At 33.0% G+C, this 57,671-nt stretch carries 51 protein-coding genes, 2 tRNA genes and 1 other RNA gene (2 of these 54 only partly in view); 26 read left to right on the forward strand and 28 right to left on the reverse strand.

Annotation, left to right across the window (positions count from 1 at the left end; translation table 11 throughout):
- Nucleotides 1-851 carry the 3' portion of a cysteine desulfurase family protein gene (locus Q4Q39_RS15240; RefSeq protein WP_303283417.1) on the forward strand. The gene continues 292 nt to the left of window position 1, outside the view, so the window shows 851 of its 1,143 coding nt (coding positions 293-1,143); its start codon lies beyond the left edge, outside the window; the stop codon is at nucleotides 849-851.
- A 4-nt stretch (nucleotides 852-855) separates the two neighbouring features.
- Here Q4Q39_RS15240 and Q4Q39_RS15245 read toward each other — a convergent pair whose 3' ends face one another.
- A complete protein-coding gene (locus tag Q4Q39_RS15245; RefSeq protein WP_303283418.1) occupies nucleotides 856-3,318 on the reverse strand; it encodes a TonB-dependent receptor in 2,463 nt (820 codons plus the stop codon).
- Nucleotides 3,319-3,330: 12 nt separating this feature from the next.
- Complete coding sequence (locus tag Q4Q39_RS15250) at nucleotides 3,331-5,016, reverse strand: M23 family metallopeptidase (protein ID WP_303283419.1); 1,686 nt, start codon at nucleotides 5,014-5,016, stop codon at nucleotides 3,331-3,333.
- Nucleotides 5,017-5,205: 189 nt separating this feature from the next.
- Between Q4Q39_RS15250 and Q4Q39_RS15255 the strand changes: the two genes are divergently transcribed.
- The 4 genes from Q4Q39_RS15255 to rny all read left to right on the forward strand — a co-directional run bounded on the left by Q4Q39_RS15255 (nucleotide 5,206) and on the right by rny (nucleotide 7,622).
- On the forward strand, nucleotides 5,206-5,496 hold the full coding sequence (locus Q4Q39_RS15255) for a coiled-coil domain-containing protein (protein WP_303283420.1): 291 nt from the start codon (nucleotides 5,206-5,208) through the stop codon (nucleotides 5,494-5,496).
- Nucleotides 5,497-5,511: 15 nt separating this feature from the next.
- On the forward strand, nucleotides 5,512-5,805 hold the full coding sequence (locus Q4Q39_RS15260) for a cell division protein ZapA (RefSeq protein ID WP_303283421.1): 294 nt from the start codon (nucleotides 5,512-5,514) through the stop codon (nucleotides 5,803-5,805).
- Nucleotides 5,806-5,861: 56 nt separating this feature from the next.
- Nucleotides 5,862-5,991: non-coding RNA, 6S RNA (ssrS, locus tag Q4Q39_RS15265), on the forward strand.
- A 56-nt stretch (nucleotides 5,992-6,047) separates the two neighbouring features.
- Nucleotides 6,048-7,622: a ribonuclease Y gene (rny, locus tag Q4Q39_RS15270; RefSeq protein WP_303283422.1), complete on the forward strand. Its 1,575-nt coding sequence runs from the start codon at nucleotides 6,048-6,050 to the stop codon at nucleotides 7,620-7,622.
- Between the two features lie 104 nt (nucleotides 7,623-7,726).
- Here the strand turns inward: rny and xerD are convergent, their stop codons facing one another.
- Nucleotides 7,727-8,623 carry a site-specific tyrosine recombinase XerD gene (gene xerD, locus Q4Q39_RS15275; protein WP_303283423.1) on the reverse strand — a complete coding sequence of 299 codons (897 nt, stop codon included), beginning with the start codon at nucleotides 8,621-8,623 and terminating at the stop codon, nucleotides 7,727-7,729.
- A gap of 224 nt (nucleotides 8,624-8,847) precedes the next feature.
- Between xerD and Q4Q39_RS15280 the strand changes: the two genes are divergently transcribed.
- Together Q4Q39_RS15280 and aroQ are read left to right on the forward strand one after the other, a co-directional pair.
- Complete coding sequence (locus Q4Q39_RS15280) at nucleotides 8,848-9,378, forward strand: porin family protein (RefSeq protein WP_303283424.1); 531 nt, start codon at nucleotides 8,848-8,850, stop codon at nucleotides 9,376-9,378.
- Nucleotides 9,379-9,439: 61 nt separating this feature from the next.
- Nucleotides 9,440-9,859 carry a type II 3-dehydroquinate dehydratase gene (aroQ, locus tag Q4Q39_RS15285; RefSeq protein ID WP_303283425.1) on the forward strand — a complete coding sequence of 140 codons (420 nt, stop codon included), beginning with the start codon at nucleotides 9,440-9,442 and terminating at the stop codon, nucleotides 9,857-9,859.
- A 145-nt stretch (nucleotides 9,860-10,004) separates the two neighbouring features.
- On the opposite strand, the gene lpdA is transcribed toward aroQ, so the two are convergent.
- Nucleotides 10,005-11,381: a dihydrolipoyl dehydrogenase gene (gene lpdA, locus Q4Q39_RS15290; RefSeq protein ID WP_303283426.1), complete on the reverse strand. Its 1,377-nt coding sequence runs from the start codon at nucleotides 11,379-11,381 to the stop codon at nucleotides 10,005-10,007.
- Nucleotides 11,382-11,570: 189 nt separating this feature from the next.
- Here lpdA and Q4Q39_RS15295 point away from each other — a divergent pair, with 189 nt between their 5' ends.
- Nucleotides 11,571-12,851 carry an NAD(P)/FAD-dependent oxidoreductase gene (locus Q4Q39_RS15295; RefSeq protein ID WP_303283427.1) on the forward strand — a complete coding sequence of 427 codons (1,281 nt, stop codon included), beginning with the start codon at nucleotides 11,571-11,573 and terminating at the stop codon, nucleotides 12,849-12,851.
- 155 nt (nucleotides 12,852-13,006) lie between these two features.
- Here Q4Q39_RS15295 and Q4Q39_RS15300 read toward each other — a convergent pair whose 3' ends face one another.
- Both Q4Q39_RS15300 and msrB read right to left on the reverse strand, forming a co-directional pair.
- Nucleotides 13,007-13,561 carry a DUF1572 family protein gene (locus tag Q4Q39_RS15300; protein ID WP_303283428.1) on the reverse strand — a complete coding sequence of 185 codons (555 nt, stop codon included), beginning with the start codon at nucleotides 13,559-13,561 and terminating at the stop codon, nucleotides 13,007-13,009.
- 44 nt (nucleotides 13,562-13,605) lie between these two features.
- The gene (msrB, locus tag Q4Q39_RS15305; RefSeq protein ID WP_303283429.1) at nucleotides 13,606-14,079 is read right to left on the reverse strand and encodes a peptide-methionine (R)-S-oxide reductase MsrB; all 474 of its coding nucleotides are present in this window, start codon (nucleotides 14,077-14,079) and stop codon (nucleotides 13,606-13,608) included.
- 153 nt (nucleotides 14,080-14,232) lie between these two features.
- On the opposite strand from msrB, the gene Q4Q39_RS15310 reads away from it, so the two are divergent.
- Both Q4Q39_RS15310 and Q4Q39_RS15315 read left to right on the forward strand, forming a co-directional pair.
- Complete coding sequence (locus tag Q4Q39_RS15310) at nucleotides 14,233-15,048, forward strand: M48 family metallopeptidase (protein ID WP_303283577.1); 816 nt, start codon at nucleotides 14,233-14,235, stop codon at nucleotides 15,046-15,048.
- Between the two features lie 232 nt (nucleotides 15,049-15,280).
- A complete protein-coding gene (locus Q4Q39_RS15315; protein ID WP_303283430.1) occupies nucleotides 15,281-16,606 on the forward strand; it encodes an MFS transporter in 1,326 nt (441 codons plus the stop codon).
- A gap of 382 nt (nucleotides 16,607-16,988) precedes the next feature.
- Here the strand turns inward: Q4Q39_RS15315 and Q4Q39_RS15320 are convergent, their stop codons facing one another.
- The 5 genes from Q4Q39_RS15320 to metE all read right to left on the reverse strand — a co-directional run bounded on the left by Q4Q39_RS15320 (nucleotide 16,989) and on the right by metE (nucleotide 22,997).
- A complete protein-coding gene (locus Q4Q39_RS15320; protein WP_303283431.1) occupies nucleotides 16,989-17,720 on the reverse strand; it encodes a head GIN domain-containing protein in 732 nt (243 codons plus the stop codon).
- A gap of 26 nt (nucleotides 17,721-17,746) precedes the next feature.
- Nucleotides 17,747-18,835, reverse strand: a complete 1,089-nt coding sequence (locus Q4Q39_RS15325; protein WP_303283432.1) for a hypothetical protein — start codon at nucleotides 18,833-18,835, stop codon at nucleotides 17,747-17,749.
- Nucleotides 18,836-18,899: 64 nt separating this feature from the next.
- A complete protein-coding gene (locus tag Q4Q39_RS15330) occupies nucleotides 18,900-19,469 on the reverse strand; it encodes a hypothetical protein (RefSeq protein WP_303283433.1) in 570 nt (189 codons plus the stop codon).
- Complete coding sequence (locus Q4Q39_RS15335; RefSeq protein ID WP_303283434.1) at nucleotides 19,462-20,022, reverse strand: RNA polymerase sigma factor; 561 nt, start codon at nucleotides 20,020-20,022, stop codon at nucleotides 19,462-19,464. The genes Q4Q39_RS15330 and Q4Q39_RS15335 overlap by 8 nt, the downstream gene beginning before the upstream one ends.
- 662 nt (nucleotides 20,023-20,684) lie before the next feature.
- Nucleotides 20,685-22,997, reverse strand: a complete 2,313-nt coding sequence (gene metE / locus Q4Q39_RS15340) for a 5-methyltetrahydropteroyltriglutamate--homocysteine S-methyltransferase (RefSeq protein WP_303283435.1) — start codon at nucleotides 22,995-22,997, stop codon at nucleotides 20,685-20,687.
- Nucleotides 22,998-23,158: 161 nt separating this feature from the next.
- Here metE and Q4Q39_RS15345 point away from each other — a divergent pair, with 161 nt between their 5' ends.
- On the forward strand, nucleotides 23,159-23,617 hold the full coding sequence (locus Q4Q39_RS15345; protein WP_303283436.1) for an Lrp/AsnC family transcriptional regulator: 459 nt from the start codon (nucleotides 23,159-23,161) through the stop codon (nucleotides 23,615-23,617).
- 191 nt (nucleotides 23,618-23,808) lie between these two features.
- Here the strand turns inward: Q4Q39_RS15345 and Q4Q39_RS15350 are convergent, their stop codons facing one another.
- Complete coding sequence (locus Q4Q39_RS15350; protein WP_303283437.1) at nucleotides 23,809-26,358, reverse strand: ATP-dependent Clp protease ATP-binding subunit; 2,550 nt, start codon at nucleotides 26,356-26,358, stop codon at nucleotides 23,809-23,811.
- A 260-nt stretch (nucleotides 26,359-26,618) separates the two neighbouring features.
- Between Q4Q39_RS15350 and gyrA the strand changes: the two genes are divergently transcribed.
- Nucleotides 26,619-29,186: a DNA gyrase subunit A gene (gene gyrA, locus Q4Q39_RS15355; RefSeq protein ID WP_303283438.1), complete on the forward strand. Its 2,568-nt coding sequence runs from the start codon at nucleotides 26,619-26,621 to the stop codon at nucleotides 29,184-29,186.
- A gap of 13 nt (nucleotides 29,187-29,199) precedes the next feature.
- The gene (locus Q4Q39_RS15360; protein ID WP_303283439.1) at nucleotides 29,200-30,459 is read left to right on the forward strand and encodes a tetratricopeptide repeat protein; all 1,260 of its coding nucleotides are present in this window, start codon (nucleotides 29,200-29,202) and stop codon (nucleotides 30,457-30,459) included.
- A gap of 59 nt (nucleotides 30,460-30,518) precedes the next feature.
- Here Q4Q39_RS15360 and Q4Q39_RS15365 read toward each other — a convergent pair whose 3' ends face one another.
- Nucleotides 30,519-31,268, reverse strand: a complete 750-nt coding sequence (locus Q4Q39_RS15365) for a C40 family peptidase (protein WP_303283440.1) — start codon at nucleotides 31,266-31,268, stop codon at nucleotides 30,519-30,521.
- Nucleotides 31,269-31,396: 128 nt separating this feature from the next.
- Nucleotides 31,397-32,572 carry an acetyl-CoA C-acyltransferase gene (locus Q4Q39_RS15370; protein WP_303283441.1) on the reverse strand — a complete coding sequence of 392 codons (1,176 nt, stop codon included), beginning with the start codon at nucleotides 32,570-32,572 and terminating at the stop codon, nucleotides 31,397-31,399.
- A gap of 124 nt (nucleotides 32,573-32,696) precedes the next feature.
- Between Q4Q39_RS15370 and Q4Q39_RS15375 the strand changes: the two genes are divergently transcribed.
- The 8 genes from Q4Q39_RS15375 (at nucleotide 32,697) to Q4Q39_RS15410 (ending at nucleotide 42,310) form a co-directional block, all read left to right on the forward strand.
- Entirely contained in the window at nucleotides 32,697-34,745 is a 2,049-nt protein-coding gene (locus Q4Q39_RS15375; RefSeq protein WP_303283442.1) for an HD family phosphohydrolase, read from the forward strand.
- Nucleotides 34,746-34,842: 97 nt separating this feature from the next.
- Nucleotides 34,843-34,931, forward strand: a tRNA-Ser gene (locus tag Q4Q39_RS15380).
- Between the two features lie 19 nt (nucleotides 34,932-34,950).
- Nucleotides 34,951-35,025 (forward strand) — tRNA-Pro (locus Q4Q39_RS15385).
- Nucleotides 35,026-35,716: 691 nt separating this feature from the next.
- The gene (locus Q4Q39_RS15390; RefSeq protein WP_303283443.1) at nucleotides 35,717-35,965 is read left to right on the forward strand and encodes a hypothetical protein; all 249 of its coding nucleotides are present in this window, start codon (nucleotides 35,717-35,719) and stop codon (nucleotides 35,963-35,965) included.
- Nucleotides 35,966-36,060: 95 nt separating this feature from the next.
- Nucleotides 36,061-37,569, forward strand: coding sequence for an alpha-L-fucosidase (locus Q4Q39_RS15395; protein WP_303283444.1), 1,509 nt, complete (start codon nucleotides 36,061-36,063; stop codon nucleotides 37,567-37,569).
- Between the two features lie 412 nt (nucleotides 37,570-37,981).
- A complete protein-coding gene (locus Q4Q39_RS15400; RefSeq protein WP_303283445.1) occupies nucleotides 37,982-38,362 on the forward strand; it encodes a sulfatase-like hydrolase/transferase in 381 nt (126 codons plus the stop codon).
- A gap of 269 nt (nucleotides 38,363-38,631) precedes the next feature.
- Nucleotides 38,632-41,586, forward strand: a complete 2,955-nt coding sequence (locus tag Q4Q39_RS15405; RefSeq protein ID WP_303283446.1) for a T9SS type A sorting domain-containing protein — start codon at nucleotides 38,632-38,634, stop codon at nucleotides 41,584-41,586.
- Nucleotides 41,587-41,980: 394 nt separating this feature from the next.
- Nucleotides 41,981-42,310 carry a hypothetical protein gene (locus Q4Q39_RS15410; protein ID WP_303283447.1) on the forward strand — a complete coding sequence of 110 codons (330 nt, stop codon included), beginning with the start codon at nucleotides 41,981-41,983 and terminating at the stop codon, nucleotides 42,308-42,310.
- Nucleotides 42,311-42,846: 536 nt separating this feature from the next.
- Here Q4Q39_RS15410 and Q4Q39_RS15415 read toward each other — a convergent pair.
- From Q4Q39_RS15415 to Q4Q39_RS15430, 4 genes are all read right to left on the reverse strand, one after another.
- A complete protein-coding gene (locus tag Q4Q39_RS15415) occupies nucleotides 42,847-43,047 on the reverse strand; it encodes a hypothetical protein (RefSeq protein ID WP_303283448.1) in 201 nt (66 codons plus the stop codon).
- Between the two features lie 238 nt (nucleotides 43,048-43,285).
- A complete protein-coding gene (locus Q4Q39_RS15420; protein WP_303283449.1) occupies nucleotides 43,286-43,603 on the reverse strand; it encodes a Rossmann-fold NAD(P)-binding domain-containing protein in 318 nt (105 codons plus the stop codon).
- Between the two features lie 190 nt (nucleotides 43,604-43,793).
- A complete protein-coding gene (locus Q4Q39_RS15425; RefSeq protein WP_303283450.1) occupies nucleotides 43,794-44,564 on the reverse strand; it encodes a methyltransferase family protein in 771 nt (256 codons plus the stop codon).
- 108 nt (nucleotides 44,565-44,672) lie between these two features.
- Nucleotides 44,673-45,542: a helix-turn-helix domain-containing protein gene (locus Q4Q39_RS15430; protein ID WP_303283451.1), complete on the reverse strand. Its 870-nt coding sequence runs from the start codon at nucleotides 45,540-45,542 to the stop codon at nucleotides 44,673-44,675.
- A 121-nt stretch (nucleotides 45,543-45,663) separates the two neighbouring features.
- On the opposite strand from Q4Q39_RS15430, the gene Q4Q39_RS15435 reads away from it, so the two are divergent.
- Entirely contained in the window at nucleotides 45,664-46,179 is a 516-nt protein-coding gene (locus Q4Q39_RS15435) for a hypothetical protein (RefSeq protein ID WP_303283452.1), read from the forward strand.
- A gap of 17 nt (nucleotides 46,180-46,196) precedes the next feature.
- Here Q4Q39_RS15435 and moaA read toward each other — a convergent pair whose 3' ends face one another.
- The 10 genes from moaA to Q4Q39_RS15485 all read right to left on the reverse strand — a co-directional run bounded on the left by moaA (nucleotide 46,197) and on the right by Q4Q39_RS15485 (nucleotide 53,645).
- Nucleotides 46,197-47,204, reverse strand: coding sequence for a GTP 3',8-cyclase MoaA (gene moaA / locus Q4Q39_RS15440; RefSeq protein WP_303283453.1), 1,008 nt, complete (start codon nucleotides 47,202-47,204; stop codon nucleotides 46,197-46,199).
- 54 nt (nucleotides 47,205-47,258) lie between these two features.
- Nucleotides 47,259-48,170 carry a bifunctional molybdenum cofactor biosynthesis protein MoaC/MoaB gene (gene moaCB, locus Q4Q39_RS15445; RefSeq protein ID WP_303283454.1) on the reverse strand — a complete coding sequence of 304 codons (912 nt, stop codon included), beginning with the start codon at nucleotides 48,168-48,170 and terminating at the stop codon, nucleotides 47,259-47,261.
- Between the two features lie 32 nt (nucleotides 48,171-48,202).
- On the reverse strand, nucleotides 48,203-48,568 hold the full coding sequence (locus Q4Q39_RS15450; RefSeq protein ID WP_303283455.1) for a four helix bundle protein: 366 nt from the start codon (nucleotides 48,566-48,568) through the stop codon (nucleotides 48,203-48,205).
- 32 nt (nucleotides 48,569-48,600) lie between these two features.
- A complete protein-coding gene (locus Q4Q39_RS15455) occupies nucleotides 48,601-49,044 on the reverse strand; it encodes a molybdenum cofactor biosynthesis protein MoaE (RefSeq protein ID WP_303283456.1) in 444 nt (147 codons plus the stop codon).
- Between the two features lie 58 nt (nucleotides 49,045-49,102).
- The gene (gene moeB, locus Q4Q39_RS15460) at nucleotides 49,103-50,191 is read right to left on the reverse strand and encodes a HesA/MoeB/ThiF family protein (protein WP_303283457.1); all 1,089 of its coding nucleotides are present in this window, start codon (nucleotides 50,189-50,191) and stop codon (nucleotides 49,103-49,105) included.
- A 203-nt stretch (nucleotides 50,192-50,394) separates the two neighbouring features.
- Nucleotides 50,395-50,628, reverse strand: coding sequence for a MoaD/ThiS family protein (locus Q4Q39_RS15465; protein WP_303283458.1), 234 nt, complete (start codon nucleotides 50,626-50,628; stop codon nucleotides 50,395-50,397).
- Nucleotides 50,612-51,196 (reverse strand): molybdenum cofactor guanylyltransferase, encoded by a 585-nt coding sequence (mobA, locus tag Q4Q39_RS15470; RefSeq protein WP_303283459.1) that lies wholly within the window; start codon nucleotides 51,194-51,196, stop codon nucleotides 50,612-50,614. Before mobA ends, Q4Q39_RS15465 begins: the two co-directional genes overlap by 17 nt.
- 1 nt (nucleotide 51,197) lies before the next feature.
- Nucleotides 51,198-51,938, reverse strand: coding sequence for a sulfite exporter TauE/SafE family protein (locus tag Q4Q39_RS15475; protein ID WP_303283460.1), 741 nt, complete (start codon nucleotides 51,936-51,938; stop codon nucleotides 51,198-51,200).
- Nucleotides 51,939-52,091: 153 nt separating this feature from the next.
- Nucleotides 52,092-52,430 (reverse strand): winged helix-turn-helix domain-containing protein, encoded by a 339-nt coding sequence (locus Q4Q39_RS15480; RefSeq protein ID WP_303283461.1) that lies wholly within the window; start codon nucleotides 52,428-52,430, stop codon nucleotides 52,092-52,094.
- A 9-nt stretch (nucleotides 52,431-52,439) separates the two neighbouring features.
- Complete coding sequence (locus Q4Q39_RS15485; RefSeq protein WP_303283462.1) at nucleotides 52,440-53,645, reverse strand: molybdopterin molybdotransferase MoeA; 1,206 nt, start codon at nucleotides 53,643-53,645, stop codon at nucleotides 52,440-52,442.
- Nucleotides 53,646-53,869: 224 nt separating this feature from the next.
- Here Q4Q39_RS15485 and Q4Q39_RS15490 point away from each other — a divergent pair, with 224 nt between their 5' ends.
- The 4 genes in view from Q4Q39_RS15490 to Q4Q39_RS15505 are tightly spaced (at most 2 nt apart) and all read left to right on the forward strand, a layout consistent with a single transcriptional unit that may run on beyond the window.
- Nucleotides 53,870-54,109, forward strand: a complete 240-nt coding sequence (locus Q4Q39_RS15490) for a hypothetical protein (RefSeq protein ID WP_303283463.1) — start codon at nucleotides 53,870-53,872, stop codon at nucleotides 54,107-54,109.
- A 2-nt stretch (nucleotides 54,110-54,111) separates the two neighbouring features.
- Nucleotides 54,112-56,439: a molybdopterin-dependent oxidoreductase gene (locus Q4Q39_RS15495; RefSeq protein WP_303283464.1), complete on the forward strand. Its 2,328-nt coding sequence runs from the start codon at nucleotides 54,112-54,114 to the stop codon at nucleotides 56,437-56,439.
- A 2-nt stretch (nucleotides 56,440-56,441) separates the two neighbouring features.
- Nucleotides 56,442-57,134 carry a multiheme c-type cytochrome gene (locus Q4Q39_RS15500; protein ID WP_303283465.1) on the forward strand — a complete coding sequence of 231 codons (693 nt, stop codon included), beginning with the start codon at nucleotides 56,442-56,444 and terminating at the stop codon, nucleotides 57,132-57,134.
- Nucleotides 57,124-57,671: the 5' portion of a cytochrome c3 family protein gene (locus tag Q4Q39_RS15505; protein WP_303283466.1), read on the forward strand. Its footprint extends 82 nt past the window's final position; the window shows 548 of its 630 coding nt (coding positions 1-548); the start codon lies at nucleotides 57,124-57,126; the stop codon falls past the right edge of the window. Before Q4Q39_RS15500 ends, Q4Q39_RS15505 begins: the two co-directional genes overlap by 11 nt.

Raw genomic sequence — 57,671 nt, forward strand, 5'->3', positions numbered from 1 at the left:
ATCATGCCGTTTTGCATACTATTGATCAGATTGAAAAAGAGTACAATATAACTGTTAGTTATGTTGATGTTGAAGCTAATGGAGACATTGATTATAAGCACTTGGAAACATTATTGCAGACAGAAAAAAAGACACTTGTAAGTTTAATGCTCATAAATAACGAAATAGGTAATATTTTAGATATTGAGCATGTTACTAATTTATGTAAAGCTAATAATGCATTATTTCATAGTGATGCTGTGCAATCTATAGGGCATTATGAAATGGATTTACAAGCGTTACAAATTGATTTTTTAGCAGCGAGTGCGCATAAATTTCACGGACCAAAAGGTGTTGGGTTTGCTTTTGTTAGAAAAAATTCAGGTTTGCAGCCATTAATTTTAGGTGGCGAGCAGGAGCGAGGACTTAGAGCGGGTACTGAAAGTGTGCATAATATTATTGGTATGGAAGTAGCGTTAAAAAGTGCCTACGCTAATATGAATAAAGAAACTGATTTTATTAAGAAATTAAAAGACTATTTTATTGATAAGATCGTCAAAGAAATCCCTGAAGTAACATGTAACGGTGAGTCTGGTAATTTAGATAAAAGTACTTATACGCTTGTTAATATTTGCTTACCAATACCTCCTAAAAAGGCAGCTATGTTATTATTTCAATTAGATTTAAAAGGAATAGCATGTTCTAAAGGGAGTGCTTGCCAAAGTGGGAGTTCTCAAAATTCGCATGTTTTGACCGAAATTTTGAATGATACCGATTTGCAGAAACCTTCAATTCGTTTTTCATTTAGTATATACAATACTAAGGAGGAAGTAGATTATGTTATTGATGTTTTAAAAGCCTTTATGGAATAACTTTTTAAAATTTCATAGTCGTTCTTACATTAAAAACTCGTGGTGTTAAATAATTAGGAATAGCATATTGACGCTTGCTAAATGCATCTCTTACCCAAGTATTCGTAATAGAGTTTTGAACATCAAACATATTGTAAATTTCAAATCCGAAGGAAAGTTCTTTAAAAGGTTTTTTCCAACCACGTTTAAATTGTTTCTTTTGGTCAACAAGTACGAATTGTAGACCTAGATCGGCACGTTTGTAATCTGGTAATCTGTTTTGAAATTCGTAAGGATCTGCATAGCTAGGAGATCCTCCTGGTAATCCTGTATTATAAACCAAATTCAAATACATTTTCATATTTGGTACATTTGGTACATAATCTTGAAATAGTGCAGCAAATTTTAAACGTTGATCTGTTGGTCTGGATATATAACCTCTATTATTTATATTTTCTTCGGTTTTTAAATATCCAAAGCTAAACCACGATTCGGTTCCTGGAACAAATTCACCATTTAACCTCATATCTAATCCATATGCGTAGGCTTTGGCATTATTATTAGCTCTATAGCGAATACGTACATTTTCTAAAGTATACGGATTTACATCGGTTAAGTTTTTATAATAAACTTCTGTAGTTAGTTTAAAAGGTCTATTCCACATTTTAAAGCTATAGTCGTTACCTAATACTAAGTGCAGTGACTGTTGCGCTTTTACATTAGGTTGTACAACACCATTTGCATCTCGAAGCTCTCTATAAAAAGGCGGCTGATAGTACAAACCAGTAGCAACTCTAAAAAGCATGTCCTTTTTCCAGGAAGGTTTTATGGCAAATTGGGCTCTAGGGCTAAATACTGTTTGATTTGATGATGAAATCCCATCTCCTTTAACGCTCCAATTATGCACTCTAATTCCTGCATTATACCAAACATCGCTTGTTCCTATTTTTGAACGTTTGCTCCATTGTGCATAAGCCTGTAATCTATTTATTTGTGTATTATTAGTAGCTCTTACATTTTGGAATGCTTCTATAGGACCATTATAAGGTATATATGGTTGTTCGTTTATAGGCGTTGTTCTTGGTGGTCTAATTGAGAAGCCTGCAGAATCAATAACTTCCCATTCAATTAACCGATCTCGAATATCCTCATTGGTGTATTTTACAGACCATTCTATTCTATTATCATTAATATTAAAATCACCTTTATGCTCAATATTAGTTATTAGAGCATCTAAATCATTTCGTCCATGGTTTAGCTGGCTACCAATACCTTGACTGAATTCGACATCTCCTAAATTTTCATCACCAATATTTGTATTAACTTCTCCTAATCTGTATTGTGCAAAAATATCGAAATACTCTTCTTCAGTGGTATGATAAGTAGATGTAATGAGTTTAAGCGTTAGATTGTCATTTGCAAAATAAGTACCTTTTAAAGCCCCAAAATAAGTTTGGTAACGATCTTTTTCTTGGCCTTCATAGAAAACTATCAATGCAATAGGGTCACTTAATGTACCAAAATTAGTTTGCCTTGTTAGGGGTTCGTAATCGTATTTGTTTATTGAGGCGTTTCCTAAGAAACTTACATGGAATTTATTAGAAAATTTATAGGTGAGGAATGTTTGGGCATCAGCAAATGTAGGTCTAAAGTTAGTTTCGGTTTCTTTCGCATTTACTAGTAGACTATTATCGCGATAACGGATACCAGTAATAGAAGTGAACTTTGAATCTTTGCTTATATTTTCAACAGAAAGACTTCCCCCTAATAAACTTAAATCAGCATTTACTTCAAATTGATATGGTGTTTTGTATGTTATATCAAGAACAGAGGAGAGTTTATCTCCATATTTAGCTTGAAACCCACCAGCAGAAAAATCGACATTTTGTACTAAATTTGTATTTACAAAACTTAAGCCTTCTTGTTGTCCAGAGCGTACTAAAAATGGACGATAAACTTCTATGCCATTAACATACACTAGGTTTTCATCATAATTACCACCTCGTACCGAATATTGTGTACTTAATTCATTGTTATTACTTACACCTGGTAGTGTTAATAATAAATTTTCTACCCCAGCATTGGCGCCAGGTATTTTTCTTATAGCTTCTGGTTTTAAGGTAATTATACCTTCAACTTCTTTACGCCTGTTGTTAGTAACAACTACAGTCGCTATTTGCTCAACAGAGCTACTCATTACCGGATTGAATTCGTATTCTTCACCACTTTTTAAATTGAATGTACTTACGATTTTTTTATGAGAAAGGTGTGTGAACTCAACAATAGCATCTTGATTAGCATTAATTTTTAAAATAAAAAAACCATTTGAGTTTGTAACAGTTCCACTAGTCCCTGTTTTTATATTTACTTTTTCAATAGGTTGGTTGTTTTCATCTAATACAATCCCTTTAATTGTAGCTGTTTGTGAATAACCAATAATAATTATGAAAAAAAATATAAAAGAAATTAATAGTTGTTTTGTTTTCAAAAGCGTGTAAATTTATTTTCGGTAAAATAACGTTTCAAAAGTAGAATTATTTCCTACATTATCGGTTATTATTACCTTTAAATTATTCTTTGTATCTGTAATGATTCCATCGTTAAAATCATGTGTAAGTGTTTTTGTTTTATAATCGTATTCCATTAAAATCCACTTACCATTTACTGTAGCCCTATATTTAGAAATTCCAGAAAGTTCATCTTCAATTTTAATTTTTAAATAACGGTATTTACTTAACCACTGTCCACCTTTAAAATTAATAGGTGTAATTTTAGGTTTTATAGTATCTGTGGCTAAGGTAAAAGTACCTAGTGTTTTTGTTGTTGCTATTAAAAGGTCCCCTTTTCTTTTTGTTGATGTATAATAAGGTTGTTTTTTTCGTCCCAATAAACGAGCTATATATAGTTTTGATTTATCTTCACGATTGTATGAACTTACATCGTATGTTATATTGAAATTTTTCTTAGCAGCAATCACGTTTTTGTGTAAAGTAAGTGTGTCGTTTTTTACTTGAAAGTCTATATAAAAATCATCATAAAATGTATCCTTGTAAAAATCAACAGAAACGTGTCCTTCTTTTAAATTGGTAGCTTTATTAGCTTTTATGTAATATGGAGTCGTTTCCTTTTTTTGTGGCGTGGAAATACTGTCTTTAGAACCTTTAATATGTATAGTAACCCATGATTCGTTGCTTTTAAAATCGGCGACTCTAATTTTATAAACTGAATATGTACTATCTTCTATAGTTACGCAACCGTCGTTTATAATAGATTTATATAAACTCAACAGGTTGTCTTTTTTGAATAGCTTTTGAATACGCTTTTTTTTTGTAGCGTAATGTTCATAATCGATAAGCTGATTGATGTGTTTCGTTTCACTAAAAGAAAACCTTCTAAAATCTAATTCAAAATTTCTTCTACCATTTAAAAAAGTTTGAATGTTATAAACACCGTTAGAATTAGCTGCTAAATCCTGTCGATCTATAGTTTCAATACCAAAACCAATGTTTCCATAGGCTTCAATACTTTTTATAGTATAATCCCCGTTTTTTAGAGGAATTAAGCGCAGTTTTTGTTTGGTATTGGATTTGTTTACAGACGAATTTTCATCTAAAGGGTAGGCGTAGATTGATTTTATTATAGGGTTTGTTGAGTCCTTTATATCCATACCAAAAAGCATTGGATTTATAGGACGTTCTTTTTTATCCCTAATTTCATAATGCAAATGAGGGCCACCGGAACCTCCCGAATTCCCACTATAACCTATAATACTGTTCTTAGTTATTGGTAAAACTTCTGCACTAGGAAATAATTCAACCACATACGACTCTTTTTCATATTGATGCTTTTTAATATATGCTTCAATCTCTGGAGCAAATTTTTGTAAATGTGCATATACTGTTGTGTAGCCATTTGGGTGGGTTATGTACAACGCTTTTCCATAGCCATAATGAGAAACTTTTATTCGACTTACAAATCCATTAGCAGATGCTTTTACTTTTAATCCTGTGCGTTGCTGTGTTTTTATATCTAAACCCGAATGGAAATGGTTAGAGCGTAATTCTGCAAATGTCCCCGACAGTATTAACGGAATTTCCAAAGGACTATCAAAATAGTCTTGAGGATACTTGTTTTGTGCATTTAAAAAAAATGAGGATATAAATAAAAGAAACAGTATGAATCGCATATAAAAGTATTATGGCTAAAATATTAATTTGAAATGGATATGCAAAGAATAAAACAATAATCGCACCATAAGTTATAACCATAGTTCTGATTATGAGGGATATTCATGGATTTTGAAATTTTATGAAAAAACAATTGTAATTTATAGACAGGTATGTTAACTTTGTGTTATAAGTATTGAAATTTGTAAATGGGTAATATTGAAGATATTGTAGATTCTTTAGAAAACAAAATTAGTAAAGTATTACACAAATTAGAGCTTTTAAAACTTGCTAATTCCAAATTAAACGAAGAATTAGAAGTTTCGAAAAAAGAAATTCAGAACCAAAAGTTGCATATTGCAAGTTGGGAAGAAAAATACGAGGCTTTAAAAATGGCAAATACAATGCTTGGTAGTGACGATAATAAAAGAGAAACTAAGCTTAAAATAAACGCATTAATAAGAGATATTGATCATTGTATTGCTCAACTCTCAGATTAATGCAACATAAATTCAATGTCAGAAAAGCTTAAAATAAAGCTATCTATAGCAAACAGAGTATATCCTTTAACTATTGAATCAAATCAAGAAGAGGGATTGCGTAAAGCAGCTAAGAACATTGAAGCGATGATAAAACAATTTGAGCAAAGTTATTCTGTTAGAGATAAACAAGATGTATTAGCCATGTGTGCTTTACAATTTGCATCTCAAGTAGAACAGGATTCAATTAATAAAGATAATGTAAATGAGCATGTAGAGGGAAAGCTAAATGCGCTTAATGATTTATTACATTCTTATTTGGTCTCTTAACGTTCTTTTAAATAAACTAAAAAGTTACTGCCTACATTGGTTATTTTTTTTGATAAACTCAACGTTAATTCTTTAAAAAGGGTGAGTTTAAGTTGTAAAAGCATGCTGCTAGTACTAAATTTATTTTAGTAACTCGAGCAGACCCTTGATCAGCTTGTTAGCCCTAAACTTGTTTTTAAGGAGTTTATACAAAACTTTATACTGGTGTAGGCTTTTTTATATATACAAACTAACTAAATACGATGGACAACTCAATTATATATGCAGTAGGTGGCGTTATTCTAGGACTCATAATAGGTTTTATAATAACAAAGAGGGTGGAAAAGAATAATGCTTCTAAACTTATAAAAGAAGCAAAGAAAAATGCTGATTTACTACTCAAAGAAGCTAGAAGTGAAGGAGAAAGGCTTAAAAAAGATAAAATTCTTCAAGCCAAAGAAAAATTTATAGAACTTAAATCTGAACACGAAAAAGTCATTTTATCTAGAGATAAGAAAATGGCTGAAGCAGAAAAGCGCACACGTGATAAAGAGTCACAAATATCTAATGAGCTTTCAAAAGGAAAAAAACTTAATGAAAACTTAGAAAGAAAAACAAAAGATTATAATCACAGACTTGACGTTCTTGAGAAAAAACAAGAAGAACTTGATAAACTTCATAAAAATCAAGTACAGCAATTAGAAGTTATTTCAAGCCTCTCTGCAGAAGAAGCTAAAGAACAATTAGTAGAATCTTTAAAAGGTGAAGCTAAAAATGATGCCATGGCTTATATTCAAAGTTCTTTAGAAGAAGCTAAGTTAACTGCAGAACAAGAAGCTAAAAAAGTTATTATAAATACAATACAACGTATAGGAACAGAAGAAGCCGTAGATAACTGTGTGTCTGTATTCAACATAGAGTCGGATGATGTTAAAGGGCGTATTATTGGTAGAGAAGGTAGAAATATTCGAGCTATTGAAGCAGCAACGGGAGTTGAGATTATAGTTGATGATACCCCAGAGGCTATTATATTATCTTGTTTTGATTCAGTAAGAAGAGAAATTGCGCGTTTGTCATTACATAAATTAGTTACTGATGGAAGAATACACCCAGCACGTATTGAAGAGATTGTAAAGAAAACTCAAAAACAAATTGAACAAGAAATCATTGAAGTAGGTAAGCGTACTGTTATTGATCTTGGAATACATAATTTAAATCCTGAGCTTATTAAAATGGTAGGACGTATGAAGTATCGTTCTTCTTATGGACAAAACTTATTACAGCACTCGCGTGAAGTTGCTAAACTTTGTGGCGTTATGGCGGCTGAATTAGGTCTTAATCCTAAATTAGCAAAACGAGCCGGATTATTACATGATATAGGAAAAGTGCCGGATGCGGAAGCTGATATGGAAACACCACACGCTATTCTTGGGATGCAATGGGCTGAGAAATTTGGAGAAAAAGCAGATGTTTGTAATGCTATTGGTGCTCACCACGATGAAATCGAAATGAAATCATTATTAGCGCCAATTATACAAGTTTGTGATGCGATTTCTGGAGCACGTCCAGGAGCACGTCGTCAAGTTCTTGATAGTTATATTCAACGTTTAAAAGATTTAGAAGACATTGCTTTTGGTTTTACTGGTGTTAAGAAGGCTTACGCTATTCAAGCAGGTAGAGAGCTTAGAGTTATTGTTGAAAGTGAAAAGGTAGATGATCAAAAAGCAGCAGATTTATCATTCAGTATATCTCAAAAAGTACAAACTGATATGACCTATCCTGGCCAAGTTAAAGTAACTGTAATTAGAGAAACAAGAGCTGTTAATATCGCTAAGTAGTGAATTCCTGCGAAAGCAGGAATCTCATAAATCAAAATATAATATTATAATAATTTAAAATCCAGCGTAAGCTGGATTTTTTAATTTTGCTAATACCAAACACCTTATTTCCTTGGATGATATTTTTCAACTACTTTAGTTAAGTGACTTTTATCTAAGTGCACATAAATTTCAGTTGTGGTAATACTTTCATGGCCAAGCATTAATTGTATAGATCTAAGATCTGCATCATTTTGTAATAAATGAGTAGCAAACGAATGTCTAAAAGTATGAGGAGAAATACTTTTTTTTAGTCCAATTTTTTCGGCTAATTGTTTAATAATAGTAAAAACCATAGCCCTGGTAAGTTGTTTACCTCTCCTGTTTAAGAAGAGTGTATCTTCAAAACCTGCTTGTATATTTAAATGATTCCGAATTTCTTTTCTATAAATATTAATATATTTTTGAGTGACATCTATAATGGGTACAAAGCGTTGTTTGTCACCTTTACCAGTAACCTTTATAAAACCTTCATCAAAAAACAGATCAGAGATCTTAAGATTAATGAGTTCGCTAACTCGTAACCCGCAACCATAAAGTGTTTCTAACATGGCACGATTACGTTCTCCTTCAGGTTTACTTAAATCTATAGCGTTTATAATAGTATCGATTTCGTCCTCACTTAGTGTATCAGGTAATTTTCTGCCAATTTTTGGAGATTCAATAAGTTCTAGAGGGTTTGTAGTTCTATAATCTTCAAATATTAAATAACTAAAAAAGCTACGCAAACCAGAAATTAAACGCGATTGTGAACGTGCATTTAGATCTTTGGCTACTTCATATATAAAGCCTTGAACGATTTCTTTTGTTATCGTTATCGGTGATTCATTTATAGTATGATTCTCTATATAATTAATTAATTTTTCGACATCGCGAGCGTAGTTTTCGATGGAGTTTTGAGATAGGCCTCGCTCAATCTTTAGATATAATTTATAATCTTTAAGTGCGTGCTCCCATTTCATATTTTGTAAAAATAATGATATTTCCTTTTGTAAAAAAACCGATTAAAAACCCATTTGTTCGCCTAAATACGATATTTTTCTTGATTCCTTTTTATTATTAAAGAAAAACATTTTTATTGTAAAAATGTTATTAAGATAAATATAAATAGCTGATTTTTTTTATTAGCTAAAAAACTTTAAGATCGTTTTATTCGTATTTAAAGTGAACTAAACCAAAATCTATTATGAAAAAGAGATTATTATGTATTGTTATTTCAGTATTTGGATTACTAAACACAAATGCTCAAGAAATTAAGTATGGAGCTAAAGCAGGTGTAGGTTTCTCATCAGTAAAAGTGAAAAACCAAGTATTTAATATCACAAATAATGACACTGGATTTTATGTAGGTGGTTTTGCTGAAATAAGAGTTTTTGATGCTTTCACTTTTAAACCAGAACTACTTTATATTGCCGTAGAAGATTTAAACCAAATAAGCTTGCCTCTTATGGTCAAATATGAAGTGTCTGAAGAGTTCGATGTGCTTGCTGGACCAAGTTTTGGACTTTTACTTGATGTTAATGATGGATTTAACTCCTTTAATTATGGAATTGAAATAGGTGCTGCTTATAATATTTTTATTAGTAGATTTATAGATGGTCTATTTGTAGAAGCCAGATATAATTTTGGTCTAGCTAATTTGATTGAAGATGCGCCTGACGGAATTACTAGAAAGTTAAGTGGTCTTTTTGTTGGTTTAGGATATAGATTTAAGTAAAATTAAACGATAAGTTGTTTAAAAGAATAAAATATGCCTGTTTTTTTAATATTTTTACTTCATGAAGAAATTGACAATTATTAACGGGCCAAATCTAAATTTACTAGGAAAAAGAGAACCTAATATTTATGGAAGTTTATCTTTTACTGAGTTTTTAGAAGAGATAAAACAAAAATATGCTCATGTAGAAATTGATTATTTTCAATCTAATATTGAAGGAGAACTCATTGATAAACTACATGAAGTTGGTTTTAATCACGATGGCATTATATTGAATGCTGCTGCTTATACACATACGTCTGTAGGTCTTGGTGACGCGGTTAAAGCTATTGAAACACCAGTAATAGAGGTTCATATTTCAAATACTTTTAATAGAGAAGAGTTTCGTCACCAATCTTATATTTCGCCAAATGCGAGAGGTGTTATTCTTGGCTTTGGATTGCAGAGTTATGAATTAGCGATTCAAAGCTTTATAAATTAGACTTGTTGTGATTTTAGATTATAGACCGTTCACTTCGTTCTTTTATAGAAGTAAGACAACAACATAAATAAAAAAAGTTCCAGAAATCTCTGGAACTTTTTTAGTCTAATATCTATATTCTTTAATATCTTGTTTTGTCTAAAAACTAAAGATGAATAACTTCATCATAAGCATCAGCTACTGCTTCCATAACAGCTTCACTCATAGTTGGGTGAGGATGCACTGCTTTTAGTACTTCATGACCAGTAGTTTCTAATTTTCTACCTAATACAGCTTCTGCTATCATATCGGTAACACCAGCACCAATCATATGACAACCTAGCCATTCTCCATATTTAGCATCAAAAATTACTTTTACAAAACCATCTGCAGCACCACCAGCTTTCGCTTTACCAGAAGCAGAGAAAGGAAACTTACCAACTTTAATATCTAAGCCCTTATCTTTGGCTTGTTTTTCAGTTAGACCTACACTAGCAATTTCTGGAGAACAATACGTACAGCCAGGAATGTTTCCGTAATCTAAAGCTTCAACATGCTGTCCTGCTAATTTTTCAACACATAGTATCCCTTCAGCAGAAGCGACATGTGCTAAAGCTTGACCTGGAGTCACATCTCCAATAGCATAATAACCTGGAATATTTGTTTGGTAAAAATCATTCACTATTATCTTGTCTCTATCTACTACGATACCAACATCTTCCAGTCCTATATTTTCAATATTTGTTTTTATACCTACAGCAGATAAAATAATATCAGCTTCAAGAACTTCTTCACCCTTTTTCGTTTTTACGGTTGCTTTTACGCCCTTTCCAGAAGTATCAACAGAAGTAACTTCGGCAGAAGTCATGATTTTTATACCACTTTTCTTAAATGAACGCCCTAATTGTTTAGAAACATCTTCATCTTCAACAGGTACTATATTTGGTAAATATTCTACAATAGTTACCTCAGTTCCCATAGAATTATAAAAATATGCAAACTCAACGCCAATAGCACCAGAACCAACAACAATCATTTTCTTTGGTTGTTTTGGTAAACTCATAGCTTCTCTATAACCAATTACTTTTTCACCATCTTGAGGTAAACTAGGCAATTCACGAGATCTAGCACCAGTTGCAATAATTATATTATCAGCACTATATTCAGTTCCGTCAACATCAACCTTTTTACCAGGTTTAAGTTTTCCAAAACCATCAATAACGTCAATTTTATTCTTCTTCATTAAAAACTGAACACCTTTACTCATGCCATCAGCAACACCACGACTACGTTTAACGACTGCATCAAAGTCTTTATCGAAATCTTTAACGGTAAGCCCGTAATCCCCTGCATGCTTAAGATATTCAAATACTTGAGCAGATTTTAATAATGCTTTTGTTGGAATACACCCCCAATTTAAGCAGACACCACCAAGATTTTCTTTTTCAACAATAGCAGTTTTAAAGCCTAATTGTGATGCTCTAATAGCTGTAACATACCCTCCTGGTCCGCTACCAAGAACAATAATATCGTATTTATTCATGTGTGATTTTTTAAGCTACAAATCTACAAAATCGAATTTGAATAAAGAATTTAGAAAGCCTTAAATTTACATCTTTATATTACCTTTGTATTGCAAGCATTTATAGATGAAATAAGCTTTAACCATGTTTAATAATAATCTAGATTTTTACGAATTACATAAAACCTATAAAAAGACAAAAGCCTGCTTATGAATATACCAAAAACAAGTTTCCCTCGAATTATTATTATTGGAGGTGGTTTTGCAGGCGTTGCTTTGGCAAAAAAATTATCTAAGCAGGATCTTCAAGTAGTTTTATTGGATAAGAATAATTATCATACATTTCAGCCCTTATTATATCAAGTATCTACAGGAGGGTTAGAACCAGATTCTATAGCGTACCCCATTAGGAAAATATTAAAAAACTTTCCTAATTTTCATTTTAGATTAGCAGATGTTGAAGAAATCGATATTGAAAAGAATAAGGTTATTACTAATATAGGGATGCTTAAATTTGATTATTTAGTAGTAGCTTCTGGTTCAACAACCAATTATTTTGGAAATGCAGCGATAGAAAAGTATAGTATGGCCATGAAGACCATACCGCAATCGCTTAATCTGAGGAGTTTGATTTTGGAGAATTTTGAAGATGCCTTACTAACTTCAGATTTGAATGAGCGGAATGCCCTCATGAATTTTGTGATTGTTGGAGGAGGTCCTACAGGTGTTGAGCTGGCTGGAGCTTTGGCTGAAATTAAAAAAGGAATTTTACCAAAAGATTATCCAGATTTGGATACGCGATTGGCACAGATTCATGTGGTGCAATCGGGTAATTGTATTTTAAAAGGCATGAGTGCGAATGCTTCACAGAAAGCAGAAGATTTTTTAGAGAAATTGGGCGTTAATGTATGGAAAAATGTTAGGGTGACTAATTATGATGGACGTACAGTAACTACGAATAGTGATTTAACGTTTGAAACGGCTACTTTAGTTTGGGCGGCAGGCGTTAAAGGAGCAAATATAAAAGGATTAGATGCCGAAAAATTCATAACCAAAGGACATAGGCTTTTAGTAAATGAGTTTAGCCAAATAAAAGGGTTTGATCATATTTTTGCTATTGGGGATGTAGCTTGTATGGTAGATGGAGAACACCCCAATGGGTTTCCAATGATGGCGCAGCCCGCTATTCAACAAGGTGATCAACTAGGGGATAATATACTTCGATTGATAGAAGAAAAGCCCATGAAACCTTTTGTTTACAAGGATAAAGGCAGTATGGCTACTATCGGGAGAAATAAAGCGGTGGTTGATTTAAAACGATTTAAGTTTCAGGGCGTTTTTGCTTGGTATGTTTGGATGTTTGTGCATCTTTTTTTTCTAATAGGTTTTAGAAACAGGATGGTTGTTTTTATAAATTGGGTGTATAATTATGTGCGTTTTGATAGGGAAGCTCGTTTAATTATTAGACCTTTTAAGAAGAAGTTGAAATAATAATGCTGTTTGGGCGAGTTACAGTGGAAATTGGTTTTAATCTCTCAAAGTCACTAAGCCGCAAAGTTTCCAAGTAAAAATGTTTCAATTTAATTGAAGATGAGTCTTTGTTCTTGGTTCTAAAAACGAAGCGATCTTAAGTCTTAAATATCCAACTATAAATCATCTGTAAAATGACGTCTCTCTTTTTCTTTGCTAAATTTTTCTGCATTATATTTAGAAGAGTTGCCTTTGGGTATCGATAAGGATTGCCAATGTTTACCTTTTAATAGTTTTCCAAGAAAAACAATTTGTCCTATATGATAAGAGTAATGGGCTAATTGCCTATGAATAGCTTCTGTAACCGTATGACCTTGGTTCCTAATATAAATAATACGTTCTAAATCGTTTTCAGATAATGGTGTAATAGCATCAAATAAACAATTCCAAGCCTTATTCCATTCTGTTATAAGATCGTCTTTTGACGTATAAGTATCTTCAAATTCTAAATCACGATGTCTCCATTCTTTTTCCCCGTCTTCGGTTAAAAAATTTGTCCATCTACTTAACATATTACCCACTATATGTTTTACAATAATGGTTATTGAATTAGAATCTTCTGCGAATTCTTTTTGAAGTTCTTCGAAGCTAAGTTGTTTAAAGGTTTTGTCTCCTAAGCTTTTATAATATTCAAATTGTTTTATAATGCTAGATAGATAAGATGTTTGCATACTTTAAAAATAGGCTAACAATACCTAAAGTCCAAATTTGAAAATTACTTTTTAGGGATGAATTTTAAAGCGACTCCATTAATACAGTGGCGTTTTCCTGTTGTATCTCTAGGGCCATCATTAAAAACATGCCCTAAATGTCCACCACATGTAGCACAATGTTCTTCATCTCGAGAGTATCCTAATTTATTATCAGATCCAAAAGCAACATTGCCCTTAATTTCTCTGTCAAAACTAGGCCAACCTGTACCAGAATCAAATTTATGTTCACTTTTAAACAATGGTGTATCGCATGCTGCACAAACATAAATACCTTTTTTGTAATTTTTATTTAATGGACTTGTAAATGGGTGCTCAGTTCCAGCTTCTCTTAGTACATGATATGCTATACTGGACAACTGGGTTTTCCATTCAGCATCAGTTTTGGAAACTTTATAAGTCTTTTGTTCCGTTTTTTGAGCATTACTATTACAATTAAATAGTGTCATTGTAAAACAGAATAGGATTAGTTTTTTCATATGGATTGAGTTTTTTTAGTCTGTCGTATTTATTAAAGAGACATGACACTAGTATTTAACTATTTTTAGTTTTTTATGTGACGAATAAAGATTTACTGTGTCTAATAATTATACAAATTTTGTACTTTTATGAAAAATTATAAACCTTATATGATGAAATTAAAAAAAGCACTTTTAGTATTTTGTATGATTGTGTTCATATTATCATGTGCTACAAATCCATTTACAGGTAAAAAGACGATGGCTTTGGTGCCTAACTCTCAATTGTTTCCAACAGCTTTTGCTCAATATAATCAGTTTTTAACAGAAAACAAAGTTGTTACGGGGACTAAAGATGCAAAGATGATAACTAGAGTAGGACAGCGTATTGCTGTGGCAGCAGAACGTTGGTTAAATGCTAATGGACATCATGGGTATTTGAATGATTATAAATGGGAATATAATTTAGTAAATGATGAAACAGTTAATGCTTGGTGTATGCCAGGAGGAAAAATAGTCTTTTATACTGGTATTTTACCAATTGCAAATGGAGAAACTGGTGTGGCAGCTATTATGGGACATGAGGTAGCACATGCCTTAGCGAATCATGGACAGCAACGTATGAGTGCTGCTTATGTGCAACAAGGTTTAGCAGTAGCTGGGAATGTTGCTATTAAAGATGAAAAATCCAGGAATGCATTTAATCAATATTATGGTATTGGATCTCAAGTAGGAGTGATGCTACCTTTTAGTAGAAGCCATGAGACTGAAGCAGATAAAATAGGTTTATATTTAATGGCGATTGCAGGTTACAACCCAGATGAAGCATCCGAATTATGGAAACGTATGAAAGCGAATAGTGGTGGTAAAGCACCCCCAGAAATTTTGAGTACACACCCATCAAACGATTCTCGTATTGCAAACCTAAAAGCATTGGCTTCAACTGCTAAAGCGGAGGCTAAAAAGTTTGGTGTTACTTCGTTTAGATGATAAATTCGATTTTGTAAATATCTAGTAATCATTTTAGTCGATTTTTACTACTTTTAATTGCCAATTTCTTAACGTAGAAATAAAAATATTTAATTATTTTAGTGGGCTGCTCATAAAAAGAGCAGCTTTTTTATTAAAACAGGACATGAATAATGTCTTGTTTTATAATCCCGATGTAGATTGGGATCTCATGATTTATGTGATAAAAGTTTATTTATAGTTAAATATTTATATGGAACAACTTAAAAAAGGGAGTAAGAAACTCTTAAATGCATGGGCATTTTACGACTGGGCAAATTCAGTTTATGCATTAACAATAACGTCATCTATATTTCCTATATTTTATTCGGCATTGTTTCTTTCAGAAATAAAAGCCGTTTCAGCTTTTGGGTTTGAGTTTAAAAGTACGGCGCTTATTACATTTGTTACTGCCTTTACATTTTTGGTAGTTGCAGTTATCTCTCCAATATTATCGGGTATTGCCGATTATGTGGGAAATAAGAAAAATTTCATGAAGTTTTTCTGTTATCTAGGAGGATTAGGTTGTATAGGATTGTATTGGTTTAGTTTAGAGCATATTCATCTAAGCTTATTATTTTACTTTATGGGCCTAATAGGTTATTGGGGGAGTTTAGTTTTTTATAATTCTTATTTACCAGATATTGCATTTGAGAAACAACAAGATAGTATTAGTGCTAAAGGGTTTTCATTAGGCTATGCTGGAAGTGTGATTTTATTGTTACTAAATTTAGCAATGGTAATGAAACCTGAATTGTTTTCTATTGAAGGGACTCAAGATGAAACAGCGGCTCAAGTTGCTATGCGTTATTCATTTATTCAAGTAGGTTTATGGTGGATTTTATTCAGTCAGTATTCATTTTATCATTTACCAAAAGGAACTTCGTCTGGTCACAAAGTAACTAGAGCGATTGTTTTTAATGGTGTGAAAGAATTAAGGCAAGTGTGGACGCAGTTAAAGCAGGACTTAAGATTGAAACGTTATTTATATGCCTTTTTTGTTTTCAGTATGGCTGTACAAACCATCATGTTGGTTGCTGCTTATTTTGGAGAAGAAGAAATTACATGGGGGAGTGCCTCAGATAAGACCACAGGGTTAATAGGTAGTATTTTAATTATTCAATTAGTGGCAATACTTGGAGCTTTTTTAACTTCAAGAGCTTCTTCAAAATATGGAAATATTAAGACTTTGATTTTTATTAATTTTATTTGGATGGCACTGTGTTTTTATGCCTATTTTATGGAAACACCTATACAATTTTATATTGCAGCGTCTATGGTTGGTTTAGTAATGGGAGGCATTCAATCTTTAGCGCGTTCTACGTATTCTAAATTTTTACCAGAAACAGAAGACACTACATCCTTTTTTAGTTTTTATGATGTTGCGGAAAAAATAGGCATTGTAATTGGTATGGGGATATTTGCAACTATAGATCAGATAACAGGAAGTATGAGAAATGCTATTCTGTTTTTATTTGTTTTCTTTTTAGCAGGAATCATATTGCTTTTTAGAGTACCTAAATTATCAAAAATAGATTAAACTAAGGTCAGTTCGGTATATTAAGAGCTAATAATCAAATACTTAAAAGGTTTTAAAGCAGGGGGCATGTCATTCCTGACGCTATCGAAAACAAAATATATTTTGTTTGAAGATATCAAGCGGAGCTTTCGAGGAAGAATCTCATTACAATGTGATGTCTCGTCACTCATGCTTCGTTCCGTCGACATGACAAACAGCTGTATTTCATTGGATTATATGAGATATCTTCAACAAAGCTTACGTCGAATTCGTTAAACTAAAAAGAGGTACCTAAAAAGGTAAATAAAAATTAAATGTCTGTTCGAGCCTTTCGACTGCGCTCAACCAGACAAAAATAGACTTTTTAGACAGCCTCTTTGTTGATTGATGAAATTTATAATTATTAATTATTAGAAATATTTCCAGAACCTACTACTTTGCTATCGACTATTGGATCTCCCTTGTATGAGATATCTCCAGAACCTGATACTCTTGCTTTTAAAGCTTTGTTACTAATAACCTTGGCATCCCCAGAACCTGCAATAGAAACATCTGTATTATTTGTTTGTAAATTAAATCCATGAAAATCACCAGAACCAGCTATTTTAGCCTCTAAGTTATTAGTATTTCCTTCTAGTTTGAGATCCCCAGAACCCGCTATAGAAGCTTTAACAGATGTTGTTTTAATATTGAGGCTAACATCTCCAGAACCAGCTAATGATACATCTAAATTAGTTGTAGTTATGATGTCTTTGCTCCATAAATCTCCTGAACCTGCCAAAGCGACCTCATTAATATCTTTAACAGGAATAGTGATTTTTATAGTTTTATTTAAACCAGATTTCAGGTTAATTCCTTTTTTTGTTTTTATTACTAAATTATTGTTTTTCACTTCAGTAATAATATATTCCAGTAAATTTTCCTCTCCTTCAATTTTGATGTTTCCTTCAGATCCATTTACAATAATAAAATCCATATTTCCAGCACATTTTATACCATCATATTCAGAAGTAGTGCGTGTTATGGTTTTCATATTGCCATTACCTCTTATAGATTTCCATTGCGCATAAGATGTGGAAGCTAAAAGTAACGTAGCTATAATTAATACTGTTTGTTTTTTGATTCGTGTTTTCATGTGGTTAAAGATTTATTATTGATGAATTAATTTTTGTAAAGTGATACACTTCCGTATTCAGAATTTATATTAATTGTATTGCCAGAGGTTTTGCTTCCATAATAGCCTTCAAAGTATTTATCTGAAGATTTTATAATTTTCTTTGTATATTCTAATCCATCAGCATTTAAGGAACCGTATTCTAAATCAATATTAAAATTGAAGTTATAAGCTGGAGTGTACCCTATTTTTATACCAACATAGTCAGACTGTATGTGTATGTTTCCAGCATTTTCGGTCATCTTTTTTATCTTTATAGAGCCATAATCGGCTTTAAGAGTTATATTTTTATATACATCACCAATAATGGTTGTTAGATAGTCACCATTTCCAGTAATACTGTTTACTTTATCTATGGTAATATTCCCATAATCGCAATTGTAATTAACATCTTCTGCTATTTCAATTTTAGAGTTTGTGTAGTCTGCATTAATATTTAATTTATTTGTTTTGGATACAATAAAACCACTATAATCTGCGTTTATCTTCCCACTTTTTATATATTCAAAATAACAGTTTTTGGTATAGTCAAAATTGATACTATTGTTATCGGCCATTAATTCTTTGGTCGTGATTTTACCATAGTCACAATTTATTTTTGCTTGACCTTCAAGTTTGTCTACATTAATACTACCGTAGTCGTTATTTAGGTCTATATTATTTGTAATTGGAATTTTAACAATGTAGTTGATTTTCATACTAACTTTATTATTCTTCTTCCAATTCCACCAAGAGTTTGATCTATTTTCTCCGAACCTTGTTTTTGCAGAAATACTACTAGATGAAGCTTCAAAATTAACAGTTATATCGTCTAGTCTTTCTTGAACTTTTTCTTCATCATTACCAGTTGTAGTAATGGTAATTTCAAAAACGACTCTATCTTCGTTCCATGTAATAATGTCTATATTTCCATAGCTATTACTTACGCTTAACATGGCATTCGATGTTACAGCGTATTCTTTGTTAATTGTTTTCTTTTTTGTGTATTTGCCTTTAGCTTCTGTTGATAAGGCAGTTGCTAAAAATGGTAATATTAGAAATAATATTAATGTTTTAAATTGTAGTGCTCGTTTCATGTGATTGATTTTAATTGTTTTTTAATTGACACATGTAATATCTTAATTAATGATTTTCGTATCATTAAATATGGATATCAGACATTTCATGTGATTGATTTTTTAATTGTTTGATGTTTTCAATTTGCTCTAAAGCATTTTGTAATATGTCTATTCTATTTTGAAAGTTGGAAATCATGGCATAGATAACTCTACGGTCGTCACCACTTTCTGTTAAATCTATTTTTAAAGATTCATAATCTTCTTCCAATATTTTTATGCGTTGCATAGTGTCTTGAATAAGGGCTTGAACTGCTGGGGAATTTTCATTTTTGATTTTGCTTAATTCTTCAGCTATAGTAGATGTGAAAAAATCTTCTGTTTCAGCCATTTTAGGTGATACATTAGCTAATTCTCTATAACTTGTATCCTGTTGAGACCCTATAAAAATGGTAATTAAAAGCATGATAGAAGCGGCTACACCAATTAAAGGTTTCCATAAACGACGCCTTTGTTTATCAACTTTAACTAGTGGTAGCTCGCCTTGTTTGTTTAGTTTGTTTAAAAAACGTTCTGTATGATTTGATTCTGGATTTTCTATATCGAAATCATTTTCATGTTTTTTAAACAGTTGATCTATCGTATCTTTATTCATAAACCATTTGTAATTTTGTTCTTAAGCTTTCCTTAGCTCTAGAAATAGTTGTTCTACAATTAGCATTCGTAATATTTAGAATATCACTTATTTCTTCATAATCATACCCTTCAATTAAATTTAGGGTTAAAGCAATTCTATAATTGTCTTTCAATGACTTCATCGTGTTTAAAATTTGCTTCACTTTTATATTTGAAAATTCATAATTACTATCAATGCCAATATTGTCTTCTTCAACTTTATATAAAACATCATCTAAAGGAACTTCTTTATTTCTATTGTTCTTTTTATAATGATAAATACTATTATTTATAACAATTCGTTTTAACCAAGCTCCAAATATTTTTGATTCCTTAAGGCTTTTTAGTTTTGTAAAAGCCATTAAAAATGAGTCTTGCATAATATCTTCTGCTTCAAAACTGTCTTTTACAATTCTAAAAGAAGCATTGTACATGGCTTTATAATATCTGTTATATATTTCCAATTGTGCAGATTGGTTTCCAGATTTACAAAGCTCAACAAGCTGCTCGATATTTAATTTAGTTGGCGTCAAAAAAACAATTTGTTATAGTATAGAGGTGTGTTACTTTCTTTTGTTACAGTTTTGCAAAAAAAAATCCTAAATTCAGTTAAGAATATAGGATTTTAATATGGAACTTATTTTAGACTTTTTCAATTTGCTAAAAAATGGCTGTTTTCAGCTCTGTTTTTGTCTTTTTTTCCTTCCGTAGTTCTGCTACCTGTCTGTCCGGCAGCTACAGTGTACCCACATCTTTTGAAAAAGTTATATATTTATAGATCATTAAATGATTTACTTTTCTTTGCCCGTCCAAAGAAAAGTAACAAAAGAAAAGACGCCCCTTCGATAGGAATTTCTTCTTTTACTGCGTTCAAGAAGAACCAAGCTCAAAATTTTGCGTCGCTCCATAGCTCTATCCAATGCTATGCTCCTGTTTTTCAAAATTTTATTCTTTATTCTTACGAAGGGTCTGGACTTACCCTATGGTCTGTTCTCATCGATTATCTTTGTGTATTAATATTTTATCAATATTTGTGGGTACACCGTAGTCGTTCGGTAGGCGGGTGCAACTCAATCCCGCATTTGCGGGACAACATAGGCAAAAACTTCTAATTTTCGCTTAAATCCAAAAAGTCTAAATGAGTTCATGATTTAAAAGGAATAATTTTTAAAATTCCATTGGTATATAAATAAGTTTAAACGACTTCTATTTCTTGCTTCCTTAGTTGTTTAGCTGCTTTTACCAAGTTTTTTAAAGCTGTTTTTGTTTCTGGCCAGTCTCGGGTTTTTAAACCACAATCAGGGTTTACCCAGATATGTTCTTTTGGTAAAACGCTTTTTGCTTTTATTAGTAAATGTTCAATTTCTTCTACTGCTGGTACTCTGGGAGAATGAATATCATAAACTCCAGGACCAATTTCATTAGGATATTTATAATCAACAAAAGCATCTAATAATTCCATTTCAGACCGTGATGTTTCAATGGTTATAACATCTGCATCCATGGCGGCAATACTATTAATAATATCATTGAATTCAGAATAACACATATGTGTGTGAATTTGTGTTTCATCTTTCACTCCACTTGCAGAAATCCGAAATGCTTTTACGGCCCAATCTAAATAATTTGCCCATGCTTCTTGTCTTAGGGGCAGTCCTTCTCGAATAGCAGGTTCATCAATTTGAATTATTTTTATGCCGTTATTTTCTAAATCAACCACTTCGTCCCTAATAGCTAATGCAATTTGATTGCATGTTGTTTTTCTGGGTTGATCATTTCTAACAAAAGACCATTGTAAGATTGTTACGGGACCAGTAAGCATCCCTTTAACTGGCAAATCTGTTTGGGATTGGGCATAGGAAGACCATTTTACGGTCATGGCGTTTTCGCGTGACACATCACCGAATAGGATAGGGGGTTTTACACATCTACTACCATAACTCTGTACCCAACCAAAACTACTAAAAGCAAATCCGTTTAATTTTTCTCCAAAATATTCAACCATGTCATTTCGTTCAAATTCTCCATGAACTAAAACGTCAATGCCCGTTTCCTCTTGAAAACGAATAGAATCTTTTGTTTCTTTTGCAATTAATGAATCGTATTCTAATTGTGATAAAATTCCTTTTTTGAATTTAGATCTCCAACTTCTAACTTCTTTAGTTTGTGGAAAAGACCCAATGGTGGTGGTCGGGAATAATGGTAAGTTTAATGCCGATTTTTGTTTCGCTTGTCTACTTTTAAATGTGCTTTTTCTTTGGCTATCTTTATCACTTAAAGCAAGTACTCTGTTTTTTACTGCTTCATTATGAATTAATGTAGATGTTTTTCTGTTTACTTGCGCAATTTTATTGTCTTTAAATTCTTTTTCAAACTCATTGTAGTTTGAAGATGCCAAGCCTTTTAGTGTTCTAATCTCTTGTAATTTTTGTTTCGCAAATGCTAGCCATTGTTTTATTTCTGAGCTTAAGTTATTTTCATTTGCCTCTAAATCTAAATCATAAGGGCTATGTAGTAAAGAACAAGATGAGGATATCCAGATGTTTTCTTCTCCGATTTTTGAAATGACTAATTCAATAATTTGAAGAGATTCATCAAAATTGTTTTTCCAAATATTTCTACCATCTACTAAGCCTAAAGATAGTTTTGTGTTTGGATTATAGTTTTTAGATTCTAAAATATCATTTAATTGCAATTGGCATCTTACTAAATCTAAGTGTAAAGTATCGATAGGTAATTGTAATACTGTGTTCAAATTATCACCATAACAATCAAAGTAGTTTGCTAAAAAGACTTTTAGGCTAGGGAATTTGGTATTTATTTTTTCATAGGTAGATTTAATGGCTTGTCGTTCTTGTTCGTTTAAATCTAAAGCTAGGCAAGGCTCGTCAAATTGAATATATTCTACTTCTAATGAGATTAGTTGAGAAATAATTTCAAAATAAACAGGGAGTAATTTTTCTAATAAACTTAATCTATGAAAGCCTTCTTCTTTTTCTTTTCCTAGTAATAGAAATGTTACAGGACCAATTAGTACAGGTTTGGTTTTTATACCAAATTTTAATGCTTCTTTGTATTCGTCAACTATTTTAGTTGAGAAAAACTCGAAAGTTTGCTCTTTTTCAAATTCAGGAACTATATAATGGTAGTTTGTGTCAAACCATTTGGTCATTTCCATTGCAGTACAGTCTATATCTTTATTCTGTATGCCTCTTGCCATAGCAAAGTATAAGTCTAAAGGATTTTCGTTCTTAAGTTTGTCATAACGTTTTGGAATACAACCTACACTTAGGCAAGTATCTAAAACCTGATCGTAAAAAGAGAAATCATTTGAAGGAATACTATCGATTCCTATATTTTTTTGAAGTAGCCAGTTTTCTTTTCTAATACGGTTACCGGTTTCTAAAAGTTCTTCTTGGTTTATTTTTCCAGACCAATATCCTTCGTTAGCTTTTTTTAGTTCTCTCTGACTTCCGATTCTCGGGTATCCTAAAATTGTTGTTTTCATGAAATGTACATTGTTTTATATCTGTACAAAATTAGTTTTATAGTTTTTTTATATAGCTAAATGATGTTTATTTGGATGTAATAACTATTTTTGATTATAATAATGGTTTTTTAATCTTTTAATAGTGGCTAAAGATAGGTTCAACAGAAAATAATTCTACAATGCAATTAGATAAAATAGATTTACGCATTTTAAACATACTTCAAAACAATTCTAATTTAACGACTAAGGAGTTAGCTGCTAAAGTGAATTTGTCTACAACACCAGTTTTTGAAAGAGTAAAGAGATTAGAAAAGGAAGGATATATTAAAAAATATAAGGCCATTTTAGATGCTGAAAAACTGGATAGAGGGCTTATGGTGTTCTGCAATGTTACGCTTAAAGAACATACTCGTAAAATTGGAAATCAATTTGTAAAAGATATCCTCTCTTTGGATGAAGTTACCGAATGTTACAATATTTCTGGTGATTATGATTTTTTATTGAAGGTTTTGGTTAAGGATATGAAACACTATCAGAATTTTGTTTTAAACCATTTGGGTGAGCTAAAAAATATAGGAAGTGCCCATAGTACTTTTGTAATGGGAGAAATTAAAAATACTTATTTAGTTCCTATTTGATTGTTGCTTGATGAAAACAACATTGTTGTTAAGGGGGGGGCGTTCCTTTAAAGACAGGGGACTTTTTAATTTAAACTATAAATTCTTTACAGTGAATTCCTGCGAAGGCAGGAATGACAAGTCATTTAATTTAAAAACAAAAAACTCGGAAATTGATTTCCGAGTTTTTATTAAATACAAAAAATATTTTTTTAAGATTCTGCGGGTTTTTCAGCTTTATCTATTGATATTTTCAACTCTTGCGTTGTTTTATCTAAATCAATTTTAATTTTATCACCTTCCTCAAGATGAGAGGCAACAATTTCTTCGGCTAAAGCATCTTCAACATATTTTTGAATGGCTCTTTTTAGTGGTCTTGCTCCATATTGTTTGTCAAAACCTTTTTCTGCAATGTAATCTTTAGCGCTGCTACTAATTTTTAAAATATACCCTAAGCCTTGAATTCTTGCTAAAAGCTTTTCTAATTCAATATCAATAATTTTATTGATATCTTCTTTTTCTAAAGCATTAAAGACCACAACATCATCAATTCTATTTAAGAATTCAGGAGCAAACGATTTTTTTAAAGCGTTTTCAATAACACCTCTTGCATTGGCATCTTCCTGAGCTTTTTGTGATGCTGTTCCAAAACCAATACCAGTACCAAAATCTTTAAGTTTTCTAGCGCCTATATTTGAGGTCATTATTATAATGGTATTTCTGAAATCGATTTTTCTACCCAAACTATCAGTTAAATAGCCATCATCAAGTACTTGTAGCAACATGTTAAAGACATCTGGATGTGCTTTTTCAATTTCATCTAATAGGATAACTGCGTAGGGTTTACGTCTAACTTTTTCAGTTAATTGTCCCCCTTCTTCATAACCAACATATCCTGGAGGTGCTCCAATTAATCTAGAAATAGCAAATTTTTCCATATACTCACTCATATCAATTCTAACGAGTGATTCTTCGCTATCAAATAATTCTCTAGATAATACTTTTGCTAGCTGTGTTTTACCAACTCCAGTTTGACCTAAAAAGATAAATGAACCAATTGGTTTATTTGGATCTTTAAGTCCAGCACGGTTGCGCTGAATGGCCTTTACTACTTTGGCAACAGCATTGTCTTGCCCGATTACTTTTCCTTTTATAAGATTAGGCAACTCGGCAAGTTTATTAATTTCAGTTTGTGCAATTCTGTTTACAGGGACACCTGTCATCATCGAAACCACATCGGCTACATTATCTTCGGTTACGATTTCTCTGTGTTGTTTTGTGTCTTCTTCCCATTTTTCTTGAGCAATGGCCAATTCTTTTTCAATGCGTTTTTCGTCATCTCTAAGTTTAGCAGCTTCTTCATATTTTTGTTTCCTAACAACGGCATTTTTAGTTTCTTTAATGCCTTCTAGTTGTTTTTCGAGTTCTATTATTTGTTTAGGAACATCAATATTGGTTATGTGTACACGCGATCCAGCTTCATCTAAAGCGTCAATAGCTTTGTCTGGTAGAAAGCGTTCTGTCATGTATCTATTTGTCAACTTTACACAAGCTTTAATAGCTTCTGGTGTATAATCAACATTGTGATGTTCTTCGTATTTTCCTTTTATATTATTTAGGATTTCAATGGTTTCTTCAACCGTAGTAGGCTCAACAATGACCTTTTGAAAACGACGTTCTAAAGCGCCATCTTTTTCAATATATTGTCTGTATTCATCTAAAGTTGTGGCACCTATGCATTGAATTTCTCCACGAGCTAAAGCAGGTTTAAACATATTTGAAGCGTCTAAACTTCCAGTAGCTCCACCAGCGCCAACTATGGTATGGATTTCGTCAATGAAAAGAATAACATCGTCATTCTTTTCAAGTTCGTTCATAACCGCCTTCATGCGTTCTTCAAACTGTCCACGATATTTTGTTCCAGCAACTAAACTTGCTAAATCTAAGGTAACAACGCGTTTATTAAATAGAATACGAGACACTTTTCGTTTTACAATTCTAAGTGCTAAACCTTCAGCAATGGCAGATTTACCAACACCAGGTTCGCCAATTAAAAGTGGGTTGTTTTTTTTACGTCTACTTAAAATCTGTGAGACACGTTGTATTTCTTTTTCACGACCAACAACAGGGTCAAGCTTTCCTTCTTCAGCAAGGGCGGTTAAATCACGTCCAAAATTATCTAAAACAGGTGTTTTAGACTTCTTATTTGTTTTACCTGCAGGTGTATTAAAAATGTTGTCCTTCGAAGCATCGCCTTCAGCACTCATGTCGTCATCTTGAAAAGATTCAGATTTTGGTTCTATATAATCATTGTCGTTTGTTATCATAAGTTTAAATTGTTCTTTAACATTATCGTAGTCAACTTTAAGTTTGTTTAAGAGCTTAGTTGTAGGATCATTTTCATTTCTTAAAATACAAAGCAGCAAATGAGCTGTATTTATTGAGGTACTTTGAAATAGTTTAGCTTCTAAAAATGTGGTTTTTAAAGCGCGTTCTGCTTGTCTTGTTAGATGTAAGTTCTTTTTTTGATTAGAAGTTACAGCAATATTAGGGTTTGCAGGACTAAGTATTTCGACTTTACGTCTTAAATGATTTAAATCGATATCTAAAGCGTTTAATATGTTAATAGCTTTGCCATTACCATCACGTAGAAGCCCTAACATTAAGTGTTCAGTACCAATAAAATCATGGCCTAATCTTAGTGCTTCTTCTTTGCTATATGCAATTACATCTTTTACTCTTGGGGAAAAATTATCATCCATAATCGGGTCCTTTCTGCATTAAAAATACTAAAACATTTAACTAACGGCAAAAACTATACCTTAATTTGTTAGCTAAGTTGCTAATTGACGAAAAAAACTTTATAAAATCAAAATTTTTTAAAGTATACTTATTAACTAAAAAAGCATGTGAAATTGTTAATAAAAAACATGAAAAAACAGTTAGGAAACACTTTACATAACTATTGAAATACTTATATTAGCATGTTTTGAAAATCAGATAAAACTTAATTAAATTATATATGGCAGAAGGAGAAAAATTGATCCCTATTAATATTGAAGATGAGATGAAATCGGCATACATTGATTATTCAATGTCAGTCATTGTGTCACGTGCTTTACCAGATGTAAGAGATGGTTTAAAGCCAGTTCATAGACGTGTCCTTTATGGTATGCATGAACTAGGTGTTAGAGCAAGTTCGGCACATAAAAAATCCGCAAGAATAGTTGGTGAAGTTTTAGGTAAGTACCATCCTCATGGCGATACATCTGTTTACGATGCTATGGTGCGTATGGCTCAAGAGTGGAGTTTGCGTTACATGCTAGTTGATGGGCAAGGGAATTTTGGTTCTATAGATGGCGATAGCCCAGCAGCAATGCGTTATACAGAAGCACGTATGCGTAAAATATCCGAGGATATGTTAGCTGACATAGAAAAGGAAACTGTAGATCATAAATTAAATTTTGATGATACATTACATGAGCCTACTGTTTTACCTACCCGTATACCAGGTCTTTTAGTTAATGGAGCATCTGGTATTGCCGTAGGTATGGCTACGAACATGCCACCGCACAATTTAACAGAAGTGGTTAATGGTACGATAGCTTATATTGAGAATAGTGATATTGAAATAGATGAGCTAATTACGCATATTAAAGCTCCAGATTTTCCAACTGGAGGAACTATTTATGGTTATGATGGAGTAAAGGAAGCATTCCATACTGGTCGTGGACGAATTGTCATGCGTGCCAAGGCGAATATAGAAGAAGTTCAAGGTCGTGAGTGCATCATCGTAGATGAAATACCTTACCAAGTTAATAAGGCAGACATGATTAAAAAAACTGCTGACTTGGTAAATGATAAAAAACTAGAAGGCATTGCGACTATTCGCGATGAATCTGATAGAAACGGTATGCGTATTGTGTATGTTTTAAAGCGTGACGCAATTCCGAATATCGTATTAAATAAACTATTTAAGTACACAGCATTACAATCATCTTTTAGTGTTAATAATATTGCATTAGTTAATGGTCGTCCGCAGCTTCTAAATTTAAAAGAACTCATTCATTATTTTGTTGAACACAGACATGAAGTGGTTGTAAGACGTACAACTTATGAGTTACGCAAAGCGGAAGAGCGCGCACATATTTTAGAAGGTTTAATAATTGCATCAGACAATATTGATGAAGTTATTGCAATAATTAGAGCATCTTCTAATGCAGATGAGGCTAGAGAGAACTTAATAAAACGTTTTGAACTTTCCGAAATTCAAGCTAAAGCTATAGTTGAAATGAGACTACGTCAGCTTACTGGTCTAGAGCAAGATAAGTTGCGTTCGGAATATGAAGAAATCATGAAGACTATTGAAGACTTAAAGGATATCTTGGAGAGAAAAGACCGTAGAATGGATATTATTAAGGAGGAGTTGGAAGTGGTAAGAGATAAGTATGGAGATGAGCGTCGTTCGACTATTGAGTACGCAGGTGGTGATTTAAGTATTGAAGATATGATCCCTAATGAGAAAGTGGTCATTACCATTTCTCATGCGGGCTATATTAAGCGTACATCACTTACAGAATATAAAACACAAAATAGAGGAGGTGTTGGTCAAAAAGCATCTACTACCAGAAATGAAGATTTCTTAGAACATTTATTTGTTGGGACTAATCATCAATATATGTTATTCTTTACTCAAAAAGGAAAATGTTTCTGGATGCGTGTTTATGAAATTCCTGAGGGAAGTAAGACCTCGAAAGGACGAGCGATTCAGAACTTAATAAATATTGAGCAAGATGATAAAGTGATGGCTTTCATTTGTACTCAAGATTTAAAAGATGAGGATTATATTAATAGTCATTATGTTATTATGGCTACTAAAAATGGTCAAGTTAAGAAGACGTCTTTGGAGCAATATTCTCGTCCAAGAACAAATGGTATTAATGCCATTACTATTAAAGAAGATGATGTTCTTTTAGAAGCTAAATTAACAACTGGTACCAGTCAAGTCATGTTGGCATTAAAATCAGGAAAAGCAATTCGTTTTGAAGAGGCAAAAACAAGACCTATGGGACGAGGTGCTTCTGGTGTGAGAGGTATTAGACTAGCAAATGATAAAGACGAAGTTATTGGTATGGTGACCATTGAAAACCCTCAAGAAGAATCTGTATTGGTTGTTTCTGAGAATGGTTATGGTAAACGTACCTATATTGATGATCCAGAAGATGGAGAGCCAGTATATAGAATTACTAATAGAGGAGGAAAAGGTGTTAAAACCATTTCTATTACAGAGAAAACAGGAAATTTAGTCGCTATAAAAAGCGTAACAGATAATGATGATTTAATGATTATTAATAAATCTGGTATTGCTATTCGTATGGTTATAGCGGATTTACGAGTTATGGGGAGAGCTACTCAAGGTGTTAAGCTAATCAATTTAAAAGGGAATGATTCTATTGCAGCAGTTGCAAAAGTAATGCATGAAGAAGATGACCTTGAAGATTCTGAAATTGTTGATGAGAATGTTAATGATATAGAAGATGGCACAACTCTTGATAATAGTGCAGAAGATGATCAAACCGAAAACAATTAAAATATTTTATAAAATGAAAAAACAGTTAGTTATAGCTTTAGCTCTTTCTGTAAGTGCGTTTACATATGCACAAAAAAAAGAATTGAAAACAGCGGAAAAAGCTATTAAAGGAACAAATTATGCCGAAGCAAAGACAGCTTTAAAACAAGCAGAGGCATTAATGTCTAGTATGGATGATAAAATGAAATCAAAGTTTTATTATTTAAGTGGTAAAGCTTTGTATGCAGGAGGTAAAGGTTCTTTGCCCGATACAGATTTAGCTTTAGTTAATTTGAACAAAGTTGAAGTTGGATATTCAGCTGAAGTCAATCTACTAAAACAAGATATAGCAAATGCATTGTTGGTAAAAGGGAATAAGGCTTATGAGAAAAAAAATTATTCTGATGCGTCTGTGTTTTTTGAAAAATCCTATAGAGTAACAGAAAGAGACACCGTATTTCTTTATTATGCAGCAGCAACAGCGGTTAACGTGAGTGAGTATGATAGGGCTTTAGGGCTTTATGAAGAGCTTAAAAAATTAGGTTATACTGGTATTTCCACACAGTATTATGCGACTAGTGTTGAAACACAAAAAGAAGAAGCATTTAATAGTAAAGAAATGCGTGATATATCTGTTAAAGCTAAAACTCATATTAAGCCAACTGAGCGTATATCAGAATCAAAAAAACCTGAGATTGTAAAAAATGTTGCTCTTATATATGTTAACAGGGGTGATAATGAAAAAGCAATAGCGGCTATGAAAGAAGCAAGAGCTGAGAGCCCTAATGATGTAAATCTAATATTATCGGAAGCGAATGTTCATTATAAAATGGGTAATACTGAAGAGTTTAAAAAATTATTAGAGAAGGCAACACAAATGGATCCTAATAATCCTGAGTTACAATATAATCTAGGGGTTATAGCAGCAGAATCTAAACAAACAAAAGAAGCGAAGCAATATTATGAAAAAGCCATTGAGCTGGATCCAAAATATATAAATGCCTATATAAATTTATCTGCTTTAGTTTTAAATAATGAAGAAGCAATAATTAAGGAAATGAATGGCTTGGGAACTTCCAGAGCTGATAATAAGCGCTATGATGAGTTAAGAACTCAACGCCAAAACCTTTATAGAGAAGCAATACCTTATTTGACTAAAGCGATTGAAATTGATTCAAAAAGTATTAGTGCTGCTAAAACATTAATGAATATTTATAGTATTCTTGGAGAAACAGATAAGTATAAAAGTATGAAAGAAAAAGTTGCCGCTCTAGAAGGAGCTGATGCTAACTAATCTGAAACTACTTAATTGACAAATAAAAAAAGGAGCAAACTTAATTTGCTCCTTTTTTATTAGATTATTTTTTTAATGACACGTAGTTTATGTGTATGTGTCTTTTTGTCAACATTATAAATACCCGAGTGGTCTAACCGATCAATTCTAACTTTACCATGAGCATGTATTATATAGTTATCTTTCATAATGATACCTACATGCGTTATAATACCTTCATTGTTGTCAAAAAATGCTAAATCTCCAGGTTCACTTTCTTCAATAAAGCTCAAAGCCTCTCCTTGGCTTGCTTGCTGTGACGCATCTCGTAATAACTTATACCCATTTAGTTTGTAAACCATTTGTGTAAAACCTGAGCAATCTATACCAAAAGGTGTTTTTCCGCCCCAAAGATAAGGGCAGTTTAAATATAAAAATGCCGTTTGAATGATGTTGTTTTTTGCTTTTTCCCCTTCTATAAAATCACCCTTATGTTTATGGTTTAAAAAGGACAACCCATTTAAGGTAGCTCCCAATGTGATAGGATATAATTGACTATTGTTATCTTCAATAAACTCAACTAAATCAGCAGAGAGTCTAGGTGTTTCTTTATTTAAAGATTTATATGTTTCTTCTGGAATTTCAAGATGTTGTTTATTATCAATCCAACCCTCATAAGAATCAAATGCTAAACGAATTTTACTCCAGTTTTTGCGCTGTTCCAAGACTTTGAAAATTTCACCATATATTACTTGTGACACTAGTTCACTGGTATCTGCAGGTTCATCTCTAAGGGCAACAATGCTTAAATTACAAATTCCGTATTGCATAAGGTTATTATCTATTGGCTATTACTATTTGTTATTTATGCAATTATTGATAAGAAAATTAGATTGCTGAATAAAAATTTCAAAAAAGTATTTCATAATAAATAATAACAATAAAAAATATTTAACATTTAGCGCTCTATAACAATTGCAGATGCGCCACCACCTCCGTTACAAATAGCTGCTGCTCCAATTTTGGCATTGTTTTGTTCTAAGACATTTAATAATGTGATTATGATTCTAACACCAGAGCAGCCCAATGGATGTCCTAACGAAACAGCACCTCCGTTTATGTTTACATTACTATCATTTAATCCTAGAATTTTCATATTGGCCAAACCAACAACAGAGAAAGCTTCATTAAACTCAAAATAGTCTACATCACTAATTTCAATTCCAGCTTTGTTTAAAGCTTTAGGTAAGGCTTTTGCTGGAGCAGTTGTAAACCATTCGGGTTCTTGCGCAGCGTCAGCATAACTCTTTATGGTTGCCAAAGGAGTCAAGCCTAGTTCGCTGGCCTTTTCTTTACTCATTAAAACCATAGCACCGGCACCATCATTTATAGTTGAGGCGTTAGCTGCCGTTACTGTTCCGTCTTTGGTGAATGCTGGACGTAATTGTGGAATCTTGTCCATTTTCACATTCGTAAATTCTTCATCTATACTAACTATAAGAGGTTCTCCACGACGTTGTGGTACTTCAACAGGTACAACTTCATTATCAAATTTTCCGCTATCCCATGCGGCGGCAGAGCGGTTATAAGATTGTATTGCAAAAGCATCTTGCTCCTCTCTTGAAAATTTATATTCTGTAGCACAAGCATCTGCACAAACACCCATAGCGTTTTTATCATAAGCATCTACCAAGCCATCTTTTTGCATGCCATCAATTAATGAAGCAGATCCAAATTTGGTACCTGTTCGAGCATGTAAATAATGAGGGATTAAACTCATATTTTCCATGCCTCCAGCAACTACAATCTCAGCGTCTCCAAGAGCGATGGTTTGAGCCGCTTGCATAACGGCCTTCATTCCAGAAGCACACACTTTATTTATAGTAGTACATGGAACCGTATTTGGTATACCAGAATAAATAGCAGCTTGCCTAGCAGGAGCTTGACCAGTTCCAGCTTGAACTACATTACCCATTAAAACTTCTTCAACTAATTCAGGACTTAAATTTATTTTACTTAAGGCTCCTTTAATAGCGATAGCTCCAAGTTCTGGAGCCGGAATAGTGGACAAAGCACCTAAAAAACTACCTATTGGAGTTCTTGCAGCCGATACAATAACTACTTCTTTATTCATTAATTTGATGTTTAGTTTATCTTGCGAAAATAACGATTTTTTAGTAGAAATATAAATGAATCATTTATTATAAAAATGGTGAAAGCTTATAATTTTATTACATTTGAAACCATTACGTTTTTTGATGAAAGATTTTATAAATAAATTATATAAAAATCACTCCTTAATTTATAAGGGGTTATTATTTATAGCGACCACTTTTTTAATTGTCTATTTATTCCCTAAGGGAGGAAAATTTAAATATAATTTTGAAAAAGGAAAACCTTGGCAATCAGAAAACTTATATGCACCTTTTGATTTTGCTATTAAAAAAACAGATACAGAAGTAGCCTCTGAAAAAGATGAGTTGGTTAAGAATTCGATACTATATTTTAACTTAGATAATAGTATTGAAACTAAAATAAAGTCTTCATATAAAAATCAGTTTAAAGACATATTTTCAGATTCTATACCTAGAACTACATATAGAAAGTTATACAAAACTGGTGAGGATATTATCTCAGAGTTATATTTATTCGGAGTTTTAAGTGAAAACTATAATTTTCCGAATGAAAGGGCTATAGTGGTACTTGATGGAAGAGTTAAAAAACAAGATGGGTTCTTTTCTAATTTGATTAGTCAGGATGCTGTTTCAAAAGTAATAGATAATACTTTGAATAAAGCTGAGTTAAGTCATTTTAAAACAGAGTTTACAGCTTTGTTTTTTGATTTAATAGAGCCCAATTTAGAGTTTAACAAATCGTTTACAGATAAAGTATTAGAAGAAGAAATTGGAAAAATAGCCTATGCTAGAGGTAGTGTCGCAAAAGAAACCTTAATAGTCTCTAAAGGAGAAGTTATTGATGGGGAAAAATATCAGGTTTTAAAGTCTTTACAATCCGAGTACGAATCACAAGTTTGGAGTGAATCTAATTATATATGGGTGTTATTTGCATACACATTATTGGTTGCCTTAGCCTTATTGATGTTACTTTTGTTTTTACGAAAATATAGAATACGGGTCTTTGAAAATAATACGAAAGTCACTTTCATATTCTTTAATATTTCTTTATTAATATTTATTACAACTTTAGTTGTTAATTATGACTCTAAGTACATTTATGTTGTGCCTATTTGTATTCTACCCTTAGTATTTAAAGCTTTTTTTGACGCTAGATTAGGATTGTTTGCGCATGTGCTTACAGTTCTATTAATAGGTTTTATTGTGCCCAATAGCTATGAGTATATGTTTCTCCAAATTATAGCAGGAATCGTAACTATATTAACTGTTTCTGAATTATATAAAAGGGCTAATTTATTTATATCAGTAGGACAAATAACACTCATTTATATTATAGCATATTTTGCGTTTTTCGTAATTCATGAAGGCAGTGTAAAGACGATCAAGTGGGAAACTTTTATGTGGTTTCTTTTGAGTGGATTGGCAACTTTGTTTGTGCAGCCTTTAATATATGCTTATGAAAAGCTTTTTGGCTTAGTTTCAGATGTATCGCTTTTAGAATTATCAGATACGAATTCAAAACTGCTCAAGGAATTGTCTGATATAGCACCAGGAACATTTCATCATTCCTTAAATGTTGCAAATTTAGCTGAAGCATCTGCAAATGAAATTGGAGCAAATGCTATGTTAGTAAGAGTAGGGGCTTTGTATCATGATATAGGGAAAATGAAAAACCCAACGTATTTTACCGAAAATCAATCCACAGGAATCAATCCACATGATGAATTATCATCAAAAGAAAGTGCACGAATTATTACAGATCATGTTATAAATGGTATTGAAATAGCTAAGAAAAATAATTTACCAGATAGAGTTATAGATTTTATACGTACGCATCATGGCACCAGTGTTGTTTATTACTTCTATATGCAGGAAAAAAAGGATTTTGAAGAGGTAGATAAGTTAGACTTTAGTTATCCTGGACCAAAACCGTTTAGTAAAGAAACAGCCATATTAATGATGTGCGATAGCATAGAAGCAGCTTCTAAGAGTTTAAAAGAACCTACATCTACAAAGATTGATACCTTTGTAGAAAATATAATAAATAAGCAAATTGAAGAAGCTCAATTTTTAAATGCCAATATTACATTTAAGGAGATTGAATCCATAAAAAAAGTACTAAAGCACAAGCTTGCAAATATTTACCATTTGCGTATTGAATATCCAGAATAAAAATTATAAAAAAGTAAATAAAATAGTTGCGTTATATCTAAGTATCTAGTACATTTGCAACCGCAATTTTATTGCAACGTTCTTAATAAAAAGAATTGGAGAGGTGCCTGAGTGGCCGAAAGGAGCGGTTTGCTAAATCGTCGTACCTAGAAATAGGTACCCAGGGTTCGAATCCCTGTCTCTCCGCAAAGTAAGATAACCAATTCGGGGTGTAGCGTAGCCCGGTTATCGCGCCGCGTTTGGGACGCGGAGGTCGCAGGTTCGAATCCTGCCACCCCGACGAACCTAGAAATAGGTCACAACAAAACACTGTTAATCGTATGATTATCAGTGTTTTTTGTTTTTACACATTTTTTTTGATGCCAAATGAAACCATTTAAAACCATATAAAAGGTGTGCAATGTTTCACTAAAAATGTACTAACTTTATGGAGCTTTGAAGCATGATTTGACTTTCGTCTTTACAAATTATTGTTTAACCAAAGTCACCTCTTCCTGAATACAGAGGTCGGCATATTGTAAAAACCATATATGAATATGCTATTCCAGAGCTTAAGAAACAAGGAGTTATCAAATGTTCTTTGGAGGTGATTAAAGAGAATGTTTAAGTTTACAACGAGGACATCGGTTACCTATTGGGATGCCAAATCGAAGAAAACGACCTCCAGGTCACCTGAAGGTAAGGAATTGAACCATTATTTGGATCAAGTATATACCAAATTACTATTACGTCATAAATAGCTATCTTATGATTTTGAGCTAGTTACATATAAAAAAAATTAAAGCTAGGTTCCTCGGGCAAGACGCATTATTACAAAAAGGTTTTAGAATAGGAAAAGGAAAATTAGGTGCTTCTGGTGTTGTTCTAAATTATAAAAACGTAGCTTTTCCTAGAGGTGCAACTGTTAAGGACCATGAGCAGGGTGGTGAAGGTAAAATAGCTCCAATGGTTTGGCAAACTAACGATTGTTTATGCAGGCCATACTTGGTGATATTCCGAAAGAGTACCAATTAAAAGTACAAAATAGGATTATAGACAAATTTATTGATATTGTTAGCAAACGAGGTGTGTTAATGTTGTCTGCCCAAGTATTTTGGCAGACAAATCAAACCACTCATCCCAATTTTGGAAAAGCCTTTTTCGAAACAAATAAATTCATAATAGAATATAGTAATATTATTTTCAATATATGTGGGGTAATGACCAATTTGTTATACTAATATGATATAATAGACACCAATAACATTCACTTATCATAGATAACTTTGGAGTTTTAGAGAACCTTATAGTACTTAAAAAAAAATTAACCATTTATATGAAAATGTATAAAAATATTAAACAAATATTCATAGTAATTTTTGTTCTTATATGTTTTGCTTGCAAAAATGAAAAACAAGAAAAGCAAACTTTAACTTTAGCAAAGCCCAGTAAAAAACAAATAGAATTTGCTGATTGGGAAGTTGGTGCTTTTTTTCACTTTGGATTAAACGTCTTTACAGGGCAAGAACATGGAGATGGCAAAGAACCGCCTTCTAAATTTAATCCAACAGAATTAGATGCAGAACAGTGGGTATTAACAGCCAAATCAATGGGAGCTAAATATGGTTGCTTAACGGTAAGACATGAAGGAGGTTTTTGCTTATGGCCATCTAAAACTACAGAGTATACCATAGCTAATAGTCCCTATAAAGATGGTAAAGGAGATATAGCAAGAGAATTTGTTGAAGCTTGTAGAAAACATGGTCTAAAAGTTGGGTTTTATCATACATCTAGTCATGATGCCTACCATGCATTGAGTTGGTATAAAGGTGAAATAGGCTGGGGGAAAAGTAGAGATTCACTTGTAGAAATAGCTTTTAGAGATGAGAAACTTAAATCTAAATATTTAGAAGTACAGATGGAGCAAATGCGAGAGCTGTTAACCAATTACGGTCAAATAGATTTTATGTGGTCCGACCATTGGGGAGCCCCAGGAAGTGAACATATTTGGAACCCCATTACAGATTTAGTTGCAGAATTTCAGCCTAATATGGTATTTATGGGACCGGAAACTTGGGTGCCAGGTAATGAATCTGGACTTGTGGTATACCCCATGTGGAATGCTGTAAATACAGTTGACGGAACCAACTACACGCGTCCTGCACCTAATTCAAATGATAGTGCAGTTGAAAACGATTATGGATTGCTTGAAAACGAAGTTAGAACAGGACACCCTCTGGGGGAATTTTGGAGGGTTAGAGAATGTACTACACATTGGGCATTTCATAAAGGAGGTTGGTTTTGGCATCCAGAAGTAACACTTCCAAGAACTTTAAATGAACATATAGATTTGTATTACAGAACGGTTGGATTAGGGGCAAATACCATTATTAATCTTCCTCCGGATGATAGAGGTTTAGTTCCTGATACCATTGTAGTTGCTGCAAAAAGATTTGGAGACGAGATTAAAAAGCGTTTTGCTAATCCTATTGCTGAATTAAGTGAAATCAAGAAAAGTGATATTGTAGAACTTACATGGAAAGAATCACAGGAAATTAATACCGTTGTTTTAATGGAAAATATTGCAAATGGACAACGCGTAGCAAAATATACTTTAGAAGCTTTTTTAGATGGGAAATGGGAAGAGCTAAAACCTGTCAATTATTTTCCAACCGCTAAGAAACCTTATAATAAAATACCTGGTTATGAGACCATTGGTCATAAAAAAATTGACCGTGTAGAATCCATAAAAACGGATAGAATTAGATTCAAATGTTTAAAATCTATAGAAGGTACCCCTGAAATAAGAAAAATTCAAGTTTTTAAGTGTGAACCTTATAATTAGAAAAAGAGAATCTTTTTTAGTGATGTTAATGCCTTTGAAACTACTTTTAGGCATTTCACCTAGCGGTTTATTGTTAAAGATTACTTTGAACAAATAATCATCCCAATACAAACAAAATGACGACCTAAGCTACTGCTGAGTATTGTAAATAGGAACCTCTAAAAACGGATTTTCACTTAAATGATAAAAAGACTTTAAAATTTGCAATTCTTTTGATTTGCATATCCAATGTTAGTTCCTCTCAAAGTAATGCAACAACCAGTACATTAAAGAAGCAACGTCCTAATATTATATATATATATATATATATAATGACAGATGGCCATTCTACAGGGGCAATAGGTGTTTATGGGCGGGGCGTTTAGAGAATTTAAACATAACACCTAACCTAGATAAACTGGCTCAAGAAGGAATGGTTTTCCAAAACTGTTTTGTAACTAATTCAATTTGTACCCCTAGTAGAGCTTCTATTATGACAGGGCAATACAGTCAAACAAATGATGTATTGGATTTGTGGGGAGAGTTAGGTATTGAAAAACAATACCTGCCTATAGAAATGAAGAAACTAGGGTATGAAACGGCGACTATTGGTAAATGGCATTTACACAAAGAACCCGTTGAATTTGATTATTATAAAGTATTTCCAAATCAAGGCACTTATTTTGACCCAGAGTTTAGAGAAAAAGGAAAGGGAGATTGGCCAAACAATACCGTAACATCAAAAGGACACAGTTCTGATGTTGTTACAGATAATGCTATTAACTGGATAGATTCTAGAACAGCAACAGAATAACCTCATAATCATTATTGAATTGAACAAATTGATACCAAAATTTGGGTTTTATTTCTACATGACATCTAAATATTTAAAGCAATTTTGGAAAAGCTTGCTGATTTAGGATTGATAGGTGGTGTTACCGATTAAGAAATAATAGTGGCTTTGTGTTTCTTATTGTTAAATAAATTCAGGAAAACATCAGTCATAATTTTGCAGGTGATTATTATCAAATTAAGCCAGTTTTTTACACTATGAAAAAATACAAAATAAAATTTTTAAGTATAATGTTATTAGCTTTTTTCTTTTGTCTAAAAGGGAATGCTCAAACAGAACTTTATGTAGCTACTGATGGGCTAGATACAAATAGTGGTACTATAGACAACCCACTGGCATCGTTATCATTTGCAGTTGAAAAATCAAGGCAGACAGGAGCAAAGACTATTTGGATTAGAAAGGGGCGTTATTATTATGATGAGACTATTAGTCTTACTTCAGCAGACAATGGTTTGAAAATAAGTGGCTACGAAGACGAAAAAGTAATTATTGATGGGGGTACGCTTATTGAAGCAGGTGCTTTTAGCAGTGTTACAACAGATTTAGGAGGTCGAATCAAATCAGAAGTAGTAGGTAAAGTATATTCGGCTACAATAAATGATTCTGATTTGGCAGTATTGCTTAATAATAGATTCATGAATATCTCAGTAGATGATGTTATGGGTAGGTTGGCCAGGTTTCCTAATGAAGGTGTGGCACTTATGGATAAGTCGTTAAATATAGAAAATATAGAAACAAAAGGCGAAGAAGGAACAATAGAAAGCCCAAAAGGAGGAGGATTTAAATTAGATAGTTATTTTTCCTTTAATAATGATGCATGGGAGGCCGAAATTCAACGAAATGGAAAGATTGATTTTCAGGGCTATATTTCGGCAGATTGGGCAAGAGAAAACGTGAATAAAGTAGCTACAGTTAAATATAATGGTTCTTTTATAAGAGGTACTAATGGTACAAGGTTTGGTATAAGTAATAAGAGTAGTTCACCAGGCCGTATTCATTTTGATAATATTTTATATGAGCTAGATGCCCCTGGAGAATGGTATTTTGATGATGTAGATAATGTATTGTATCTATATCCAGAAACAGTTCTTACACTAAATACAGAGGTTAGTGCTTGGTCTGGTAAAATGTTATTTGCAATGAACGGTGTAGAAAATGTAGTTGTAGAACGTATGACGATACAGAATATAAGTGATGGAACTAGGAATGACTCTGCTATTACTCTTAGAGATAATTGTAGAGGTGTTAACATCAATGGTGTAGTATTTCGTTATATTTCAGACCCTATGACTGCTGTAAGTATTTACAATGGAGAAAATAATAAAGTACAGAGCTGTGATTTTTTTGATATTGCAGGTGGCGGAAGATTGTATGGAGGCAGTTATAATAACAATTCTGTAAACAAAGCAAACAATTCATGGGAGAATTGTCATTTCACACAGATATATTCAAAAGATTTTTATGGTAAAGCTTGTGGAGTAAGAGGAGCGGGAAATAGTCTCAGAAACAATTTAGTACATAATATCAATGGCCAGCCTTTTACCTATAAAGGCGTAGATCATGTTATTGAGAAGAATGAGGTTTTTAATGCACAGATAGAAGAGGGAGATGGTGCTTTCTTTTATACGGCACATGAACTGGCTGGATTTGGTAATGTATTTAAGCACAATTTTCTACACCATAATATGCAAATAAGAGGAGCGGTTATTAAAGCTGGTGTACACTCTGATGGAGGAGATGCAGGAGAAACTGTAATTGAAAATATATTTTATCGAACAGGAATGGGAATTAAACAGTCTTGGGCAGGTGGAGGAATGTTTCAGAGAAACATCTTTATAAGCTGTATTAGTGGTATAAGAAATACGCCTCCGTCTAGTATTACTTTAGCACAGCAATATAACTTTTTTATGGATTTATTAGAAAGTGATCCATTGAATACAAATGGCGCTAGAAATGTTTTTGGAGTGATGTTACAAAATATTGGAATTCCTAATTGGGAAACAGGTATAACTAGATATAATTGGCGATCGCGAGTAGATCCATTTTGGGAAAATAGACATCCTAGATTGGCTAATATGCTAAATGGTTATTTTAATAATAAAGAAATGGGAGCTTATGGTGCTACTTTTTCAGATAACTTTTTTTATGCTTCCTTAGGAGATGATATTGTAACACGTTCTAATCCAGATGTAAGTAATAATCAGCAAATCCCAATGAGTGCCTTTAATGATCTTTCAACACTTAGTTTTAGCTACTCAGGATCAAAACCTGCAGATGCACCAAATATACCTTTTAATGAAATAGGGCTATATTTAGATGATTATCGTTGCGCTATTCCTGACAAAACAGTTTACAGAAAAGGTGTAAAAGATTATTTTGAGAATAGAAACCTAAAAGGGGAGCCTTATACAGCAGCAACTTATAAAGACTATTACTTTAATACAGGTAGACTTGTTTTATCTACGGTTCCCTGCACCGAGGAAATAGTCGAACCAAGCGACACGAGTTATACTATAAAGGTAACCGGAGAGACCTGTCCAGATAAGGACAACGGGACAATAAAGATATTAGCAGAGGAACCGGGCAGCTATGAAGCGGTTTTAAACGAGGGAGCTGTTATTAATTTTAGTGATGAGTGGCTTATGGAGGACCTGGCACCGGGAAGCTATGAACTATGTATAACCAATACGGCCACAACGTTAGAACAGTGTTATACATTTAGTATAAAAGAGGGTAGCTCTGTAACGGGAAAAATGAGTTCAAGGCCCAATAAAGTGGATGTATCGGTTACAACAGGTACGGCACCTTTTGATGTTTATGTGAATGGGGCGTTTTCGTTCCAGACCAGCTCCAGGATATTTTCGGTAGATGGGGCTTATGGTGACGTTGTAGAGGTAAAGACCAGTGTGGGCTGTGAGGGAGACATGACAAAAACAATAGACGGCATATTGAAGGTTTCCCCCAACCCCACAAAGGGGGTTTTTGAAATAGTTTTGTCCATGCCATTGGATAGGGTTACGGTAGATATATACAATGTATATTCCCAATTGATATCATCAGGGGATTACGGAGTAAGTGGCGGCAAGGTGACATTGGATATAAACGAAAGTCCATCAGGGATCTACTTTACGGTTCTGCATATAGGTAAAAACAAGACAAAAGCATTAAAAGTAATAAAGGAATAATAGAATTATGAGGAAATATATATTAATAGCAGTATTTTCAGGATTGATAGCAACGGTATCATGTAGTGGGGGCGGAGATGACCCAGGCCCGGAGCCCAGGCCTGATCCAACATCAAACACAGCACCAGAGAAGCCTGCTTTAGTAGAACCAACGGATAATCAACTATGTATAGATAACAATTTGGTTTTCAAGTGGGGAGCGTCATCAGATCCGGAGGGGGATGCGGTGAAGTATACCATGGAGATATCAAAGAATACAGCGTTTACGGAGATTACCCATAGTTTTACAAACTTGAGCGCACTGACAAAGACAGTGCTTTTGGAGCATGATGTTATTTATTACTGGCGGGTAAAGGCCATAGATAGCAAGAATGCGTCCAGTGATTTTTCATCTGTGTTCCAATTCTACACAGAAGGTTTTGGGGTAGAGAACCATTTACCGTTTCCGGCGAGCATACTTTCACCAAAGTTAAATGAATCGGTATCTGGGAGTTCCGTATTGTTGTCATGGGGAGCCACGGACGTAGATGATGACACATTAACGTTTGATGTTTATTTGGGTACGAACAATCCGCCCGTAACAAAGCTTGTAAGCGACCATCTGGACAAGAGTTTTCAGGCAACATCCTTAACTGGCGGGACTGACTATTATTGGAAGGTAGTGACCAAAGATTCCCTTGGAGCCACTGCTACGGGGCAAATATGGAACTTTAATACCCAGTAAAGATACAACGCTGTTTTCATATTCGCTAATATTGATTGTATCAAAAGTTATTTTAGTATGTAATAGTTCATCCTTTGGCCGATTACTATGAGAATATACAATTTCTTCTATATCATATTTCTGAAAATTATTATATGGAGATGAGATATCAATATTGATTGCTTCAAATTCTAAGTTGTTAATGTTATTATCTTTGGAACATCCAAAAATAAGGATAGAGATAATTAATATTTGGACAATTTTCTTCATAATCATTTTAGTTTATTCAGTTCTTTTTTAAGGTTTTCATAGCCTAAATCGTAAGCCTGTATATTTGATTCTTTAGATAACTTGGACCCAATGATGTGAACCATTTTATATTTATATGAGACTTTGAAGCGTGATTTGACTTTCGTCTTTGCAAATTATTGTTTAACCAAAATCATTTAAAATGAAAACAAAAAGCACCTTCACCATCATTTTCTTCACTAGAAAATCAATAATAATGTCAATAATAGTTTTTGTTTCATAGTACTGTCCTTAAATGTTGCCAACGTTTAGTGTAAGAAACGTAGGGTAGGTGATAAGCACTTTCTTTGGTTTATTACGTTTTCTTTCCAATCGGTTTTTAAATACTTCAAAGCATCTTCTAAAGCCTTTTTTGAAGTTTTAGGATTGAAATCTAATTCTTCTTTTGATTTACTAATATCATAATCTTGCTTTAAACCATAGAACATATCGAGATAATGTCTCTGCAATAGAGGTTCTTTTCCTGTGAGTTTTACTATTAAATTCCATTAAACCTGCGACAGAGTATAATAAAGATTTTGGTACTTTTTTAGGCATTTTTAAATTTAGCTCAGGATATAAGTCAGAAACTATCTTTACACTTTCTTGCAATGTTGTATGTTCCTCATTAGACAGAATGTATCTTTTCCTATTTCTACCTTTGTTCATTGCTTTATATGTTCCTAAAGCCACATCTTTTACATTTACCTAATTTAAAGTTACATTGGTGTCTACTGGTATTTCTCCATTTAAAACTTGTAAAACAAGATTATTAGAATAACTTAATTTAAAGGCTATAGAACCAATCATAGCTGAAGGTAAGACCAAGACAGTTCTAATATCATATTTTTTCCCTAATTCAAAAGCCAGTTTATCAGAATCATTTTTAGAATTATAATACCAATTTCTTCGATCTTTATTGTATCCATTGTCTACATTGGCCAGTAACTTCGTAAAATCTAAACTCGCTACAGAACTTACATAAACGATATTCTTAACTCCGCATTCTTTTGCGATATCAAACACGTTTTGAGTTCCTTACATATTATTATTATAAATTTCAGTTTGAGGTAACTCCCTCAAATGCTTTTTTTAGAGATTTTCTATCGGTAATATCTGTTTGTGTCACTTCACAGTTTAATCCATTAAATGGTTTCGTATTGTTGATTTTATAACGAATACACTTACGATAGTTAAAAATAAAGTTTTCATGATTTTATGTTTTATTAATTATTTGTTTGTTTGTTTGTTTGTTGTTTCGTTTTGTAAACGGAATTAGCATAGGTGTTTTAGATTGGTATGATTTGTAACGGTTCCCAAAATCTTTTTTCAAATCGCGTTCTTCAAAGAGCGTCCCTATAACAAAGTATGCTGTTAGACTAAGTGCAAATACTAAATGTGTAATTGTCATAGTTGGAGTTGCCCATAGCCCCAAAATCCCTCCAAAATAAAGTGGGTGGCGTACATATTTATACAACCAGACAACTTTAAATTTAAGCTGTGTATATGGTTTGTTTTGAAGCTCTAAATAAGTTTGTCTAAGCCCAAATAGATCAAAGTGGTTGATTAAAAAAGAACTAATAAAAAGAATAGCCCATCCAGCGAAGAACAAGATATATATGGTATAAAACAGAACTGTATCTGGAGCAATGTCCCAAATGAGTCCACCCATAGGTTCCCATTGTAAAACTAAAAGGGACAATAATAATCCAGAGATTAGTACAAACGTACTGCGTTCAATAGGTCTTGGGAAATATTTCGCAAAAACATTTTTAAATGATTGTCGAGCCATGATGCTATGTTGTAATCCGAAAAGAGCGATTAATCCCAGGTTCTTTAATAAGGCAGGAAAAAATCCCATTTGAGGTGTTTGATCTATTGATATTTCGGGAATTAAATGGCTTACAGATGCTATCCACAATAGTAAAGATGCAAACCCGATAAGATAAGAGATAATTGAATACAAGAACATTAATACTTTTTTCATGACATATTGATTTTAAATGATATGCCAAAAGTATTCTGAAACGGAAGCTAAGGGTTTTCTTAAAAGTTCAACTTTCTTTCTAAAAAGTTCAAATCAAAAAAATGTGGACTAAGTAGCCAAATGAAGGTTTCGATATTGATTTGGAGGGTAGCTAAACTTGTGTTTAAAACTACTATTAAAGTGAGATGTGTTTTTAAAACCACTTTCGTAACACACTTCATTGATATTCAATTCTGAATTTTGCAACAAGGTTTTTGCATAGTCTAAGCGCATGTTAGTTAACCATTTACCTGGTGTTTCATTAAAGTGTACTTTAAAATCTCTTTTGAAGGTAGATAGGCTTCTTCCACAAAGACGTGCATATTCTTCCAATTGCAAATCATAATGAAAATTTTTCATCATAATATCATGAATGCTGGTTTTTTCAACTTGTCTTAAGGTATTAAAGAAACTAATCAAATCTTGATTGCCCGGAGTTAGTGCAATATTAAACAGTAATTCGTTAAATTTTATTTCAACTAATTCTCTGGGGATATCACCGCCCATATCAAAATAGTTAAAAACAGATAGAAACAAGGAGTTTAATGAGTTGGTAACATTTATGGGAAAAATTTGATCGTAATGTTCTTTTGGGCTTGTAGATTTTATAACTGATGCATTATTAGTTATAAAACGTCTTATAAAATCCTCAGTTATAAAAAAGAGAATAGTACAATAGTCTTCTTCAAAATATTGCTTTGTATTGTAAATGCCTTTTCTAATAAAAAGAGACTCTCCGGAATGTAATGGATATGTTTTGTTTATAGAAGTCCAATCCTTTTTTCCACTTATCACATATGTTATAAAAGGTGTATCGGTCCATAATTTGAATTTTTCAACTTCAATGGGACATTTGTATTCTACAAATAAATAGTCGTCACCAATTAATTTATTATTTTTTGGATCGTTTTTAAAGTATTTGAAAACATCGAGGGTCATACACAAATTTAATAAATAATTTGATTAGTGAACTTGCTAGGCTTCTTGACAGTTGTTTTCGATGAATTATTGCTTTACATTTGAAATCTTTTTATTCAATTTTACAATCAATATGCAATAGATGAAAACCATTTTTTTAACACTTATATGGTTTGTTTGTTTTTGTTCTTTTTCTCAAGACTATGAGAATGGAAGTGTTGATTTTGGTTTGGGTGCTGCAATTAGTGTTGGATTGCAGGAAGAAGTAGGTTTTGATATCAGATTTCAGTATCAACCTTCAACAAAAACACGTACTTATATAGCTGAGTATAATCGATTTTTTATAAAAGAATTCGAAAATACAGAAGTTTATAATGAGTTTGGTATTACTTATAATATACGTTTGATGCATTGGAACGCATTAAGTATTACTGGGGGCGTTGGATATATTGTAAACGACTATAAAATATTAAGTAGAGCGGAAGACACCTCTTCATTGTTTTTCTCCACAGGTAATTTTAATCATGCTGCAGCACTTAAATTTAGAGGATTATATGATATAAATCCGATACAGGTGTTTGTAGAGTTTAATCTAAAGAGTTTTGGAAAACGATACGATACTGTTATTTTTGGGCTTACATATTCTCTAGGGGTTTAGCTTTGAAGTCATACCCCTTAGCCTCCAATAGCAGTCATACTTCTATTATTGTTATGTAATTCGGGTTCTTGAAGTTTTTTAAGCGTATCCATGCCTCCTCGAACTTTAAGCTTTGCTTGTACTGCTTTTTGAATGATTGGTTCAATGGGATTACCAGATCTTAGCGTGGTTAATAAATCAGATTCTGTTGAAGAAAATAAACAGTTTTTTATTTGTCCGTTGGCTGTTAATCTAAGTCTGTTACACGAATCACAAAACGGATTTGTTACAGAACTAATAATAGCGAAACTACCTTTATAACCTTTTATTTTATAGTTTTTAGAAGTATCGTTAGGAGCATCTTGTATACGTTCTATGCTTTCTTTAGGAAAAGAAGCATTAACATAATCCATCACTTCGGCGTAGGAAACCATTTTACTCATATCCCATTTGTTACCATCAAAAGGCATAAATTCAATAAAGCGAACAGAAATTGGTAAGTCTTTTGTGAAATTTATAAAGTCTATAATTTCATTATCGTTAAACCCTTTCATTAAAACGGCATTCACCTTAACTGTGAAGCCTTCTTTGACCAATAATAAAATATTGTTATAAACCTTTTTAAACTCATGTCTTCTGGTAATGTGTTTAAACTTGCCTTCATCTAAGGAATCTAAACTCACATTGATTTTATTAACGCCATTAGCTTTTAAAACATCAATGAATTTATCAATAATAACAGCATTGGACGTGATGGATAATTCTACAGGAAGCGTTGCCAGTTTCTCTAAAATAACAGGAATATCTTTTCTGATTAAAGGCTCACCCCCAGTTAATCTGATTTTAGTAACCCCATGGTCTACAAAAGTTTTGGCTATATCATAGATTTCTTCGTAAGTCATGAGATGACTCTTAGGAGATAATTTCACACCTTCTTCCGGCATACAGTACGTACAGCGTAAATTGCAACGTTCAATTAATGAAATACGTAAATACGCATGATCTCTACCATGTGAATCTTGTAATATGTTTAGTCCTTTATTCATGTTGATAGTGTTCAGAGACCTGTCAGGTTTTAAAAACCTGACAGGTCTTCATCATTAATCGTGTCTTGCACCTTTTAATATTCTAAAAATATGTAGCACCGATGGAAATATAGCATCCATGGATTCTTTAGCGCCATTTGTTGAACCTGGTAGCGCCAATAGCAAGGTGTTATTCATAGTACCTGCAACACTTCTGGATAGCATCGAAAATGGCGTTCTGTCTTGTCCGTAGTTGCGAATGGCTTCCTCAATGCCAGGAATTCTTCTATTTAAAAGTGGTAAAAGTGCTTCTGGTGTAATATCTCTAACAGAAAGTCCAGTGCCACCAGTATAGATAATTAAGTCAACACCTTCTTTTTGATAGCTTTTTGCCTTCTCCTGAATAATCTCTTTTTCGTCTGGAATAATAATGTAATCTTCAATTTTCACATCACTTTCCTCTAACTTCTTTATGATCGCTTTTCCAGCTTTGTCTTCTTTCTGTCCTGCTGAAATGGTATCGGAACATACAATGACCGCTGCTTTCAGGTCTTTTCTAAAACGATCTCTAAAATCAGATTTCCCACCTTTTTTATTGAGTAATTTTATTTGGTGAATCTCAATACCTTTATCAATAGGCTTTAACATATCGTACATGTTTAAAGCGACAACGCTTGCTCCATGCATGGCTTCAACTTCAACACCTGTTTTATAAATGGTTTTTACAGTGAATAAAACGGTGATTTCAAGATCATTAATTTCATACTCCACACCTGTAAACTCGATAGGCAAGGGGTGACAGTCTGGAAGAATATCCGGAGTTCGTTTTACGCCTAATAACCCAGCTGCTTTACTCATGGCAAATACATTGCCCTTTGGAACCGTATCGTTTTGAATGGCAATTATAGTTTCAGGTTTGCTCACCTTTACTACGGCTTGAGCTACTGCGGTTCTTAATGTGGTGCTTTTATGTGTTATGTCGACCATTATGTGTTAGTTTGTTGAATCGTTGAATTGTTTTAATTGTTGAGTTGTGATTTTCGTAATGCATTTAGTTTATTGGAAATTTTTTCAATTTCTGTTCTGATGGTTAAATAATTGTTTTCATCAATAAAATCTAATTCTTTTGAAATAATAATTTGGTTTAAAACTTCCATTAATGAACTAAATGCGATAGTAGTAAAATGCGCTTTATCTTTGTTTGTATTTCTTGAAGTCCCTTCTGCTATATTTGATGCTATGGATACAGCCGCTCTTCTTAATTGGCTCGTTAATCCAAATTTTTCCTCAGATGGGAACTGTTTAGTAGTTAAGTAAATCAACTTTACTAATTCTTTTGAGTCAACCCAAACACTTAGTTTTTCGAATGAAAATGTATATGCCATAATTTATTTACAATTAAACAATTAAACTATTTTTAACTATTAACTTTCCATTGATGTGATTCGTCTTCAAAAATCTCTTTCCCAAATACAGGTACATCCGCTTTTATAGCTTCAACAATAAATTCTAAAGCTTTAAAAACGACTTTACGTCTTGGCGATGATACGAATACGAACAAACATATTTCACCAGCATTAACAGTTCCTAAACTGTGATAGATGTGCATACAGGTTAATTCAAACTTTTCAAAAGCAGCTTCTCTTATATCATGGAATTTGGCATTCGCCATGTCTTCATAAGCTGTATATTCTATAGCTGAAACGGTTTTATTTTCGATAACGTCGGCACGTACTTGCCCTAAAAAAATATTATGAGCACCGATGCTGGTTTTGGTTTGATGTTTTGCAATGGAATTTCCTATAAATTCAGAGGAAATAGCGCCTTGCCTAAATACGTTTTTTATTTTTTTATCTGCCATTATTTTTTATGTTTTGTAGACCTGTCAGGTTTTTAAAACCTGACAGGTCTGATTTATTTTAATTGGCTAACCTGCTAGTTTTTTGACAAAATTCATCTATTTCTGAAGCCCCTTCAATAAGGCTGTAACAATTATTGATTTCAAATGCTTTTAGTATGGAAACGGCCTTTTTACTTCTAATTCCTGATTGACAAAAAATTGCTTTTTTCTTTTCTGGGTTGATTTTCTCTAATTGAGATTCCAATACACTCAAAGGGATGTATGTAACGTCTAAACTGTCAACTTTTGGTGTTTCGTGAGTTTCACGAACATCTATAATTTGAATGTTTGATTGAGTGATAACTTCTGCTATTGAAATAGTATCGATTTCTATGTCACAAACCGCTTCAATATCTTGGCTATGGAAACTATCTTTTTTGTCTAAAACAGTCTCGATTTCAGAGGCTGATCTGTTTATTTTTAATGTGATGCTTTGATTATTTAATGCATTGTAGCAAAGTAGTTTTCCAGAAAGTGGCTTACCAAGTCCTAATATGATTTTTAAAACTTCGTTAGCTTGCATTGTTCCAATAATCCCAGGTAACACACCTAAAACACCTATCTCAGAGCAATTAGGAACGGCTCCTTTTTCTGGTGGAGTAGGGAATAAGCAGCGATAACTTGGCCCGTTGTTATAATTAAAGACCGATACCTGGCCTTCAAACTTGTAAATAGATCCAAAAACCAATGGTTTGTTGGTTATAATAGACGCATCATTGACTAGGTAACGGGTTGCGAAATTATCGGATCCATCAACAATAATGTCGTACTGATTAAATAGTTCGATCGCATTTTTATGTGTCAGCTTTTCGGGATAGGAAATTATAGAAATACGATCATTTAAATCTTCTAATCGTTTTTTTGCAGCTTCTGCTTTATTCTCTCCTAATGAAGATGTCCCAAATAACACCTGACGTTGTAAATTTGATAGTTCTACCACATCAAAATCTACGATCCCAAGTGTTCCAATACCTGCTGCGGTAAGATATTGTAAAATAGGGCAACCCAAACCACCAGCACCAATGACTAAAACTTTAGTCTTAGAAATTTTGTCTTGACCTTCCTGACCGATTTCGGATAATATTATATGTCTGCTGTATCTATTCATTCCTGCGAAGGCAGGAATCTCATCCTACCATTTCTATTTATTTAATTTTAAATGTTCTCGATACTTTTTCTTTCAGAAAAAACTCGAACTGACATTACGTTTTCTATTTTACTTTTGTCATGTCGAATGAGGCACGATTGAGACATCCCATAACAGTAAATTATTCCTGTGATTATGTGATGTCGATCTCTAGGTCAAAATGACTATCCTCCCGCAAAAGGAGGTAAAAGCGCAATGTCATTTCCAGAAATTAATGTTTCTAATGTCGCTAATTCCTGATTTTGTGCTACTTTAAAATCTTTATTCTTCAATAGCGTATACTTTTCATAAAGCTGTTCTATCAGCTCAGAAACCAAAGCTCCTGAAAACTCTAAAGATTCCTCTTCTTTCTGAGTCACTTCAGCTATTTGACCAAAGTATTTAATCGTTATAAGCATCTTCTAATTGTTTTAATTCTTCTTTTGTATTCACGTTCATTGTAGTCTTATAATCATGATAACTCAATGAAATATTTTTAACACGACATTGATTAACAGCCACACGCAAACGTCTTTCGTCTTTTTTCAATAGGTAACTAAAAACAGGACTACATTGTTTTTTATAAAGCGCTATTAATGGCATCGTTTTACCATTACTTTCTATCTGAATAATATCAGAGTCAGCATCTATATTCGCTATCAGTTTTTCCAGTATCTCAGTTTTAATAAGTGGAATATCACAACTTAAAACTAAATTGTAATTAGTATTAGATGCTTCGAGACCCGAACAAATTCCTGCAACTGGTCCCGCATCTTTTATGGTATCTGTCACTCTTTTGTAACCTAAGGAGTCATAATCTGTATGATCCGAAACAATTATAATTTCAGATACCAGAGGTTTTAAAGCATCAATACTATGCTGTATAAAAGGCTTCTTGTTTAACATTAAAAAACCTTTGTCTGTTCCCATTCGGGAACTTTTGCCTCCAGCTAAAATGATGCCTGTTATGTTTTTTTTGTCTACCATTTTAAGTGAAGAATAATTTAACACAAGCAATCATTAATACGAAAGCTAGAATGTATTGTAAGTTTTTATTATTTATTTTTTTACTACCATAGTAACCGCCTAAAATACCGCCAATTAACGCGATGGCAACTAATAAAAAAGAGGCTTTTTCTAAAGTCACACCAATACTAAACTGACCTATTAAACCTGAAGCAGAATTCACCCAAATAAATAAAGCTGAAACTGCAGCTGCCTCTTTCATTTTACCCCAATGCAACAACAGAATAACAGGTGTTAAAATAATCCCTCCGCCAATACCAATCAGTCCAGAAAAGAAACCAATGATACCTCCAACGACCAGTCCTTGCCAAAGTTTTAATTCTTTTATTGAGGTACTTTCTTTTCCGAAAACGTTCAGCATTTTTAAGATGGCAAAAACCAATAAAACAGCGAGTATTTTTTTATATAATGACGCATCCACTTCAATCATACCACCAATAAAAGCTAATGGTATAGATGTGATAGCAAATGATATAAATAACTTTTTGTTAAAGAACCCTTCTTTATAATAATAGTAAAACGAAATACCAGCAACGAATAAGTTTAGCAATAGGGCAGTAGGCTTCATACTTTCTGGAGCAAAAGAAAACAACGCCATAAGCGCCAAATATCCACTGGCACCACCATGTCCCACACTAGAATACAGAAACGATACTACTGGTAGTATGATTAAGAATATGTATATGTTTTCTGTTTGTAGCACTTTTTGTTATATAATTTTATCATTAGTCATGTCGAAATGAGGTACGATTGAGACATCACATTATTAAATAAACTTGATTACAATAATGTGATTTCTCCTATTGTCGAAATGACTAAAAGTTAATATTCAATATTGTTTTTATTAATTTCAATTTTATAAACTTTTTATCTTTTCCAATTGCTTATCCAAAAACGCCCAACAATTTTTGTTAATTTCATCAAAGGCATTAACTAATGATTTTCCATATTCAGTTAGTTCGGCGCCACCACCACCTTTACCGCCAATACTATTTATGGTGACTGGTTTTTTAGCTGATTTATTCACAGAATCTAAAAGCTGCCACGCTTTTTTATACGATATACTCAACGATTTGGCAGCTTTTGAAAGCGATCCAGTTTCTTGTATGGCTTTTAATAAATGAACACGGCCTTCACCAAGAAGTACATTATTCTCAGATTCAATCCAGATTCTACTTTTAATCTTATATCCCATAATCTTAGTTTAGACTGGTAATAAAATAACCTCTAATTCATCATTTATATTAATATTAGAAACATCTTCAGGAACAAAAACCAATGCATTTGAAAGCGCAAATGTTTGCAACATGGATGAATTTTGTCCTTCTAATATTTCAACTGTATCACTATGATATATAGCTTTTAAAAACTGAGGTCTATCACCTCTTTTTTCAAATTCAGACATAGACCTTGCTTTAATTCGAGGTAATTCGATAGTATCGTTATTCATCATTTTTTGCAATGCGATATACACATAAGCATAAAAACAAGAGAGTGCAGCTGCAGGATTACCAGGTAAAGCAAATATGGCAGTGTCCTCTTTTTTTCCAAAGAATAAAGGTTTTCCGGGTTTTTGTTTTACTTTATAGAATACCTCTTTAACTTGTAATTCTTTAAGGGCTTTACCAACAAAATCGTAATCACCAACCGATATGCCTCCCGTGGCAATCACCAGGTCATTATTACTAATAACCGTTTCAAGTTTATTTTTAGTTTGTATATAATCATCTGCTATTTTATGAATAGTTACATCATAAAATTTAAGATTATATAAAGCGTTTAAAAGCATTTTTGAGTTACTTTCATATATTTTCCCGTATGGTAATGGTTCACCAGCTTCAACAAGTTCATTACCCGTAGTAATTAGAGCAATAGTCGGTTTTTTGTAAACCTGAGCCTCTGTGATTCCTAAAGATGTTAAATAACCTATGGCAGCAGGCGTTAATTTAGTTCCTTTTTTTAAGGCTAATTCTCCAGTTTTAACCTGTTCTCCCATAGGGCGAATATTATGACCTTCTGGTACATAATTTTCTATAGTTATTTTTGAACCATCAACAACGACTTTTTCCTGCATCATAACGGCATTAGCCGTTTCTGGAACTGGAGCTCCTGTAAATATTCTAATGGCCTCACCAGGTTTTAAAGCGGGTCGATGATGATCTCCCGCTTTGACTTCATCTATTAAAGTATATGATAAATTATCATGCAAAAATAACGCATAACCATCCATAGCCGATTGCCTAAAAGGTGGCATGTTTACAGGCGAAACAATATCTTTAGACAAGTAATAACCGCCACATCTTTCTAATGGCTTTGTTTCTTCTTTAAAAAGAGGGGAAATATTATTTTTAACAGCGTTTACAGCTTCATTTATAGTGACCATGTAATAAATATCGTTATGTCTTGGCAAATATAACGATTTTGATTTTTAATATGACATGACATTTGTCAGTTATTTATGTTATATTTAAGCTGATCTCCCAAACTGTTATTTAGCAGTTATAAAACTGTGAAAAGGCAGGTTATTTAGATTTAATTTAAATTACCATACTGTCCCTTTTCTATGATATTTATCAGTTTTTATCTTTTTCATTTAAGATATTTTTATCCTGTTATTAAACAAACGTATTTTTTATGCCTATAAAAAGTTACTTAGCACATCCAGAAGAAGGTCAAAAAGAAGCGCTCATAGCAGCTTTATCTAAAATTGACCATTGTGAAGTTATTCCATCCGAGAACAAGGATCTACTTATTGTAGTGACTGATACAGAAAATAAAACTGACGACGAAAAAGTAAAAGAGTCCATTGAAACCATTGAGAGTTTAAAACTTCTGGCAATGGTTTCAGGCTTTAATACACCCAAAAACAACTAAATATGCAAAACTCTTTAACTAACAGAAGAAATTTTTTAAAAAAGATGGCAGCAGCAGCAGCAATGACCGCAGCAGCATCTATGTTTCCGGGAATTATATTTGCTTCAGAACAAGACGCTAATTTACCTAAAGGAGGTAATTTAGATTGGAAAAAAGGACCTTGTCGTTTTTGCGGTGTAGGCTGTGGTATCTTGGTAGGAGTAGACCAAGGAAAAGCAGTGGCAGTAAAAGGTGATCCTAATTGTGAAGTAAACAAAGGATTACTTTGTGTAAAAGGGTACCATCAAATTATGTGTACGCAAGCTAAAGATAGATTAACACATGCTTTGGTGAAAAAAAATGGAAGGTACGTTCAAACACCTCTTAATGAAGCTTTAGACATTGTTGCTAATAAAATGAAAGAAACCATTGAAAAACATGGCAAAGATTCAGTAGCGATGTATACGTCTGGACAATCAACAATTCCAGAAGGTTACGTAGCTTCAAAATTAATGAAAGGTGCTATTGGGACTAATAATTTAGATTGTAATGCACGTCTATGTATGGCAAGTGCTGTGGCAGGGTTTTTAACCACCTTTGGGGCAGATGAGCCGATGGGTTGTTATGAAGATATAGAATACGCAGATTACTTCATTACATGGGGAAATAATATGGCAGAAATGCATCCTGTATTATTCTCAAGAATGTTGGAGCAAAAAAATAGGAGAGGTGCAAAGATTATAGATTTCGCCACCAGAACGACACGTTCCAGTACAGCATCTAATAAATCAATTTTATTTGAACCTCAAACAGATTTAGCTGTTGCAAATGCTATTTGTTATGAGATTATTAACAATGGTTGGGTAAATAAATCATTTGTAGAAAACCATGTAAACTTTAGTAAAGGGCTAACCAACATGGGATATGGCGTTGAAGACAAGTACAAGTTTAATGACAAGCCAACCAAAATTGATTATGAAGCCTATAAAAAATTCTTAGAAGATTATACCCCAGAAAAAGTAGCAAAATATTCAAAAGTATCTGTAAAAGATATCAAGTATTTGGCTGCTATTTATGGAGATCCTAATAAAAAAGTAGTGTCTTATTGGTGTATGGGAATGAACCAGCACACCAGAGGTACATGGATGAACAATTTGGTTTATAACATTCACTTGTTAACGGGTAAAATTTCACAACCAGGAAACGGACCGTTTTCTTTAACGGGTCAACCATCTGCTTGTGGTACGGCAAGAGAAGTGGGAACCTTTACACACAAATTACCAAAAGGAGTGGTGATGAATGAAAAGCATAGACGTTTGGCAGCTAAAATATGGAAAGTACCTTATGAGAATATTCCAGCTAAACCGACATACCATGCCACAGAAATGTTTAGAGCCGTAGATAGAGGCGATATAAAATTTATATGGACACAAGTTACTAACCCTTTAGTGTCGTTACCAAAAACAAGTCGTTACCGTCCAGGAATGCAAAAAGACTCTTGCTTTGTTGTGGTTTCTGATGTATTCCCAACACCAACATCGGATGTTGCAGACGTTATTTTACCAGCATCTTGGCATATTGAGAAAAGCGGATTGTACGGAAACTCAGAACGTAGAACACAGCACTGGGATAAAATGGTAGAAGGTCCAGGAGAAACAACTCCTGATGCTTGGATGACTATTGAAATTGCAAAACGGATGGGGTATGGTGATTTATTTCCATATAGTGAAGAAAACCACGTAGAAGAAATTTACAAAGAATACACGCAGTTTCACGAAGGCTCAAAACACGGCATGGCCCCTTTAGAAGTTCTTAAAAAAGAATCAGGAGTCATCTGGCCTTATGTAGAGGGAAAATCTACACAATGGCGTTTTAATGCAAAATACGACCCAGCCTGTAGTAATGATAAAGACTTCCATTTTTATGGAAAACCAGACGGGAAAGCTGTTATTTGGCAACGACCTTACGAACCAGCGGCAGAATCTCCAGATGCAGAATATCCATTTTGGCTAAATACAGGACGTGTTATAGAACATTGGCACACAGGCTCTATGACTCGTAGAATTCCAGTATTGCATAAAGCGATGCCAGAAGCTTATGTAGAGTTCCACCCAGACGATGCTAAAAAACTAGGTGTTAGAAATGGTGAAAAAATAAAAGTAAGCTCAAGAAGAGGATCCTGCATATTACCTGCTTCAATAAATGAAAGAGGCTTGCCTACCAGAGGTCAGGTTTTTGTGCCTTTCTTTGATGAAAACATGTTGATTAATGATGTGACGTTAGATGCTTTTTGTCCGATTTCTAAAGAGCCAGATTATAAAAAATGTGCTGTTAAAGTTGAAAAAGCATAGCTATGAAAAAAAGACTAGGTATCATATCGTTATTTGTAATCCTCTTTATAGCATTTATAACTATTTGGAATTACAGCTATCAAATAGGGCTTGAAGAAGCCTATATTCCAATTGAAGACACTAGTAATGTTTATGCAATTCCATCGGAATCAGGTGTTTTTAAACGTTCTGAACACGCTATGGATTATGAGAACATGCCTGTAGATAAGAATCATCAAAGGTCATTAACAACATACTATAAAAACAGAGCATATCACGGAGCGCCTCCTAGTATTCCACACGTCGTTGATGAACAACAAAACATGGGAGGACAAAGTTGTTTGAAATGTCATGAAAATGGTGGTTTTACAGAGAAATATCAAGCCTATGCGCCTGTAACACCACATCCAGAATTGGTAAACTGTAAACAATGTCATGTAGAGCAAAATACACAAACCTTGTTTAAAAGCGGAAACTATGCACATGTTATGGCTCCAGAAGTTGGCGTTAACAACGCTTTATTAGGAAGCCCACCAATGATTCCTCATCAAATTCAATTGCGAGAGAATTGCTTATCCTGTCATGCAGGACCAAGTGCACCTAAAGAAATTAGAGTATCGCATCCAGAGCGTGTTAATTGTAGACAATGTCACGTACCTAGTACTAAGGAGATGACCAGGGTAGGAACTTTTAAAAGAGCTGGTCATGAAGAATAATATAAATATTATGAATAAAATAGTTTGTTTTTCTTTTTTCTTATTGGCGTTTGTTTCTTGTAAACACCATGAAAATGAATACCATAGTGTTACTGATAAGATTGAAGCTGAAAGTAAAGACTATCACGGAACTTCAATGTCATCTGAAGCGTATTTAAGTGAAATAAAAACAATAGAGATTACTGAAGGGGAACATACCTTCTTAATTCCAGAACGAAAAAGTCAAATTAAGTCTTATGCCTGTACTGAGTGTCATTCTAAACCTTTAGCACAAATGAAGAGTAAGGATTTAAAAAAGGCACATTGGGATATTAAAATGGATCATGCCAATGCAAATACGATGAATTGTGTGACTTGCCATAATCCAGATAATATGGATGACTTAAAGAGTTTAACAGGACATGCTATCGATTTTAATACTAGTTATAATCTGTGTAACCAATGTCATACTAAGCAATTTGAAGATTGGAAAGGAGGTGCGCATGGCAAACGTATAGGCGGTTGGGCACCACCGAGAGCATCGATGACCTGTGTGAA

This window comes from Flavivirga amylovorans, from assembly GCF_030540875.1.
In the GTDB taxonomy this organism is placed as follows: Bacteria; Bacteroidota; Bacteroidia; order Flavobacteriales; family Flavobacteriaceae; genus Flavivirga; species Flavivirga amylovorans.

What these genes read in the sequence shown, in the direction of transcription:
- Q4Q39_RS15250 (WP_303283419.1), bottom strand. Translation starts at nt 5,016, where the DNA reads ATGCGATTCATACTGTTTCTTTTATTTATATCCTCATTTTTTTTAAAT.
- Q4Q39_RS15255 (WP_303283420.1), top strand. Translation starts at nt 5,206, where the DNA reads ATGGGTAATATTGAAGATATTGTAGATTCTTTAGAAAACAAAATTAGT.
- Q4Q39_RS15260 (WP_303283421.1), top strand. Translation starts at nt 5,512, where the DNA reads ATGTCAGAAAAGCTTAAAATAAAGCTATCTATAGCAAACAGAGTATAT.
- rny (WP_303283422.1), top strand. Translation starts at nt 6,048, where the DNA reads ATGGACAACTCAATTATATATGCAGTAGGTGGCGTTATTCTAGGACTC.
- xerD (WP_303283423.1), bottom strand. Translation starts at nt 8,623, where the DNA reads ATGAAATGGGAGCACGCACTTAAAGATTATAAATTATATCTAAAGATT.
- Q4Q39_RS15280 (WP_303283424.1), top strand. Translation starts at nt 8,848, where the DNA reads ATGAAAAAGAGATTATTATGTATTGTTATTTCAGTATTTGGATTACTA.
- aroQ (WP_303283425.1), top strand. Translation starts at nt 9,440, where the DNA reads ATGAAGAAATTGACAATTATTAACGGGCCAAATCTAAATTTACTAGGA.
- lpdA (WP_303283426.1), bottom strand. Translation starts at nt 11,381, where the DNA reads ATGAATAAATACGATATTATTGTTCTTGGTAGCGGACCAGGAGGGTAT.
- Q4Q39_RS15295 (WP_303283427.1), top strand. Translation starts at nt 11,571, where the DNA reads ATGAATATACCAAAAACAAGTTTCCCTCGAATTATTATTATTGGAGGT.
- Q4Q39_RS15300 (WP_303283428.1), bottom strand. Translation starts at nt 13,561, where the DNA reads ATGCAAACATCTTATCTATCTAGCATTATAAAACAATTTGAATATTAT.
- msrB (WP_303283429.1), bottom strand. Translation starts at nt 14,079, where the DNA reads ATGAAAAAACTAATCCTATTCTGTTTTACAATGACACTATTTAATTGT.
- Q4Q39_RS15310 (WP_303283577.1), top strand. Translation starts at nt 14,233, where the DNA reads ATGAAATTAAAAAAAGCACTTTTAGTATTTTGTATGATTGTGTTCATA.
- Q4Q39_RS15315 (WP_303283430.1), top strand. Translation starts at nt 15,281, where the DNA reads ATGGAACAACTTAAAAAAGGGAGTAAGAAACTCTTAAATGCATGGGCA.
- Q4Q39_RS15320 (WP_303283431.1), bottom strand. Translation starts at nt 17,720, where the DNA reads ATGAAAACACGAATCAAAAAACAAACAGTATTAATTATAGCTACGTTA.
- Q4Q39_RS15325 (WP_303283432.1), bottom strand. Translation starts at nt 18,835, where the DNA reads ATGAAACGAGCACTACAATTTAAAACATTAATATTATTTCTAATATTA.
- Q4Q39_RS15330 (WP_303283433.1), bottom strand. Translation starts at nt 19,469, where the DNA reads ATGAATAAAGATACGATAGATCAACTGTTTAAAAAACATGAAAATGAT.
- metE (WP_303283435.1), bottom strand. Translation starts at nt 22,997, where the DNA reads ATGAAAACAACAATTTTAGGATACCCGAGAATCGGAAGTCAGAGAGAA.
- Q4Q39_RS15345 (WP_303283436.1), top strand. Translation starts at nt 23,159, where the DNA reads ATGCAATTAGATAAAATAGATTTACGCATTTTAAACATACTTCAAAAC.
- Q4Q39_RS15350 (WP_303283437.1), bottom strand. Translation starts at nt 26,358, where the DNA reads ATGGATGATAATTTTTCCCCAAGAGTAAAAGATGTAATTGCATATAGC.
- gyrA (WP_303283438.1), top strand. Translation starts at nt 26,619, where the DNA reads ATGGCAGAAGGAGAAAAATTGATCCCTATTAATATTGAAGATGAGATG.
- Q4Q39_RS15360 (WP_303283439.1), top strand. Translation starts at nt 29,200, where the DNA reads ATGAAAAAACAGTTAGTTATAGCTTTAGCTCTTTCTGTAAGTGCGTTT.
- Q4Q39_RS15365 (WP_303283440.1), bottom strand. Translation starts at nt 31,268, where the DNA reads ATGCAATACGGAATTTGTAATTTAAGCATTGTTGCCCTTAGAGATGAA.
- Q4Q39_RS15370 (WP_303283441.1), bottom strand. Translation starts at nt 32,572, where the DNA reads ATGAATAAAGAAGTAGTTATTGTATCGGCTGCAAGAACTCCAATAGGT.
- Q4Q39_RS15375 (WP_303283442.1), top strand. Translation starts at nt 32,697, where the DNA reads ATGAAAGATTTTATAAATAAATTATATAAAAATCACTCCTTAATTTAT.
- Q4Q39_RS15390 (WP_303283443.1), top strand. Translation starts at nt 35,717, where the DNA reads ATGCAGGCCATACTTGGTGATATTCCGAAAGAGTACCAATTAAAAGTA.
- Q4Q39_RS15395 (WP_303283444.1), top strand. Translation starts at nt 36,061, where the DNA reads ATGAAAATGTATAAAAATATTAAACAAATATTCATAGTAATTTTTGTT.
- Q4Q39_RS15400 (WP_303283445.1), top strand. Translation starts at nt 37,982, where the DNA reads ATGGTTTTCCAAAACTGTTTTGTAACTAATTCAATTTGTACCCCTAGT.
- Q4Q39_RS15405 (WP_303283446.1), top strand. Translation starts at nt 38,632, where the DNA reads ATGTTATTAGCTTTTTTCTTTTGTCTAAAAGGGAATGCTCAAACAGAA.
- Q4Q39_RS15425 (WP_303283450.1), bottom strand. Translation starts at nt 44,564, where the DNA reads ATGAAAAAAGTATTAATGTTCTTGTATTCAATTATCTCTTATCTTATC.
- Q4Q39_RS15430 (WP_303283451.1), bottom strand. Translation starts at nt 45,542, where the DNA reads ATGACCCTCGATGTTTTCAAATACTTTAAAAACGATCCAAAAAATAAT.
- Q4Q39_RS15435 (WP_303283452.1), top strand. Translation starts at nt 45,664, where the DNA reads ATGAAAACCATTTTTTTAACACTTATATGGTTTGTTTGTTTTTGTTCT.
- moaA (WP_303283453.1), bottom strand. Translation starts at nt 47,204, where the DNA reads ATGAATAAAGGACTAAACATATTACAAGATTCACATGGTAGAGATCAT.
- moaCB (WP_303283454.1), bottom strand. Translation starts at nt 48,170, where the DNA reads ATGGTCGACATAACACATAAAAGCACCACATTAAGAACCGCAGTAGCT.
- Q4Q39_RS15450 (WP_303283455.1), bottom strand. Translation starts at nt 48,568, where the DNA reads ATGGCATATACATTTTCATTCGAAAAACTAAGTGTTTGGGTTGACTCA.
- Q4Q39_RS15455 (WP_303283456.1), bottom strand. Translation starts at nt 49,044, where the DNA reads ATGGCAGATAAAAAAATAAAAAACGTATTTAGGCAAGGCGCTATTTCC.
- moeB (WP_303283457.1), bottom strand. Translation starts at nt 50,191, where the DNA reads ATGAATAGATACAGCAGACATATAATATTATCCGAAATCGGTCAGGAA.
- Q4Q39_RS15465 (WP_303283458.1), bottom strand. Translation starts at nt 50,628, where the DNA reads ATGCTTATAACGATTAAATACTTTGGTCAAATAGCTGAAGTGACTCAG.
- mobA (WP_303283459.1), bottom strand. Translation starts at nt 51,196, where the DNA reads ATGGTAGACAAAAAAAACATAACAGGCATCATTTTAGCTGGAGGCAAA.
- Q4Q39_RS15480 (WP_303283461.1), bottom strand. Translation starts at nt 52,430, where the DNA reads ATGGGATATAAGATTAAAAGTAGAATCTGGATTGAATCTGAGAATAAT.
- Q4Q39_RS15490 (WP_303283463.1), top strand. Translation starts at nt 53,870, where the DNA reads ATGCCTATAAAAAGTTACTTAGCACATCCAGAAGAAGGTCAAAAAGAA.
- Q4Q39_RS15495 (WP_303283464.1), top strand. Translation starts at nt 54,112, where the DNA reads ATGCAAAACTCTTTAACTAACAGAAGAAATTTTTTAAAAAAGATGGCA.
- Q4Q39_RS15500 (WP_303283465.1), top strand. Translation starts at nt 56,442, where the DNA reads ATGAAAAAAAGACTAGGTATCATATCGTTATTTGTAATCCTCTTTATA.